Below are 57,671 nucleotides of genomic sequence, written 5' to 3' on the forward strand. Positions count from 1 at the left end.
GAACTCGGAATTTTTGAAATTTTCTTTTTTGTTGACATATTATTTAATATTTAGTCAACTTTTTTCAGGACAAGACATTTATAACAAAAAACCTTTCCATTTGGAAAGGTTTTTTTATGTTTTAAAATGATTTTTAGTGATGTAATTCTTCTTCACCATCTTTCATTGGCACTGTTTGAGGTACATAATCTTCATCATGCCCTGGTTTACTGTAATCGTAAGGCCAACGGTGTACTTCAGGTAATTCTCCAGGCCAGTTCCCATGTACATGTTTAACTGGTGCAGTCCACTCTAAAGTGTTAGATTTCCATGGGTTCATAGGTGCTTTTTTACCTTTGAAAATGCTGTAGAAGAAATTCCAAAAGAAAACCAATTGGAAAGTTGCTCCAACAATTGCAAACATAGTAATTAAAACGTTTACATCTGCAAGCTCATCAAATAATGGGAATGCCGTATTACTGTAATAACGTCTTGGTAAACCTGCCATACCTATAAAGTGCATTGGGAAGAAAACTCCGTAAGCACAAACAGCAGTAATCCAAAAGTGAACGTAACCTAAGTTTTTATTCATCATTCTACCAAACATTCTTGGGAACCAATGATAAACTCCAGCAAAGAAACCATATAAAGCAGATATACCCATTACCAAGTGGAAGTGAGCTACAACAAAATATGTATCGTGAACATTAATGTCAAGAGTACTATCACCTAAAATAATACCTGTTAAACCACCAGTAATAAAAGTTGAGACTAGACCAATTGAAAATAACATAGCAGGATTTAGCTGAAGGTTACCTTTCCATAAAGTTGTTATATAGTTGAATGCTTTAACAGCTGAAGGAATGGCAATCAATAAAGTCGTAAAAGTAAATACTGAACCTAAAAAAGGATTCATTCCAGATACAAACATGTGATGCCCCCAAACTATTGTTGACAAAAATGCTATTGCAATAATAGACATGATCATTGCTCTATAACCGAAAATTGGTTTTCTAGAGTTTGTTGCGATAACTTCAGAAGTAATACCTAATGCAGGTAATAAAACGATGTATACTTCAGGGTGACCTAAAAACCAAAATAAATGTTCATATAAAACTGGAGAACCACCCTGATAATGTAAAACTTCACCACTTATGTATATGTCGGATAAGAAAAAAGATGTTCCAAAACTTCTATCGAACATTAACAACAAAGCGGCTGAAAATAAAACAGGGAAAGAAATTACACCGATAATAGCAGTAACAAAGAAAGCCCAAACAGTTAATGGTAATCTTGTCATTGTCATACCTTTAGTTCTTAAATTAATAACAGTAACTATATAATTTAAAGAACCCATTAAAGATGAAGCAATAAAAATTGCCATGGAAACTAACCATAAAGTCATTCCTAACCCTGAACCAGGAATTGCAAGTTCAACGGCACTTAAAGGAGGATATACAGTCCAACCTGCTGATGCTGGTCCTGATTCAACAAATAATGAGGAAAGCATAATGATGCAAGATACAAAAAATAGCCAAAAAGAAAGCATATTCATGAATCCAGAAGCCATATCTCTTGCACCAATTTGTAATGGAATAAGTAAATTACTAAAAGTTCCACTTAAACCAGCTGTTAGTACAAAGAATACCATGATGGTTCCATGAATTGTTACAAGTGCTAGGTAAATATCATTTCTCATAACTCCACCTGGAGCAAAGTTTTCTCCTAAAAATATTTTAAAAATTTCAAAAGATTCTTCTGGCCAAGCTATTTGCATACGGAAAAATAGTGATAAAACTACACCTACTATTCCCATTAAAAGACCTGAAATAAGATATTGCTTAGCAATCATCTTGTGATCTAAACTAAAGATATATTTAGTTATAAAAGTTTCTTTATGATGACCGTGTTCGTGTGACATAATTGTATTATTTGAAATCTCCTATATTATTTAATGATTTGTGCTATTTCTTTGATTGTATCCATCTTTACAGATTCAGTCTTTGGCTCTTCAGCCTTAACTTCAGGTGCATTAGCTTCCTTCCATGAAGAAACTAAAGTAGGTTTTTCTGCAAGCCATTTTTTGAAATCTTCTGGAGATTCAACAACGATTTTCATTTGCATGTTGTAATGTGATTTTCCACAAATTTTATTACACAATAACAAATAATCAAAGGTATATGGATCTAAAGCAGCTTCACCTTTAGCAACTAATTCAGCACTTTTTTTACTTCTGATGGCATTGATTTTATTAACTTTAGCTACAATTGCTTCATCTTGTCTCATTTCTTCTGTAGTTACAGTAGGAACAAAATTAAATTGAGTAACCATTCCAGGTACACAGTTCATTTGCGCTCTAAAGTGAGGCATGTAAGCTGAGTGCAAAACATCTTGAGAACGCAATTTGAAAACAATTTTCTTTCCTTTTGGTAAGTGTAATTCTTGAACTACTTTATCATCCTGCGCATTGGGATCTTCTAAATCTACCCCTAAAGTGTTGATTCCTTCAATATATCTAACATTAGCTTTTCCAAGAGCATTATCTTCACCAGAATAACGAGCTTCCCAACCGAATTGTTTAGCATATAATTCTACAAAAATAACTTCTTCTTCTTCTTCAAAATACATAATTTCATTCCAAGTATATAATCCATAAAGAATTAAACCTGCAAGAACAACTACTGGTATTCCTGTCCAAATAGCCTCAAGTTTAGTATTATCAGAATAATACAAAGCTTTTTGACCTTCTTTACCTTTATATTTAAAAGTGAAATAATGTAAAAGAAATTGTGTAACGGTTTGAACAAAGAAAATTACTAACATAGAAATGTTCATCAAATTATCTACATCTTTACCATGTTCTGAAGCAGGTGTACCTAGAACAAATTCACCCCAAGCAACTAAACTGTATATTGTGAAAATGTAGATAAAACCAAGAAAACCAAACATCAAATAACCGTTAATGTTGTTGTCGTTATCATTAGCTACTTCAGAATCATCTTTAGCATTACCAACTTGGGTTAAATCAAATATCTTTGTTAATTGCCATACAGCAATTCCAATTAAAATTAAAACAATGAATATCAATAAACTTGTCATTTGTTTATTTCTTTAAATATTAATAATGAAAATGTTTGCTTTCTTCCATAAGAGGATATCTTTTTGCATTTAAAGATACTTTAGATAAGGCATTAAATACAATAAAAATAAATAGCCCTGTGAAGAATAAAATTGAACCGATTTCAGAAGCACCAATGTACCATTGGTCACCTACTGTCGCTGGCATAATCATATTGAAAAAATCAATATAATGTCCAAATAAAATTACAGATCCTGCTCCGATAATAATCCAAGTTAAACGCTTAAAGTCAGCGCTCATAAGGATAAGTAAAGGAAAAATAAAGTTAAGAACTAACATGCCAAAGAAAGGTAAGTTGTAATCTCTAATTCTTGTAATAAAATATGTAACTTCTTCAGGAATATTTGAATACCAAATTAGCATGAACTGAGAAAACCATAAATATGTCCAAAAAATACTTATTCCAAACATAAATTTAGCTAAATCGTGTATATGACTTTTATTAACTTCAGGTAAATATCCTTTAGATTGTAAATAGATTGTAACTATTGTAATCATCGTTATACCACTCACAAAGAAACTTGCAAAAACATACCAACCAAACAAAGTACTGTACCAGTGTGGATCTACTGACATAATCCAATCCCATGACATAATAGATTCAGATACTATAAAGAAAACTAAGAAAGCGGCAGATGCCTTAAATAATTTTTTATAATTAGAATCATCATTTGACTCATCTTGAGCTAAAGAAAATTTTCTTGCAAAATGTCTGTATAAATTCCAACCTGTTAAAAATATAACAGCAAAAATTAAAAATCTGCCGACACTTAACCACCCTTTTTTAGCAAAGATTAATTTATCAAAATGTTCACTTTTAGGATTAACTACTTCTGGATCCATCCAATGGAACATATGATTCCAATGCAAACCAGCTGCAACTAACAAAATGAAAAATATGATTGAGCCTGGTAATAAATAAGCAGTTATTCCTTCCATTACTCTAAAAACAACTGGAGACCAACCTGCTTGTGAAGCAATTTGGATAGCATAAAAAGCCAAAACTCCTAAGGTTAGTAGTAGAAAAAATATCGCAGCCACATAGAATGCAGACCAAGGTCTGTTTTGCATTTGAGTCTTTACGTGTTCAACATGTTCCTTGTGTTCTTTTGCTGCTTCTTTGTCAGAAACATCATGTGTAGCATGAGAATCGTGACCAGAATGAGCATCATGAGCAACAGCACCGTGATGAGCATCTTCTTGATGCTTCAATATAGCTTCAACTTCTTCGATAGTTTTAGGAGTAGTAAAATATCCGTAACTAATACCCAAAACTCCTAATACAATTAGAATAAGTGAAAAAGTTTTTAATTTACTTGAAAAAGTGTACATATCTTTATATTCAAAAAATTGATTTACAATTATAATTCAGACTTCAGTTTTAATACATAATCAGCAACTTGCCATCTTTCTTCTTGTGAAAGTTGATTGGCATGAGAACCCATTGAATTTAAACCATAAGTAACAACATGAAAAATACTACCATCAGTGATTTCTCTATCTTTATAGCTTGGTACTCCTAAGAATTTTTCTCTTTCCACCAATTTACCTTTTCCATTACCTTTATCACCATGACAAATGGCACAATAAATACCATATAATTCTTTACCTTTTTCTGGGTTAGAAGTAATGGAATCCAAAGGAGATTTCATAGATTTAGAAAGAATATAACCTTCAGGGGTATTTGGAATTTCGTAAGGGACAAAACCTCTTTTGATAGCTCCATCAGGTAAAAGTTGACCTTCTTTTCCATCTTTAAAAACATCATGTTCTGAATAGGTTTCATAAGAAACTGACTCATACATGTTTGGGAAAAATTGATAATTAGGTTTTGAATTGTTGTGGCAAGAAACCATAACAAAGGTCAATCCTAATACAGCTACTATTTTATTTAAGCTTTTCATATCTAAATTAATGCTTTTCTATTACTTTAACTTCTACAGCTCCAGTAGATTTGAAAAATGAAACCAGTTCATCTTCATTTCCATGAACACCTACTTCCATTAAAAAATGATCATCTGTTGTTCTTACATCAGGATTCTCGGCTTTTTTAAATGGCCATAATTTACTTCTCATATAAAAAGTAATAACCATTAAGTGAGCAGCAAAAAATACTGTTAACTCGAACATAATAGGAACAAATGCAGGCATATTTTGTAGGTAACTAAAACTTGGTTTGCCACCAATGTCTTGAGGCCAATCTACAATCATAATATATCGCATCATTGCTGTAGCAAAAGACAAACCAATTATACCGTAAATGAAAGATGCAATTGCAATTCTTGTTGGTGCCAATCCCATTGCCTTATCTAGACCATGTACTGGGAAAGGTGTATATATTTCTTCAATATGGTGATGAGCCGATTTTGTTTTGTGAACAGCTTCTAAAAGCACATCATCATCATTGTATATAGCGTGTATAACTTTATTACTCATGATGGTTTAATGTTTATCTGAATTATGACCGTTTAGTTCTCTATTTCTTTTATAATTGTCACCTGAAGATTTTAAAATAGTTTTAACTTCAGCTTGAGCAATAACTGGGAAACTTCTAGAATATAATAAGAATAAAACAAAGAAGAAACCAATTGTACCTATATAAATACCAGCATCTACAAAAGTAGGTTGGAACATCGTCCATGATGAAGGTAAATAATCTCTATGTAAAGATGTAACAATAATTACGAATCGTTCAAACCACATTCCAACGTTAACAACAATGGATATTATGAAAGAGAAGGTAATACTTGTTCTTAATTTTTTTGACCACATGAATTGAGGTGAAAATACGTTACAAGTCATCATCAACCAATAAGACCACCAGTAAGGACCCGTTGCTCTGTTAAGGAAAGCATATTGTTCATATTCAACACCTGAATACCAAGCCACAAACAATTCAGTAATATACGCACAACCTACAATTGAACCTGTAATCATGATTACTATATTCATTAATTCAATATGTTGTACAGTGATATAATCTTCAAGGTTTGAGACTTTTCTCATGATGATTAACAATGTATTTACCATTGCAAAACCAGAGAAAATAGCTCCAGCAACGAAATAAGGTGGTAAGATTGTTGTATGCCATCCAGGAATTACAGAAGTCGCGAAATCAAAAGATACAATCGTATGAACAGAAAGTACAAGAGGAGTAGCTAAACCAGCTAAAACTAAAGATACCTCTTCGAAACGTTGCCAATCTTTTGCTCTACCGCTCCATCCAAAAGAAACTATAGAATATATCTTTTTTGTAAAAGGAGTCACTGCTCTATCTCTCAACATAGCAAAATCAGGTAACAAACCAGTCCACCAAAAAACTAATGAAACTGATAAATAAGTTGAAATTGCAAATACATCCCAAAGTAAAGGTGAGTTAAAATTTACCCACAAGGAACCAAATTGATTTGGTATAGGTAAAACCCAATATCCCAACCATGGACGACCCATGTGAATGATTGGAAACAAACCTGCTTGCATTACTGAGAAAATAGTCATTGCTTCTGCAGAACGGTTAATTGCCATTCTCCATTTTTGACGGAATAACAATAATACTGCGGAAATTAGTGTTCCAGCGTGACCGATACCTACCCACCAAACAAAGTTAGTGATATCCCAAGCCCAACCTACTGTTTTATTTAATCCCCAAGTTCCTATTCCTGTAGAAATAGTATAAATCATACAACCTAATCCCCAAAGGAAAGCAGCTAGTGCAATTGCAAAAACTGTCCACCATTGTTTGTTAGCTCTGCCTTCAACAGGTCTTGCTACATCTACTGTAACATCGTGGTAAGATTTATTTCCTACTACTAAAGGTTTTCTAATGGGTGCTTCGTAATGAGACGACATAATCCTTTATCTTGTTTCTGTTAATTAATAATTATTTTTTATCGTTTGTAACTTTTACATGATAAAACACATTTGGCTTAGTTCCAATATGCTCTAATAAATGATACATTCTTTTATCTTCTGCTAATTCAGCAACTTTTGATTCGTTGTCATTAACATCTCCAAAAACCATAGCTCCACTTGTACAAGCTGAAGAACATGCTGTTTGGAATTCACCGTCTTTGATTATTCTTCCGTCACGTTTTGCATCTAAAATAGTTTTTTGTGTCATTTGAATACACATAGAACATTTTTCCATTACACCACGAGAACGAACATTAACGTCAGGATTTAATACCATACGACCTAAGTCATTATTCATATGGTAATCAAATTCTTCATTTTTATTATATAAAAACCAGTTGAATCTTCTAACTTTATAAGGACAGTTGTTTGCACAGTAACGAGTACCTACACAACGGTTATATGCCATATGATTCTGACCTTGATGACTATGAGAAGTTGCAGCAACCGGACAAACTGTTTCACATGGAGCGTGGTTACAGTGTTGACACATTACAGGTTGGAAAGCAATTTGAGGGTTTTCTGAAGGATGCTCTAATCTATCTAAACCAGAAAGAGTACCGTCACCTTTTCTATCACCCACTAAATAATCACCTAAACCTAAACCTGAAAGACCTTCTTTTTCTTCCACATCACCAGCAAAAGTTTCTTGAGAAGAATAATATCTATCAATACGCAACCAATGCATATCTCGACTTCTTCTAACTTCAGATTTACCAACAACTGGTACATTATTTTCTGCATGACATGCAATTACACATGCTCCACAACCAGTACAAGCGTTTAGGTCAATTGACAAGTTAAAATGATGTCCAATTGATCTATCAAAAGATTCCCAAAGATCAACTTTAGTAGCAGCAGTTTCTTTATGGTCTAAAGAAACCATTGGAGTTGGATTCCAAACTTCTGAATTTTCACTTACAAAAGTACTTAATGTAGTTTCTTTGATGATATCACCTCTACCCATTAAAGTTTTTTGTAATTGAACACATGCAAATTCATGTTCACCTTCTTCTAAAGAAATTGTAGCAGATTGGTTTGCATTTAAATTGGCATATAATTGATAAGCATTAACCCCTACTTGCATTTCGGATTTCATGCTTTCTTTTTTACCGTATCCAAAAGCCAATCCAATAGTTCCTACAGCTTGACCTGGTTGAATGATTACTGGAACTTTGGATAAGGAAGTATTTCCTACTTTAATTGTTACATAGCTACCGTTAAGTCCACCATTAGCAACATTAAAGTTTTCTAATTTATATTTTTCTGCATCTTTTTGAGAAACTGTAACATAGTTGTCCCAAGACACTCTTGTAATTGGATCTGGAAACTCTTGCAACCATGGATTGTTTGCTTGTTGACCATCACCTAAACCAACTTTTGTATATAAAACTAAATCTAAGTTAGATGATTTTGCAGAAGATAATTTACTTGCAGAAGAATTGTAATCAACCGAAATGCCACTTAAAGCACTTACTTCAGAAGAAGCAAATCCGTCATGAACAGCTTGATTCCAAGTTTTACCATTTAAGTAAGAGGCTGCAAAAGATTTTAAATAATCGTAGTAAGCTGTAGGATTATCTGTTAAAGACAATAGTACATCTTGAAATTGTTTAGTATCAAACAACGGACGAATAGTTGGTTGCATGATGCTATAATTTCCTTTTTGGATGGTAACATCACCCCAAGATTCTAAATAGTGAGGAGCTGCCGCAGCAATATTTGAAATCTTCGCTGTTTCATCTTCTTTCATAGAAAATGCTACAGACAATTTAGTTTTTTTTAATCCTGAAACGAAATCTTTTGAATTTGGTAAAGTATAAACCGGATTTACACCATACATAATTAATGTATGTACTTTTCCAGCATTTAAATCGACAACTAATTGATTGACTTCTTTTGCATTACCTTTTCTAGTTAATAACACATTAGAAGTATTGAAAGCTTCAGAATTTAATTTTTGATTGATTGCTAAAGTCAATAATTGCGCATCAACATCATCTAAACCACAAACTAAAACACCTTTAGAGCCAGCCGAGTTTAATTGACTTGCAGCATTTACGACATCTTTATCATATTTCTCTATTGTTGATGCAGCTACAGCATTACCCGTAATAGCGTTATATATTTTTACTAAAGCCAGTTTTTGGTTTGCTATAGTTAAAGGAATTCTTTTATCACAATTAGCACCTGCTAATGACATGTTGGCTTCAATTTGAATATGTTTAGACATTTTTCCATTTTTAGGAATACGTCCTTGAGCATATCCAGCATCAAAACCTCCACCTTGCCAATCACCTAAAAAGTCAGCACCAATAGAAACAATTACATCAGCCTTTGAAAAATCATAATTAGCTAATGCTCTGGTTCCATAAACAGTTTCAAAAGCATCCAATGCAGATGATTCAGAAACAGCATCATAAATTACTTGTTTTACATTAGGATATTTTGCCTTCAAGTCTGAAAGTAAAGCATCTGTAGAAGGACTAGCCATTGTATTTGTTAAAACCACAACAGATTCTCCTTTTGATTTTGCATCTTCTAAACTTGATTTAATCTTAGCGTTTACATCTCCCCATTTAGCATCTTTGTTAGCTATCATAGGATTTTTTAAACGAAGACTATCGTATAATGAAAGAACGGAAGCATGTACTCTTGCGTTAGCACCTGTTTTTGAACCTTCTAATTTGTTATTTTCTACTTTGATTGGACGACCTTCACGCGTTTTGATTAAGATGTTTGCAAAATCAAAACCATCAGCCATAGTTGTAGCATAATAATCAGCTACACCCGGTATGATTTGTTCTGGTTGAAGTACATAAGGAATTGACTTTACAACTGGACCTTCACAAGCAACTAATGAAGCAGCTGCTGTACTAAATCCAACGTATTTTAAAAAGTCACGACGAGTAGTTGAAGAAGATGCTAAAGTGTCTTTGTCACTTAAAAAATCTTCTACAGGAATTTGCTCCACAAACTCGTTGCTTCTTAGCGTCTCAACAATAGAACTATTTTCGTTTAGTTCCTCAACACTTTTCCAGTATTTTTTGTTTGATGCCATTGTATATAAATATTAGCTTCTTAAATTATTTTATTAATAGTGACATTTACCACATTCTAAACCACCCATTTGAGCCGCTGTTAATTGCTTAACACCTAACTTTTTAGATAATTCTTCATGAATTTTTTTGTAGTACTCGTTGTCTTCTACTTTTACATTAGTTTCTCTGTGACAATTGATACACCAACCCATTGTTAATGGAGCAAATTGCTTTTGAATTTCATATTCCTGAACAGGACCATGACATTTTTGACATTCAACACCAGCAACAGTAACGTGTTGAGAGTGATTAAAATATACAAAATCAGGCAAATTATGAATACGAACCCATTTAACTGGACTTGTTTTACCTGTGTATGATTGAGTTGTTTGATCCCAACCTACAGCTTTGTATAATTTCTGAATTTCTTTATCATAAAAATCTTTTGAATATTCAGGAGTTGCAGTATTTTCAGCTACTTCAGCAATATTTTTGTGACAATTCATACAAACATTTAACGATGGTATGTTAGAATGCTTACTTACTCTTGAAGCTGAGTGACAATATTTACAATCAATTTCATTATCACCAGCATGAATTCTGTGTGAATAATGTATTGGTTGAATTGGCTCATATCCTTGATCCACTCCTATTTGCATCAACCATCCATAAGCAAAATAAGCACTTATCAGTAAGAATAAAATTGCTGAAACAACCATTAAAAATTGATTTCTAACAAATGAAACCCAAATTGGCGTTGATTTTTCTTTAACTGGAGCCTCAATACCGTTTGCTTTTGCTATTTTCGTAAGCACATTACTTACCAAAAACAACATTACAACCAACATTGCTAAAACCAAAGCTAAAGCACCAAGAATAATATTATTTGAAATTCCAGAGTCAGTATTACCTCCTGAAACTAGCTCACCTGGAACTGGAGTTGGAGGAGCAGGTTTTACTTCTGAAGTATATGCAAGAATATTGTCAATATCAGCAGTAGATAATTGAGGAAATGCCGTCATTGGCACTTTCCCATTTTCCTCATAAACTTTTACAGCTAATGCATCACCTGATTTAATTAATTCAGCACTGTTATTAATCCATTTGTAAAGCCATGCTGTTTCATATTTATTTGCTACGCCACGAAGAGCTGGTCCTGTTGCTTTGGCATCTAATTTATGACATGCCGCACAATTGGCATTAAATAATTCTTTCCCTTTAGCTGCATCACCACCACTTGCTGGAGCAGCATCTGCAACTGGTGCATCTGTTGGAGCAGCATCTTGAGCATAAGTTGCAAAAGAAATGGTTAGCGATAAAGCTAAACTGAAGAAAATCTTAGAAAACGATCTATGGTTACCCACCTTTTTCATATTTAAAATGATTATCAACTTAATTTTTGGTATGATTTTAGAAAGGTATAATTATAACTATACATTCTTAAAAACTTGAGCAAAAATACAACAATTGAATTATTATCAAAACCATAATTTTACCTTAATTAGTAATTTATATTTGTTCTAAATAATCGACGATTTTTGTATACTAATTTTAAAATGTAAATTTGTTTAAAATTTTAATCTTATGAAAAACATAATGAAACTAAAGTATCTGACTTTCTTATTGTTATTTAATATTTTGAGTTTTAATTGTTATTCTCAAACGTCAGAAATAACTATTGAACAGGACGATAACATTGAAACTTTGTTAAAGGAAAAAAGAAGGATGAATACGGGTATTACCATAAATGACTTGTTTAAAATTCAAATTTTTAATGGAAATAGTGATAATGCGAAAAAAACCATGATGGAATTCAAGAATCAGTTTAAAGAAATTGATGTTACTATGATTTACAATAATCCTACATTTAAGGTTTGGGCAGGGAATTTTAAAACACGTATTGAAGCTGAAAATGCTTTGTTAGAAATTAAGAAAAAATATCCTTTGGCTTTATTAATTAAACCCAACAAATAATCTAATTATTAACCAAAAAAAATCCTGAACTTAACATTCAGGATTTTTTTATTTTTGAATATTGAATTACTTTTTCAATTTCTTTTTAACTTCCACTTCTTGGAATGCTTCAATTAAATCTAACTCTTTAATGTCGTTATAATTTTTAATTTGCATACCACAATCGTACCCTTTAGAAACTTCTTTTACATCGTCTTTAAAACGTTTTAAAGTGGTTAATTCACCAGTATAAACTACAACACCATCTCTAATTAAACGGATTTTAGAATTTCTATAAATTTTTCCATCAGTTACCATACATCCAGCAATTGAACCGACTTTAGATACTTTAAAGATTTCTCTAATTTCAGCTGTTCCAGTAATTTCCTCTTTTAATTCAGGAGAAAGCATACCTTCCATTGCATCACGTAAATCATCAATTGCATCGTAAATGATTGAATAATTACGAATATCTATTTCTTCTTTTTCGGCCAATTGTTTTGCATTACCTTGAGGTCTTACATTAAATCCAATAATTATTGCATCTGAAGCCGATGCTAATAACACATCCGATTCGGTAATTGCACCAACTCCTTTATGAATAATATTAACTTGTATTTCTTCTGTAGATAATTTAGAGAATGAATCAGATAATGCTTCAACAGAACCGTCAACATCACCTTTAAGGATAATATTTAATTCTTTAAACTGACCTAAAGCAATACGACGACCAATTTCTGCAAGAGTTATGTGTTTTTGTGTACGAACAGATTGTTCTCTTTGTAGTTGAGTACGTTTTGCAGCAATTTGTTTAGCTTCTCTTTCATCTTCATAAACTGTAAATTTATCACCTGCTGTAGGTGCACCGTCCAAACCTAAGATAGATACTGGAGTTGATGGACCTGCTTCTTTAACAATGTTACCTCTTTCATCATGCATGGCTTTAATCTTTCCATGATTTTTACCGGCCAACATATAATCACCAATTTTCAAAGTACCTGCTTGAACTAAAATAGTTGAAACATAACCTCTACCCTTATCTAATTGAGCTTCGACAACAGTACCGATAGCTGCTTTATTAGGATTAGCTTTTAATTCTAAAATTTCAGCTTCCAATAAAACTTTTTCTAATAATTCTTTAACACCAGTTCCTTTTTTTGCTGAGATATCTTGAGATTGGTATTTTCCACCCCAATCTTCCACTAGTAAATTCATACCAGCTAATTTTTCCTTAATTTTTTCTGGATTTGCTGTTTCTTTATCCACCTTATTGATGGCAAAAATCATGGGTACACCTGCAGCTTGCGCATGGCTAATTGCTTCTTTAGTTTGTGGCATGATGTCATCATCCGCAGCGATAACAATAATTGCAATATCTGTAATTTGAGCACCACGAGCACGCATAGCGGTAAATGCTTCGTGACCAGGAGTATCTAAAAATGCTATTTTTTGACCTCCTTCTAAAGTTACACCATAAGCACCAATGTGTTGTGTAATACCACCTGACTCACCAGCAATTACATTAGCTTCACGAATATAATCAAGAAGTGACGTTTTACCATGATCTACGTGCCCCATTACAGTAACGATTGGCGATCTTTCTTTTAAATCTTCAACTTTATCTTCAACAACTTCTATATTTTCTTCAATATCAGTTGTAATAAATTCAACTTCATAACCAAATTCGTCTGCTAAAATAGTTAACGTTTCAGCATCTAGTCTTTGGTTTTGTGTCACCATTATACCTAAAGACATACAAGTACCAATTACTTTAGTAACAGGAACATCCATCATGGTAGCAACTTCGCCTACAGTAACAAATTCTGTTACTTTAATTGTTTTACTACCTTCTTCTAAAGCTTGAAGTTCATCTTCATTTCTTTGACGGTGTGTGTCTCTTTTATCTTTACGATATTTGGCAGCTTTTGATTTATTTCCTCTACCTTGAAGTCTTTCAAGAGTTTCTTTAATTTGATTTTTTACATCTTCTTCGGTTGGTTCAACTTTTTGAACAGGTGGTTTTTTACCTCCTTTATTAAACCCGTTATTAACTCCACCTTTTACAAACTCTTTCTTACTTCCTGGTGCAGCTGTAGTTCCTGGCACAGTAGGTTTAGAAATTCTTTTACGCTTGTTTTTATTAGCATTGTTATTATTAGCAGCGCCAGGAGTTCCTGGTTTAACATCACCTGCTTTTTTAACTTCTTTTTTAGGATCTTTCTTTTTAGGTTTATTAAATTGAGATAAATCAATTGTTTTACCTGTAAATGTAGCTCCTGCTAATTTAGTATATTGAGTTTCAACAACTTCTTCAACCGGTTCTGAAGTTTCTTGTGCTGTAGTTTCCTTTGGAGTGACTTTAACTTCAACTTCCTTTTTAATGATAGGTTTTTTCTCTACATTGATTTTTTTAGAAGTATCTTCAGCAATTGGTTCGACAGAAGTCACCTCAACAACTTTTTGAATTGGTTCTGGTTCTTCCTGCTTTACCTCTTTAATTTCAGGTTTAATTTCTGATTTTTTATCTGAAGGTTTACCACCTAAATCAATTTTACCAATAGTTTTTGGCCCTGACAAAGTAGCTTTTGCTTTAACAATTTCTTGTCTTTGCTTTTCTTCTTGAAGTCTTTTTTCTTCTTGTTCTTGCTCTAATTGTTTTTTAAGCGCTTCTTTTTCTTTTCTCTTTTCTTCACCAACTTCTAGAGAAGCGACTTTTTTACCTTTATCAGCAGAAAATTGACCGCATAAGACATCATATTCTCCTTGTGAAATTTTTGCATTTGGACTTGCGTCTATACTATGACCTTTTTCTTTTAAAAAATCAACGGCTCTTTCTAAGGAAATATTTAATTCTCTTAAAACTTTATTTATTCTTATTGCTCTTTCTTCAGACATAAATTAATTTAATGTTTCTTCTAATATATTTAATGTAAATATAATTTTTTTTATTTAATGACAATTCAAAAATTATCTATCAAATTCTTCTTTTAAAATTCTAATAACTTCTCTAATGGTTTCTTCTTCAAGATCAGTTCTCTTTGCAAGATCTTCAACATCTTGATCAATAATACTTTTAGCAGTATCTAAACCAATTTTTTCAAATTCTTCAATTACCCATTCTTCAATTTCATCGGTAAACTCTCTCAATTCAACATCATCTTCTTCCTCTAGAACACCTTCTCTTATAACATCTAGCTCATAACCTGTAAGTTGACCTGCTAATCTGATGTTGTAACCACCTCTACCAATGGCTTTAGAAACTTCTTCCACCTTTAAGAAAACTTCTGCAGTTTTTTTCTCTTCATCTACTTTTACAGAAGAAACTTTAGCGGGACTTAAAGCTCTAGTGATATATAATTGAATGTTAGTTGTGTAATTGATAACATCAATGTTTTCATTCCCTAATTCTCTAACAATTCCGTGAATACGTGAACCTTTCATACCTACACAAGCTCCAACAGGATCAATTCTATCATCGTAAGAGTCCACAGCAACTTTTGCCTTTTCCCCTGGAATTCTGACTACATTTTTAACATTAATTAAACCGTCAAAAACTTCTGGAATTTCTTGTTCAAATAATTTTTCCAAAAACAACGGTGCGGTTCTAGACATGATGATTTGAGGTTTATTCCCTTTTAATTCAACACTTTCAATAACACCTCTAACATTATCTCCTTTTTTGAAATAATCACTAGGAATTTGCTTTTCTTTTGGGAGTACAATTTCATTTCCTTCATCATCCATTAAAATTACAACTTTTGGTCTAACATGGTGTACCTCGGCCGTATAAATATCTCCGATTAAATCTTTAAATTGTTTGTAAAGATTCGTGTTATCGTGTTCGTGTATTTTTGATATTAAATTTTGTCTTAATGCTAAAATCGCTCTTCTTCCTAATTGAAATAATTTAACTTCTTCAGAAACATCCTCTCCAACTTCAAAATCTGGTTCAATTCTTCTAGCTTCAGATAATGAAATTTCAGAATTTTCATCTTCCACTTCTCCATCTGCAACAACAATTCTATTTCTCCAAATTTCCATATCTCCTTTGTCAGGATTAATGATGATATCGAAATTATCATCTGACCCATATTTTTTCTTTAATGCATTTCTAAACACATCTTCTAAAATTGCCATTAGCGTTACTCTATCAATGAGCTTATCATCTTTAAACTCTGAAAACGACTCAATTAATGCAATATTCTCCATGCTGACTCTATATAATTAAAATGATATTAATACAATTGCTTCCTTTATCTCCGAATAAACAATTTCTCTAATATTGTCTACTGTTTCTTTTCCTTTACCAATTTTTTTAGGCTCTCTTGATTGCCATTTAATAGTGATTTTTTCACTATCAGCTGCCGTTAAATTAGCTTCAAAAATTTCGTTATTTATCGTTTTGATTTTTAAAGTTCTTCCTACATTTTTGATGTATTGTCTTTCAAAAACTAAAGGTGACGATACACCTGCAGAAGCAACATCTAAACTGTAGTCAAACTCGTCATCACCCAAACTATTATCAATATATTTACTGATATCAATACAGTCTTGAATAGTTACACCCATATCTCCATCAATAATAACACTTACTTTATTTGTTTCAGAAATCGTAAAATCAATCAAGAACAAACTGGGATTACTTTCAAAAGCATTGTCTAAACAATCTTTAATAGCTTCTTTAAAATTCATTTTTTTTATAAAAAGAGGCACGCTTTGCGTGCCTCATTATTTCCACATCATTATAAATAACCGTGCAAATATACAAATAATTTTAAATAAATAAAACATTGTCTTATTATATTAATTTTCATATCTTTATAGTAGAATAATTTTAAACCTTAGATCATGAAAAAAATATTAGTTCCAACCGATTTTTCTAAACATGCAGAATATGCTTTAAAAGTGGCTGCTCAAATTGCTAAAAAAAATGGCGGTGAAATTGCAATAGTACACATGTTAGAATTACCATCATCTGGAAATGACGCCATTTCTACATCACATGAAATTCCTGAATTAATGTTATTTAAAAATATAGCCTTACAAAAACTTGAAGAAACAGCAAATTCTGACTTTTTAGAAGGAATTAAAGTAGAAAAATACATTCAATTTGAGATGGCTTTTGACGGAATTATCAAAATGGGTAATGCTCAAAATGCTGATTTAATAGTGATGGGGTCTCATGGAGCAAAAGGATTCCAAGAAATGTTTATTGGGTCTAATACAGAAAAAGTAGTTAGAAATTCAGATATTCCAGTTCTAGTTATTAAAAAAGAGGATGACGACTTTAGTGCTGATAAGTTTGTTTTCGCTTCTGATTTTTCAGACGAAATCAAAAAACCTTTTGCAAAAGTTGTAGATTTTGCTAATAAATTCAATTCCCACATCTACATGGTAAATATCAATACGCCTAATAATTTTAAATCTACTGAAGTAGCTCAAAATACAATGGATGAATTTGCCTCTAATTTCGAAATGAAAAATTATTCAACTCACATTTACAACGACGTGAATGTAGAAAAAGGCATATTACATTTTGCAAAGAGCATTAAAGCAGATTTAATTGGTATGAGTACTCATGGCAGAAAAGGAATTTCTCACTTTTTCAATGGAAGTATTAGTGAGGACTTAGTAAATCATGCTAAGAGAGCCGTTATTACTTTTAAAATATAAGAAACTGAAATTTATAAAATAAAAAAATCCTCTAAATTAGAGGATTTTTTTGTTGTCCCACAAGGACTCGAACCTTGAATGACGGTACCAAAAACCGGAGTGTTACCATTACACCATGGGACATAGTTGCTAAATGCGAGTGCAAATGTAATATATATTTTAATTATTACAAATTTTTCTAAAAAAAATATTAAAAAATTAATTTCGTCGTTGGTTATAATAAAAAAATAGTTTCTTTGTAATTAATATTACTTTTTTGATTTGAACATTTATGAATTCATTTAATTTTAACAAGTGGAACACCATTACGGGTTGGGCGGCTTTTTTAATTGCACTGGTAACTTATAGTTTAACTGTTGAACCAACACTGAGTTTTTGGGATTGTGGAGAATACATTTCAACCGCTGCAAAATTAGAAATTGGTCATCCACCTGGAGCACCATTGTTTCAAATGTTGGGTGCTTTTTTCTCTATGTTTGCTTTAAGTGCAGATAAAATTGCATTAATGGTGAACATGCTATCTGTTTTTTCAAGTGCATTTACCATTCTTTTCATGTGTTGGTCTGTATCCATATTGCTAAAGAAAATTATTGCAGAAAATGGCGAATTAAACAAAAGCAACTCCATAATGATTTTAGGAAGTGCTTTCATAAGTGCTATTGCCTTTACTTTTACAGATAGTTTTTGGTATAGCGCAACAGAAGCTGAAGTTTATGCTATGGCTTCTTTATTTATCTCAATATTAGTTTGGGCTGCATTACGTTGGGAACAGGAAATGGACACACCAAGAGGTAACAGATGGTTGTTACTAATTTCTTTATTGATAGGCCTTTCATTTGGAGTTCACTTTATGGCTTTATTAACCATACCATCAATAGGATTAATTTATTTTTTCAAAAAATACAAAACCATTACCTTACAAAATTTCATTATTGCTAACTTGGTTGTAGTAGCGATTTTATTTTTTGTTTTTAAGTTCTTATTACCATATACCTTGTCTTTTTTCGGTAAAACTGAAATCTTCATGGTGAATAACTTTGGTTTACCTTTTAATTCAGGAACTATATTTGCTTTTTTATTGATTATTACAGCCTTTTATTTTGGACTGAAATATACCAAAACCAAAGGAAAAGTAATGCTAAACACCATCATATTAAGTATTTTGTTTATTCTAATTGGGTTTTCAACATGGATTATGCTTCCTATTAGAGCTAATACTGACATTCCCATTAACGAAAACAAACCGTCGGATGCTGCCGAAGTTTTAGCTTACTATAACAGAGAACAATACGGTGAACAAAAAACTTTTTATGGTCCATTTTTCTCTGAAGCTTATGCAGGATTAGATGAAAATAATCCTTATTTAGATGAAAAACCTAATTACGAAAGAGATTATAAAACAGGTGAATATGTAATTACAAATGATTACAAATTAGCCAATCAAAACCTAGACGACAATCACAAAGGGTTTTTGCCAAGAATGTGGAGTACAGAACATGCAGAAAACTACATGAGCTATACAAAACCACTAGATTTTACTGTAAACCCAGATTATTCTCACGAAGATCGTTTGGTAGAAATAGTTGCGGATTTTAGAAACAACTTTTTACAAGGAAAATTGTCATTAGAGGAATACCATTCGTTCATGAAAGGTTACGGTGAATACCTTATAATTGAAAAACCATCATTTGCTGACAATATGAAGTTTATGTTTGAATACCAATTTGGCTATATGTATTTACGTTATTTGGGTTGGAATTTTATTGGAAGACAAAACGATATTCAAGGTAAAGCAGACAATCAAGACGGAAATTGGCTAAGCGGTGTTCCTTTTATAGACAATGCTAGATTAGGAAATCAAGCGGAAATTACTTCTGACATGAAAAACAATAAAGGAAGAAATACTTATTATTTTTTACCTTTTATACTAGCTGTAATTGGAATTTTATATCATGCCAAAAAAGACATTAAAAGTTTTTATGTATTACTGGCCTTGTTTTTATTTACCAGTTTTGCGCTAAAAATATTCTTAAACGAAAGACCTTTTGAACCTAGAGAAAGAGATTATGCTGTTGTAGGTTCTTTCTATGTTTTTGCTATGTGGATAGGTTTTGGAGTTTATGCAATTTATGACGGAATTAAAAAATATTTAAGCCCAAAAGCAGCAATACCTTTTGTTTTAGTTATAGCATTATTGTCGGGTCCAATTTTATTAGCCAAAGAAAACTGGGATGATCATGACAGGTCAGGAAAATATACGGCTTTAGCTATGGCAAAAGCGTATTTAGATTCTTGTGAACCTAATGCCATTTTATTTACTATTGGTGATAACGATACTTTCCCTTTATGGTATGCACAAGAAATTGAAGGTTATAGAACTGATGTAAGAATTGTAAATACAAGTTTATTAGCCACAGATTGGTACATAGACCAAATGAAAAATAAAGCATATAAATCAGAAGCTTTGCCTATTTCATTTGTAAGAGATCAATATAAAGGAAGTACTAGAGATGCTGTTTTGTACAACGAGAAAACAAACGATTCTATTTTGTTAAGTGATTTAATGAAATTTGTCAAAATTGAAGATGAATTAGCAAAAGTAGAATATGGAAATGGTCATAAATTCAACTACTACCCTTCTAAAAAAGTGTATATTCCGATTGATAAAGAGAACATCATTAAAAACAAAGTGGTGTCAGAGAAATTTCAAGATTCTATTGTTTCGCAAATTGACATTACTATTAAAGGAAATGCCATCTATAAAAATCGTTTAATGATGCTAGACATAATAAACGAAAACAATTGGAAAAGACCTATGTATTTTACAGGTGGAAGCTTCCAAGATGAAGATTTCTTATGGATGAAAGATTACACGCAATTGGACGGAATGTGCTACAAAATTGTTCCAATTAAAACACCAAAAAACAAAAATACCAGCATGTTAGACATGGGAATCATTGACAGTGATAAAATGTATGACATTGTAATGAAATGGGATTGGGGCAACAGTGGAAATTCTAAAATGTACCATGATGTTGAAACTCGAAGAAACAGCGTTACTTATCGTTCTAACTTAGCAAGATTAATGGAAACATTAATTAATGAAGATAAATATGAAAAAGCAGAAAAGGTTGTTGATTTAGCAATGACAAAAATGCCAATCGAACAATTTGGATATTATACTTTAGTTGAGCCATTTATTCAAGGGTATTACAGCATTGGTAAAAAAGAAAAAGCTCAAAAATTGGTAAAAGATTTGATTGTAAAATATACCGAAACACTTAACTACTATAACAGCTTATCATTCAATCAACAAAATGATGAATATGTAACAATTTCTACAGAAATTGAACATTACAGAAGTCTTTTAGAATATGCTTTAGAAGGTGACGATATTAATTTTTACAATACTGAGAAAGTAAAATTCAACAAGTTTGTCAAGATGTATGAACGTTTTGGAAGAGATTTATTAGAATAAAAAATCAAAAGCCATGAATTCATTTTTATGGCTTTTTTTAATACATGAAAACACCTAAAATCATAAAGCGTATTTTTTATAATCAAGTTTGGGATATTCCAAACAATGACAATAAAATCTTTTTAACCTTTGACGACGGTCCAACTCCTGAAATTACTGATTGGGTTTTAAATGTACTCAAAAAAGAAAATGTAAAAGCTACTTTTTTTTGCATAGGAAATAATATTGAAAAACATCCAGCTATTTTCAACAGAATCATCAGTGAAAAACATGCCATTGGCAATCACACATACAATCATTTAAAAGGTTGGAAAACCTCATCAAATCTATACCTTAAAAATATTGAAATTTGCAATACCGCAATACAACAATCAACAATCAACAATCAACAATCGTTAATCTTTCGTCCACCCTATGGAAAAATTAAACTTAGTCAATCCATAATTCTGAGAAAAAAAGGGTATAAAATAATAATGTGGGATGTTTTAACAAAAGACTATGACACTTCCGTTTCAAAAGAAAAATGTTTAGAAAATGCCACAAAAAACACAACATCAGGAAGTATTATCGTATTTCATGACAGCATAAAAGCTTATCCCAATTTAGAATATACTTTACCTAAAACAATACAATTACTAAAAGAGAGAGGATTTGTTTTTGATGTGATTCAATAAAACTAAACCTGAGCTTGTACTAAAGAAATCAAAGAATTGGCATCCATTTCTCCGCTTTGTCTCCAAACCATTTGTCCTGATTTATAAATCATTAATGTAGGTAAGCCTTTGATTCGAAGAGCTTCTGCTAATTCTTTGTTTTTATCAATATCAATTTTAATAACTTTTGCTTTATCACCTAAAGCTGCAGCTACATGACGAATAACTTCATCCATAGCTACTGACGGTTCGTTCCATTCTGTAAAAAAGTCTAACAAAACTGGAACTTGTGCATCTATAAGTTCTCCAAATTTTGACATAAAATTGATTTAATTAAGTTATAAAACAATACAATATTTATCAAATACACAACAAATGTAATATTTTTATTGAAATATGCTGCTTTTTCAGCCTTTTTTCAACTCAATAACAGTGATTTCTGGCATGATTCCTACTCTACCAGGATATGCATGAAAACCAAATCCACGATTTACATAAATAAATCTACCTGCATTTTCATACAAACCAGCCCATTGTTTATAAACATATTGCACTGGACTCCATTTTATCCAACCCGGAATTTCTATACCAAATTGAAATCCATGCGTGTGACCAGAAAGTGTTAAATGATAATGGTTATCATGATGTTGAACTTCATTATCCCAATGACTTGGATCATGTGACATTAAAATTTTAAAATCATCTTTATTTACACCTTTACTTGCTAAGGACAAATCACCATATTGTTCTTTGTTCATTCGTATTCTGGCAGCTATATTTTCAACTCCAATTAACTTTAATTCGTCTGCACCTTTTTTGATACTTACATTTTCGTTTAGTAATAGTTTAAAATCAATTTGTTGGTGTAAGTTTTTAATTGCTTCAAAATTGGCTTTTCTTGAAATATCGTCCTCTTTCCAATCAAAATAATCCCCATAATCATGATTTCCTAAAATTGAAAATTTCCCTAACGAAGGATTGTGAATTTTTTTGAAAGTTTCAATCCATGGCAACATTTCATGAGCATGTGTATTAACAATATCTCCAGTAAATAAAACTAAATCACTATTTTGTTCATTGATCAAATCAATGGCATATTCAATCTTTTCTGGGTTATCAAAACTTCCACTGTGAATGTCTGAAATTTGTGTTATGGTTGTACCGTCAAAAGAATCAGGTAAATCAGGAAAGAAAAGAGTTTGTTTGATGACTTTAAAATTATACTTACCAACGGTCATTCCGTAAAGCAATGAAATAAATGGGATTGAAGCAATACCTAAAGCCATTTGACTGATAAATTTCCTTCTTTCTGGTAAAAATTTCCCTTTATTATTATCACCCATAAAATAAACAATAATTCCTTTTATTACTCTAAAAACATCTTCACCAAAAAGTATAAAAGTTAAAAGTAACTTTGGAACAAGAGTTATTAAAATCAAACCAATGGTGTATAAAGATTGTTTGTTTTGCCCATCACCTCTATTGTGAGTTAATGTAAAATAGGAAACATATAAAATAACAATTAATGAAACCATCAAATAGATTCCTAAAAATAATTTAGATTTTGTTACCGTTTTGAAGGCCTGAAAGGAGTAAAATTCTATTAAAACAATTATAAATAAAGGAATTAACCAACGCAGCATGATACTTTTTTTTACAAAGTAAACAACTCCAAATGATTTAGCCTATTATATTTAATCAAATTTAACAAAGTGAATTTAATAAAGAATTGTATTTTTACATTTTAATCTAAATTTGATTTAGATTCCAATTTAATATTCATTTCAATGTCACAAAAAAGATTATTTCTTCTAGATGCTTATGCATTAATATTTCGCGGTTATTATGCCTTTATTAAAAACCCAAGAATCAACTCTAAAGGAATGGACACATCTGCTATAATGGGATTTATGAATTCCTTATTAGATGTAATTAGAAGAGAACAACCCGATCATTTAGCAGTGGCTTTTGACAAAGGCGGAAGCGACTTAAGAAATGAAATGTTTCCCGAATACAAAGCTAATCGTGATGCCACTCCAGAAGCTATAAAAATTGCCGTACCTTATATCCAAGAATTGCTAAAAGCCATGCACATTCCAATTATGGAAAAAGCAGGATTTGAAGCCGATGACTTAATTGGAACATTAGCCAAACAAGCAGAAAAAGAAGGTTATCAGGTTTTTATGGTAACTCCAGATAAAGATTTTGCTCAACTGGTTTCCGAAAACATTTTCATGTATAAACCCGCACGAATGGGTAACGATATTGAAATATGGGGAATTCCTGAAGTGCAAGCCAAATTTGAAGTGGAACATCCTTTACAAGTAATTGACTTTTTAGGAATGATGGGTGATTCTGCCGATAATATTCCAGGATTACCTGGTGTTGGTGAAAAAACGGCTAAGAAATTTTTGGCAGAATACGGTTCCATGGAAAAACTATTAGAAAGCACCCACGAACTTAAAGGTAAAATGAAAGAAAACATTGAAGCCAATAAAGAGTTAGGATTACTTTCTAAAAAGTTAGCAACAATACTACTCGATTGCCCAGTGACATTTGATGCCAAAGATTTTGAATTATCGCAACCTGATGTTCAAAAAACGGATGAACTTTTTAATGAATTAGAATTCCGTCAAATGAAAACACAATTTGACAAATTATTCAACTCTGAAACTGAAACTTTTGAAGGAGAAACAGAAACAAACGGAACTCCAAAACCTGCAAAAAAAGCGGTTGCCAAAAAATCAAATGAAGATCAAATGGATTTATTTGGGTTTTCGGATGAAGATAGTACAGAAAATGCAAGCAATTCCTTTTATGCAACTCTAGAAAACACCAATCATTTTTACCAAATTGTTCAAGGTAATTTGCCTGTGAAACTGTTGCTTCAAAATTTAATGAATCAATCCAGCGTTTGTTTTGATACCGAAACAACAGGTTTAGATGCTTTAAATGCTGATATTGTTGGGATTTCATTTGCTTATGAAAAAGGGAAAGCTTTTTACATCCCTTTTTCTGAAAATCGCGATGAAGCACAAGAATTAATGAACCAATTAAAACCGTTTTTTGAAAATGAAAACATTGAAAAAATAGGTCAAAACTTAAAATATGATTTAAAAATACTTTCTAACTACGGAATTTCTGTAAATGGAAAATTATTTGACACCATGTTAGCTCATTATTTGATTAATCCAGACATGCGTCACAACATGGATGTTTTATCCGAAACCTATTTAAAATACACCCCAAAATCCATTACAGATTTAATTGGAAAAAAAGGGAAAAACCAACTTTCCATGAAGGATGTTCCTTTAGAGGAAATTAAAGAATATGCTGCTGAAGATGCAGACATTACTTATCAGTTAAAAGAACATTTTCAACCCATTTTAGAAAAAGTAGGAACTAAAAAATTATTTGATACAATCGAAATTCCGTTAGTGCCAGTTTTAGCAGCTATGGAAAAAGAAGGAATAAATTTAGATGTGCCTTACCTAAAAAATATGTCGGTTGAAATGCAAAAAGAAATTGATGCTTTTGAACAAAATATTTATGAAACTGCTGGTGAAAAGTTCAATTTAGCTTCTCCAAAACAATTGGGAGATATTTTGTTTGATAAACTTAAAATTGGTGGTGCCAAACAAAAGAAAACCAAAACAGGACAATATGCCACTGGTGAAGAAGTTTTGAGTTATTTAGCCAACGAGCATCAAATAGTAAAAGATATTTTAGAATGGCGACAAATGGTTAAATTACAAAGTACTTATATTGATGCTTTGCCCAATCAAGTAGATGCCAAAACCGGAAGAGTTCACACAGATTATATGCAAACTGTTGCAGCAACAGGTCGTTTGAGTTCTACCAATCCTAATTTGCAAAACATTCCAATTAGAACCGAAAAAGGAAGACAAATTAGAAAAGCATTTATAGCACGTGATGAAGATTACACCTTGTTAGCAGCCGATTATTCTCAAATTGAACTTCGAATTATTGCTGCTTTATCCGGAGAAGAAAACATGATTGCAGCTTTTCAAAACAATGAAGACATTCATAAAAGTACTGCAGCAAAAGTATTCAATGTTCCTTTGGAGGAAGTAACCAAAGAACAAAGAAGCAATGCCAAAACAGTAAATTTCGGAATCATCTATGGTGTTTCAGCTTTTGGATTGAGTAATCAAACCGATTTGTCTAGAAAGGAAAGTGCCGAATTAATTGAAGCTTACTATCAAACCTATCCAAAATTAAAAGCCTACATGTCTAATCAAGTAGATTTTGCAAGAGAAAATGGCTATGTAGAAACAGTTTTAGGAAGAAGACGTTATCTAAAAGACATCAATTCAGCCAACGGAATGGTGAGAAGTGGTGCCGAACGAAATGCCGTAAATGCACCAATACAGGGAAGTGCTGCCGATATTATTAAAATTGCTATGATTAATATTCATAAAAAACTAGTGTCAGAAGATTGGAAATCCAAAATGTTATTACAAGTACATGATGAATTGGTTTTTGATGTACATAACAGCGAATTAGAAAAAATTCAGCCCATCATAAAACACGAAATGGAAAATGCATTTAAATTAAATGTTCCGTTAGAAGTTGAAATTGGAATGGGAAAAAACTGGTTGGAAGCACATTAGTAATTAGTTTACAATATAATTCGTATAATATACTTTTATTTATACACTGTTATAATACATAAAAATCATGAAAAAATCATTCTACCTTTTCTTATTCCTTACCACACTGTCTTTTTCACAAGAAAAATTTATGCGAATGGATAGTTTACTTTCCTATTTGAATGAAAACGATAAATTCATCGGTTCCATTTCAATTAGAGAAGGTGAAAAAGTGGTTTTTTCAAAAGCTTACGGTTTTATAGATGAAAATCAGAACATAAAAGCCACAACCAATACAAAATACAAAATTGGTTCGATTACCAAAATTTTCACAGCAACTATAATTATGCAATTAATTGAAGAAAAAAAATTGCGTTTGGAAAGTAAGTTGACTAAGTTTTTTCCTAAAGTAGCTAATGCTGATAAAATTTCTATTTCAGATTTATTGCATCACAGAACCGGAATTATCGATTATATCAATCAAGATTCTATAACGGAATCCGACTTAAAAGCACCTGACACCAAAGAAATGCTTTATAAAAAAATTGCAGATTATGAATCCCTTTTTGAGCCTAATTCTAAGTTTTTATACAGTAATTCTAATTACTATTTATTAGGAGGTATTATTGAAAAACTAACCCATGAATCCTTTGAAGAAAATGTTAGAAAAAGAATTGTAGAAAAAATTGGCTTGAAAGACACTTATTATCCAAATGAAAAAATAAATACCCTTCAAAACGAAAGTTTTTCTTTCCTTAATAATGGAACGGATTGGCAAATTATTGACGAATGGCCAAGAAATACTGCTTATGCCGCTGGTGAATTAATGGCAACTCCAAACGATTTAACGCAATTTATTCATGCCTTATTTAATGGAAAATTGGTCAACAAAACATCGTTAGAAGAAATGAAAAAACTAAAAGATGGTTATGGCAAAGGTTTAATGCAATTTCCTTTTGGAGATCGTAAATTTTTTGGACATACTGGAGGAATTGAAGGTTTTAGGTCCAACATTGGTTATTATCCAAATGAAGACTTGAGTATTTCTTTAGTTGTTAGTGGCGATAATTACAATACCAATTCAATCATGATAGGGATTTTGAGTATTTATTATAAAATGCCTTTTCCTTTTCCTGTTTTTGTAAAACTGAATGAAGAAAGTATTAAAAATTATATAGGAACTTACAGCTCAACAGAAATTCCTTTAAAAATAGAAATCATGTTCAAAGAAGGTACTTTGATGGGACAAGCCACTGGGCAACCTTCTTTTCCATTAACACCAAAAAGTGAAACTGAATTTGTATTTTTGCAAGCTGGAGTAGAAATTGTTTTTGGACAAAACACTTTTATTCTAAAGCAAGGAGGTCAAAAAATAAATTTCACAAAAGAATAAATGGAAATAGTCTCAAGGATTCCTGAAAACATTCTTCATAAAATCAAAACTATAACAAATAGTACTTATTTAGATTTCATTGGATTGATTATTGTTATTACGGCTTCGATTGTTTTAGGATACCACAACACCGAATACAAATTTACTTTTCAAGATAAAAACTATGTTTTCTTTTTGGGTTACATTTCAATTATCAACACTAGTTTATCAATGATTGGCAATCGATTAGTTACTAAAAAGAATAATATTGGAAACTTTCTTGCGACTTGCAATACATTTTTGAGTGGTTCAATTGATTATTTACTTGGAAATATTGGTGCAATTTTAACATATCCAGTAACTTTTATTGGAAATTATTTGGTTTTCAAAGCTTGGAAAAAAAGCACCGTTTTGCGTTCTATTGACTTTATATTTTATCGCAATTTAGTTCTTGGTTTTGTATTCTCATTGGTTCTTAATTATATTGCTTTCAAATATCTTTCTGAAAAACCAATTGACTGGAGATTGTTTTTTGCCATAGCAATTCCTGCTGGAATAACCTTTGGTGCCACTTTCAACACAGCAAGAATGTATCCTGACAACTGGTTTATGTGGCAGTTTTACAACATTACTAAATTAGTTCAAAACTTATTGCAAATGAATATAGCAAATACAGCCAAATATGTTTTTTATCTTTTCAATGCACTTTTAGGTTACGTAACGTGGAATGATGACAAACGTTTACAAAATTAAATCTTAATTGTAGATTCTCTTTTACGTAATTCTGTTTTTATCACTACTGTTTTGTATTCAGGAATTTCAACTTCTTCTTTATTTTCTAATCTGTCAATTAATAATTCAGCAGCTTTTGCACCAATTTCTGGAGCATGTTGACTCACCGTAGAAAGACTTGGCGTTAATCTTCTTGACCAAATTCCGTCAGCAAAACCAATGATATTAACATCTTCAGGAATTTTGTAACCACTTTTGATTGCCATTTTCATAGCTATTGTAGCCGTGTCTTCATCAATTGCAAAAATGCCATCGATTTTTTTATCAACAAATAATTTCTTTAATTTCTCTTCAAAAACTTCCAAATCATTTTCAATCAAAATTATTGATTCATCAACGGCTATTTTACTTTCAGACATTGCTTTGAGATAGCCCTTATATCTTAACTTTCCAACACTTAAATTATCTATGGATGACAATAACGCAATTTTTTTACATCTAATAGAAATCAAATAATTAGTAGCATCATAGGCAGAATCTAAATCATCAACCACTACTTTATCACATTTAATTTCTTCCATAACTCTATCAAACATAACTATAGGAGTACCGCTATTCAATATATTCTTCAGATGAGCATAATTCTTCGTAGATTGAGTTTCTTCTGAAGGAGAAATGATAAAACCATCTATTGTTCCACTGTTCAGCATATCCATTACTTGTTCTTCCTTAGCTCTAGACTCGTTGGAAGAACCTGTTATTATATTGTAACCACGAGCTACAGCAACTTGTTCAATTCCGTTAAAAACTTTAGCGAAAAAAGGATTTAATATGTTGGGAATTATCAACCCGATAGTATTAGTTCTTTGGTTTTTTAAATTCTTTGCAATACTATTGGGTTTGTAATTTTTAAGTGCTGCAAATTCTTTAATTTTTATCTTTGTTGTTTCACTTATTTCAGGACTATCACTCAAGGCTTTAGAAACAGTTGAAACTGAAACTCCTAATTCGGTTGCAATTTGTTTTAATGTTGCTTTTGATTTCATTGGATATTTTTAGTGATGTAAAAATAGTAAAAATAAAATTGAAAGGTAAAAACAGAACCAAAAAACGGAAAAATGTTAATAAATAATGAATAAAAAACACAAAAAAAGATAACTACTTCATTCACAATGAAAATAATATTATACAACGTACTTGCATTTATAATAAATAATTGTACTTTTGCACTCCCTAAACCGATTTGTCGGATGGGAATGGAATGTTTAATTAAAATAAATTATTGTGAACAATTTAAGCTACAAGACAGTATCAGCTAACAAAAACACTGTAGAAAAACAGTGGATTGTTGTAGACGCTGAAGGTCATAACTTAGGTCGTTTTGCTTCAAAAGTAGCCATGCTATTAAGAGGTAAATACAAACCAAGTTATACACCGCACGTTGATTGTGGAGATAACGTGATTGTTATCAACGCAGAAAAAATCAACCTTACTGGTAACAAGTTAGATGAGAAAACCTACATCAGACACACAGGTTACCCAGGAGGACAAAGAAGCTTGACTGCAAAAGTAATGCAACAAAAAAACCCTGCATTATTAGTTGAAAAAGCTATTAAAGGAATGTTACCTAAAAATAAATTAGGTGCGCAATTATTCCGCAATTTAAATGTAAATGTTGGTTCTGAGCACACTCATGCTGCACAACAACCAAAAAACGTTAACCTAAACGATCTTAAGTAATGGGAGTTATTCACAAAATCGGTAGAAGAAAATGTGCTGTAGCACGAGTTTATGTTACAGAAGGAACAGGTAAAATTACCGTAAACAAAAGAGAATTTGCAACTTACTTCCCTACTGCTACTTTACAGTACAAAGTATTACAACCAATGTCATTGACAGAAAATGTAACTAACTTTGATGTAAAAGTAAATGTTTATGGTGGTGGTGCAACAGGTCAAGCAGAAGCTGTAAGAATGGCAATTGCTAGAGCTATGTGTGAGGTAGAAGCTGAAAACAGAGCTATCTTAAAACCAGAAGGATTACTAACAAGAGATCCAAGAATGGTAGAACGTAAAAAATTCGGTCAGAAAAAAGCAAGAAAAAAATTCCAATTCTCGAAACGTTAATATTTCGAAGGAGTTTGGATCATTTTTCAGACAAATTTTTACAATTAAAATTGAATTTAAAACACAGTTGTCGATATTCCTTCAATTAAAAAAGGGAATTAGTTTAGCATCTAAATGAAGCCTAAAGCCAAAAGCCAAAAGGAACATTGCTAATCACGGAACGTAAACTATTACACAATGGCAAACAAAATTGACGTTAAAGAATTATTAGAAGCAGGTGTTCACTTTGGACACATGACTCGTAAGTGGGATCCAAACATGGCTCCTTACATTTATATGGAACGTAATGGTATTCACATCATTAATCTATATAAAACTGTAGCAAAAATTGAAGAAGCTAATGAAGCTCTTAAAAAAATTGCTGCATCTGGTAGAAAAGTACTTTTCGTTGCTACCAAAAAACAAGCTAAAGATATTGTTGCTGAAAAAGCTGCTGCATGTAACATGCCTTACATCACTGAAAGATGGCCAGGTGGTATGTTAACTAACTTTGTTACTATCAGAAAAGCTGTTAAAAAAATGGCTACTATTGATAGAATGAAGAAAGACGGTACTTTTATGACTTTATCTAAAAAAGAAAGATTACAAGTTGATCGTCTTCGTGCAAAATTAGAAAAAAACTTAGGTTCTATTGCTGACATGTCTAGATTACCTGCAGCACTATTTGTAGTTGACGTAAAAGCTGAACATATCGCAATAAAAGAAGCTCAAAAATTAAACATTCCAGTTTTTGCAATGGTTGATACAAATTCAGATCCACGTGAAGTTGATTTTGTTATTCCATCAAATGATGATGCTTCTAAATCAATCGATAAAATTTTATCTTTAGTAACTAGCGCTATCACTGAAGGTCTTTCTGAAAGAAGTTCTGATAACGAAGGTGATTCTGAAGGTAAAGAAGTAAAAAAAGCGCCTAAAGCATCTAAAGAAGAAGCTACACAAGAAGTAGTTGCTTCAACAGAAGTAGAAGTTAGCAATGAAGAAACTTCAACAGAAGAGTAATAAAAAATAAATTCCAATAGTAAAGTTCCAAATCTCAAAATATTTTAAAATAAATTGGGATTTGGAACTTGAAATTTAAAAATTTAAAAAAATACATTATGGCAACTATAACTGCTGCAGAAGTAAATAAATTAAGAACCATCACTGGTGCTGGTATGATGGATTGTAAAAAAGCATTAGTTGAAGCTGATGGAAATTTCGATTTAGCTATAGAAAACCTTAGAAAAAAAGGTCAAAAAGTAGCGGCTAATCGTTCTGACAGAGAATCTACTGAAGGTGCTGCAATTGCTGTTGTAAATGCAGACAAAACAGCTGGTGTTGTTATCTCATTAAACTGTGAAACTGATTTCGTAGGAAAAAATGAAAGCTTTATCAAATTAGCTACAGATTTAGCTAATCACGCTTTACAATTTTCTTCTCAAGAAGAATTATTAGCTTCTGATTTCAACGGAATTACTGTTGCAGATAAATTAATTGAACAAACTGGTGTAATTGGAGAAAAAATTGAAGTTGGTGCTTTTGAAAAATTAGAAGGTGCTTTCATCGGTTCTTATATTCATGCTGGAAACAAAATTGCGACTTTAACATCTTTATCAGCTAATGTTGAAGGTGCAGAAGAAGTTTCAAGAAACGTTGCAATGCAAGCTGCTGCAATGAACCCAATTGCTTTAAACGAAGCTGGTGTTGATGCTGCAATCATTGAAAAAGAAATTGAAATCGCTAAAGAACAATTAAGAGCTGAAGGAAAACCAGAAGCAATGTTGGATAATATTTCTAAAGGAAAAATTCAACGTTTTTACAAAGACAACACATTAGTAAATCAAGATTATATCAAAGATGGTTCTATGAGTGTAAGTGCTTATGTAAAATCTGTAGATGCTAACTTAACTGTTACAGGATTTAAGAGAGTAGCTTTAGGATAATTTATTCTAAAATTTCAAATTTATATAATTTTAAAAACCTTAATTCGTTATTGAATTAAGGTTTTTTTATTTTACAGAATTTATAATAAATTTCTTTATATTTGAAACTTATACATTAACGTTTACACAAAACTATTTATGACAAAAAAAATCGTCTGCTTGTTACTGCTTTTTATTAGTATGACTCAAGCTCAAGAAAAAAAGTATCAAAGCTTATTATGGGAAGTAAGCGGTAATGGTTTACAAAAAAAATCTTACATCTATGGATCCATGCATGTAAGTGAAAAAATATCTTACCATTTATCTGATGCTTTTTTTAAACATCTTATGGAAGCAGATATGATTGCCAACGAAAGTGATCCAACAACTTGGTCAGAACTTTCAGATGTTTTTGGTGGTGGTGGCTATAACTACGGTTACGGTGCATTTTACACCAATTTCTATATCAAAGAACTTAAAAAGGACGATTTGTATACCATGTTTAGAGGCACCAACTATAATTTGATAGGATTGCTTTCTAGAACCAACGAAATGAATAAAGACTATCAAGAAGATACTTATCTAGATATGTTTATTTACAGAACGGGTCGTAAATACGGTAAAAAAACCTTAGGTTTAGAAGATGTTAAAACTTCAACAATAAACATCATGAAAGGAGAAGCTAAAATTGACAGAAAAGATATTGAAGAAAACCGTCAAAAATTAAAAAAGCTTCTTAAAAATAAAAATTACAATGAAGCGATGATGGATTATTATCGTGAAAAAGATTTAGACATGTTAGATTCTCTTTCGATACTTTCATCATCTAAATCATACTTAAAAGCCATGCTTTTTGATCGTAATATTGTTATGGTTAACAGTATGGACTCGATAATGAAAACGGGAAGTTTATTTTCAGCTATTGGAGCAGCACATTTACCAGGAGAAAGAGGTGTGATTGAAGAACTAAGACGTAGAGGCTACACTGTGACTCCTGTTTTTGGCGATTATACCGAAGTTGGGAAAAATAAAAAGAAAGAAATTGAAGAATATTTCATTAAACCTGAATTTGAAACTAAAACAACCAATGATGGAATGATTTCAATTCCTATGTATAAAATAGTTTTAGACAATGGTGAAAACTTTGAATCTCCAGATTTAGCTAATGGTGGTTACATCAACGTTAAAAGAAGCCCTTTAAAAGATTTCATCAAAAAAGACAATCAAATTTTTAATCATAAAACACTAGATAGTTTATTTTATGAAAATATTCCCGGAGACATTTTAGATAAAAAATTCTACAAAGAAGATAATTATTTGGTTTATGACATCAAAAGTAAGACCAAAACTAACAATGCACAGCGTTACAGATATTACATAACTCCTTTAGAAATAATTGCTGTTATTATGGGTGGTGAAGGCGAATATGTAAGAAAATACGAAGATAATGTGTTTAATAACATCAAATTAAAACCATACACTGATGGAAAAGAAACATTTATCCCAAAAGTAGGTGGATTTACTGTAGATGTTCCAAAATATTATGTAAATGTTGGAAATAAAGACATTTCAAAACAACATACAGATATTGAAATTTATGCTTACGATAACACTGAAAAATCAAATTATTTCTTGATAGAAAACACATTAGGTGATAATGAAAATTTAGAAGATTCAGAATTTGAAATCAAAAGAATTCATTATGAATTTTACAACCAAATCGATGCTGATTCAACCAAAACTTCATTTGATAAAGAAAATTTACGTTTTACTTCTCAATCAAAAGTAGGTGAAAAAGAAATTCGCTTATTAACTTCAATGAAAGGAAGTCGCTACTACATTCTAGGAACCATAGGTGCTTCTGAAGAAAAAACTAAAGACTATTTCAATTCTTTTAAAATAACACCTGCTTTTGCAGAAGTAGAAACAAGAATTTATAAAGATAGTGCAGCCATGTTTTCTATTGAAATACCCAAAAAACACAATGAATATTTAGATTTTAGATTCGAAAGAGACTATTACGGGTACGAAAAAAAGAAAAATCATTTCACTTCTAAATCAAAAGCCTTTTCATTCATTTCTCCTACAGGAAAAGATGTTGAATTATCCTTTTACCAATATCACAAATATGAAAGTGAGAAAAATATGGATTCTATTTGGAGTGATTTTAGAAAACATATTAAATCTGATTTTGAAACAAATAGATATGATGATTTTGGTTATGACATGAATTACGATGCTATGGAGGAAGTTGTTGAAGTAGTTGAAGAAGTATCTGTAACAACAAATGAAAATGGAGAAGCTGTTGAAAATAAAAAGAAAAAAAGCTATAACGTTAGTCGTTGGGACGAAGAATTAGGTTTTGAAGAAAAAGAAAAAAACAAAATCGAAATCATTAATGAAAAAATTACAACCAACGAAGATAATTCCATTCACGAATATAATGCTATAGCTATAAAGCCAAACTCTTCGCAAGCTGTTAAATACAAAGCTGTTTTTAAAGATGGAACTTCATATTTACTAAAAACATTAGTTGATAAAGACTATAAAGGCGATAATACTTTTATCGAAAAAACGTTTAATTCTTTTAAACCGTATGATACAGTATTTAGCACTTCAATTTTTGAGAATAAGTTTAAGTATTTTGAAGAAGATGCTAGAAGCGAACACGATTCAATTCGTTATTCTGCATTAAAATCAATTTATTTTTTAAACATTGAAAAAGAAGATTTACCAGCGGCTAAAAAATTCTTGGAAGAGTTTGAGTTCAAACAAGATGAAATGGAATCTCAAGTTACGTTGTACGAAAAAATTGGTAGAATTAAAGATCCAGCAATTATTCCATATTTGGAAAGCGTTTACAAGAAAGAAGATGTTACAACATCAATCCAATTTGCTATTTTAAACGCCTTAACTAGCCAAAAAACAAAAGAGGCTTACAAAGTTATTCTAAAATTATTAGAGTATGATTTACCGCTTTCTGACAACGAATATGAAATATCTAGTTTATTCAATTCTTTTGAGTTTGATATTGAAAATAGCGAAGTGCTTTTTCCAGATATTTTCCAATTTTATAGTGTAAACGAATATCATACACCAATCATCGAATACACAAATAAGTTAATTGAAAGCAATTCGGGTAATCCGAAAAAATTAAAATCTTTCAAAAAAATGCTTTTGACTAATGCTAAATTAGAATACAAAAGATTGTCGAGTTGGAAACAAAAACAAGACATGAAAGACAATGATTCTTACGGATATTATGGAAACAATAATAAATATGCTCCAACTAGCGATTTGATTAGCTATTTAAACATTTTATACCCATTTAAGAAAGAAAAAGATGTAGCGGAATTATTTACTAAAGTAGATAAATTAGATGTAGATAATTTGACTTTGTACAAAGCAAGAGTTCAATTAGAAAAAAATAACGAAGTTGATTCTAAAATGGTTGAAAAACTGTTAGAAAAAAATGAAACTAAGTATGTGGCTTATCAAATGTTACATCATACCAAACAAACATCAGAATTGGCTAAATTTAGCGAAGATTCAATAGCATTACATGGCATGTATTATTTTGATGATTTAGAAAAAGAGAAAGATTCTATCACTTTTATAAAGAAAAAATCAGTAGATTTCAATAAGAAAGAAATTCAATTTTATTTTTATAAAATCATTGATATTGATGAAGATTCTTACAACAAAAATGCTGAAAAAATTGGAGGCATTGCTTTTGTTGTAGAAAACGGCAGAATCAATCCACAAGCATTTAAATCATTACGTTCCATTAGTTTTATTGAAGAAAAAGAAATAGAGGAATTTATAAAAGCTTCTATTGATGAATGTATCAATACAAATCACCCAAGAGTAACACATCGTAAAATAAAAGACAATGGTTACGGCTATTATGGCGATGACATGTACTACGAAGATTAAATAATTAACAAACCTCAATTTTACAAAACAAATTGAGGTTTTTTATTCAAAATATGACAGAAAAAATAAGATGTGCTTGGTGCGAAAAAGATGATTTATATAGAAATTATCACGACAACGAATGGGGAAAACCGGTTTATGATGATGCTAAATTGTTTGAATTTCTAATTTTGGAAACCTTTCAGGCAGGTGTAAGTTGGCATATGGTATTAAAAAAGAGAGAAAACTTTAGAAAAGCATTTTTAAATTTTGATTATAAAACTATTGCTTTATTTGGCGATTATGAAGTGCAAGAATTGATGAAAGATTCAGGAATAATTAGAAATAAACTAAAAATTAAAGCTACAATTTCTAATGCAAAAGCTTTTATAGAAGTGCAAAAAGAATTTGGCAGTTTTTCCAAATACATCTGGAATTTCGTTGACGGAAAACCCATTGACAATAAACCAAAAACCTTACAAGATATTCCAGCAAGTACGCCACTTTCTCAAAAAATTAGTAACGATTTAAAAAAACGTGGTTTTAAATTTATTGGTCCAACTGTTGCTTACGCTCACATGCAAGCCACAGGAATGGTTAATGATCATGTAGAAGATTGTTGGATTAGGAAAAAAAATATTTAAAATAGAAGCTTCACTTCTTAACAAAAGCATCTTTTTTTAAATCAAAACCATAATATCCCTCCAAAAAATCAAAAGGAATAGATTCATATTGCATTTCGTCATTAATTTTTAGGACATGAAAATGCAAATGTGGTTCGGTAGAATAACCTGTATTTCCAGATAATGCAATTGGTTGATTTGCTTTAACAAAATCTCCTACTTTAACTAAAACGCCATTTTGTTTAAGATGAGCATAAGATGAAATAACATTCCATTGTGGATGATAAATCCAAATAAAGTTATCAAAACCTTTATATTTTAAATCAAAACCTCCTGTTGCATAATCTTTTACATATTTAACAACTACTCCTTCGGCTGCAGCACATATTTTTGTTCCAACTGGCATTTGAATATCTATCGCAAATTTGTTATTTAATAAATTATGAGAAAAAGGACTATTATATCCCTGAAGTATTTGATACTTTGAATTTTTGAGGAATGGCAAATTTAGAATAGGTTTTTCTATTGATTTTTCAAATATATTAATTGATGTTGCTTCAAAACTTTGAAATTCTGTTTTGTTAAATTTCATTAAAATAGAATCTAATGGAAGTAGTTTTTTATAGTTTCTGAATTTTAAAACACTATCAAAACTTGAATTTCCTGAATAAAAAAATACAGCTAAATTTATCTTATTTTTTATGTTAACAACAATGGAATCATTAGTTTCTAATACATTGAAATCAAATCCATTTTCTGATGGTAATTTGATATTTGAAAAATTTGAATGTTTTAAATTTCTGTCTATTTTGCATGAAACAAATGGTATAATTAATAAAAATAAAAATATTCCTCTCATGGTTTATATTATTGTTATTTTTTTAATGAATTATTATTTTTAACGTTTAAGGCATATTGAATTAAGTACTTAACCTTGTAAAATTTTCATAAAAGCTTCTCTTGAAATCTCAAAAGCACCTAATTTTTCTAAATGGTCATTGTGAACTTGACAATCTAATAAACGGTAATTTTTATTTTTTAAATGTTCAATCAATCTTACAAAAGCAACTTTTGAAGCATTAGGAACCTTGGAAAACATACTTTCTCCACAAAAAACAGTTCCTAAATCAACGCCATATAAACCACCAACAAGTTCTTCGTTTTGCCAAACCTCAACAGATAAAGCAAAACCTTCTTTGTGAAGTTTACAATAAGCTTTCATCATTTCTTTTGTAATCCAAGTGCCGTTTTGCCCTACTCTTTGTATTTGTTGACAATTGGTAATTACAGCTTCGAAATCTTGATTGAAGGTAATTTTAAAAATATCACGATTTATAATATTTCTCAGACTTTTTTTGATTTTATAATCTTGAGGATTTACAACCATTCGTTCTGATGGTGACCACCAAAGTATAGGTTCATCTAATTCAAACCAAGGAAAAATGCCACTTTTATAAGCCAGCACTAATCGTTCCGTTGATAAATCACCACCAACAGCTAAAATTCCTTCATAAGAGGCTTCTTCAACGGGTGGAAAATAAAGTTCTTTGGTTACGTAATACATTTTTTAAATTCCAATTAAAAAATTCCAAATTCCAAAAGAAAACCTTCAAAAGTAGTTGATTGTTTATTTATTGGAATTTGGAATTTAATTTTTGATTATTTCTCTTTAATTTTAATTAAAAAGGAAGATCATCATGTTCTTCTTCGTTAAAATTTGAAGCTGGTTCAAATGCATCAGCTGCAGGCATTGGTGGCGTAGCGGTTTGAGGTGCTTCTGCTTGTACTTTTTCAATTCTCCAACCTTGTAGGGTATTAAAATATTTTGTTTCGCCTTGCGGACTTACCCATTCTCTACCTCTAATATTGATGGCAACTTTTACTTGTTCACCCACATTAAATTGATCTAAAATATCCGTTTTATCTTGAACAAAATCCATAATAATATGTTGTGGATATTGTTCATCTGTGGTTACTACAAGTTCTCTTTTTTTGAAAGTTGAACTTACTTGTTGTGTAGGGTTTATAACCTTTACTCTTCCTAAAATTTCCATACTAATTACATTTTATTGTTTAGCTAAAAGCACTTTCCAAGCACTTAAAGCATCGTTATTGTCTAAATATTCTTTGGCTTTTTGATGTTTTTTTCCTTCATCATCAGCACTTAAAACTGCTTTTACAGCAAAATTTTGTTTTACAAAGATAGTAATTTCTTCTTCATTTGGAATAGCTTCAATGTTTCCTAATTTTCCTAAATCATTCCCGTCAAAATAAGTACTTTCTTTTATAAAATCTGGAACAGCATCAACACCAATACCTAAAGTAGCTAAGGGCTTTTCCACTTCAAATAACCCATTAATCGCTCGGCTGTACCAATTGCCACCAAGTCTGGACACTAAATCAATTTTGAGTTGATCTATCATTCCGTTTTCATCTAAAATTGTTTCACTTACATGAATTTTGACTACTTCACAAATTACCAAATTCCCAGCACCACCTTCTGTACCTAATGCAATAATATCATTTACTTTACATTCAAACTGTACAGGACTTTCGGCAACTCTGTAAGGTTGAACTACATCAGAAGCTAACATAGTTAATCCTGATTTATCGAATTCGTTAACGCCATCAGCATATTCCGTACTTGACAACGACATTTGTTGTACCAAACTATAATCGACTATATTTATAACAACTTCTCTGGTAGCATCGCAATTAATCAATGTATGTTTTATGGTATTGTTTCTAACTCTTCTAGCTGGTGAAAAAACTAAAATTGGTGGATTGCTACTAAAAACATTAAAAAAACTAAATGGTGACAAATTTGGATTTCCGTCCACATCAATTGTACTTGCAAAAGCTATTGGTCTTGGCGCAATGGCACTTTGTAAATAGCTTTGTAATTGAGCTGGAGAAACCTCTTTTGGATTAATACTTTTCATGGAGAAACATTTATACAAATATAATTTTTTAAGATTAAATTCGTTTGATTTATGTCTTAAAACTTTGTTTAAAATTTACTATTTTTACTAAAAATACAGTTAATGCAATTTACCGAAAGAAGCAACTCAACACGTTGGTTTATTATTATATGTTCCTTTTTAATTGTTCTATTAATTTTATGGAACACTTATAATTTTTTTCAAATTTTTAAAAATGAAGAAAGAAACAAAATGGAACTTTGGGTAAAGGCTTTAAAAACAGTGAATATTGCTGATTTCGATGATAATATTGAACTTCCTTCAGAAATAATAAGCAACAATACAACCATTCCTATCATTATAACGGATGATAAAGGTACGATTATAAAAAGCACTAATATTGACGAAAATACAGTAAATGATTCTATAAAAATTAAAGCTTATTTAAAGGATTTAAAATCTCAAAACGAACCTTTAAAACTTTCATTATTTGATAACGACTATCAATTAATATATTTTGGAAATTCCTCTTTAATCAACCAACTGAAATATTATCCAATTGCACTTTTATTGATTATTATTCTTTTTGGAGCTGTAGTTTATAATTTTTATAGAGCTACTAAAATGTCTACTCAAAATAAACTTTGGGCTGGTATGGCAAAAGAAACGGCTCATCAAATTGGCACACCTTTATCATCATTAATAGGTTGGTTGGAAATATTAAAATTAGACAATGTAGAATCTTCAACCATAGAAGAAATTGAAAAAGACATCAATCGCCTTCAAACCATTACGGATCGATTTTCCAAAGTGGGTTCAGAGCCTGTTTTAGAAAACAAGGATATTATTGAAGAAACCAAAACATCATTTGATTATTTAAAAGACAGAAGTTCGAAACAAATTAATTTTAAATTTATAGCCCCAAATGAACCCATAAAGGTTGCTATAAATCCAGCTTTACACAGTTGGACCATTGAAAACTTGGTTAAAAACGCAATTGATGCCATGAAAGGAAAAGGAAATCTGACGCTTTTGATTGAAGAAAAGGAAGATTATGTTAGAATTAAAGTTATGGATAGTGGCAAAGGAATACCTAAATCCGATTTTACAAAAGTTTTTGAACCCGGATTTACTACCAAACGACGTGGTTGGGGATTGGGTTTATCACTAACTAAACGAATAGTTCAAGAATACCATAAAGGAAAAATAAAAGTGGCTCAATCGGAAATTGGAAAAGGAACAACCATGCAAATTAGTTTGAAAAAAGTAGTTGCTTAAAACATTCTTTTTCGTTCTCTTTTATCTGCTTTTAAATAATCATCTACAAAAATTTTATGTGTTTTTGCTTCTTCTATAACTGCAATTAATGCTCTTTTAAATTGATTTAGTTCGTATAAGTTATCTTGACCCACAAAACCAATTTTATAAATTTTTGTTTGACAATTTTCTAAAATTCGCAAAGGCATTGCAATCATCGTATTTATTTCGTTATCACTTTTTAAGGGTTTAAATTGATTGTTTCGGTAAGTAATAAAGTCATTAAACATCTTAATAGCTGCATTATATTCGTCAGTAATGGCCTGAAATTGAAACAAATTTGAATTCATATTAAAAACTTCTAATTGCTTAATCATTAAATCATAACGTTCTTTGGCTAGTTTTGAAGTTATACCTGTAGCTTCCATTCTTAACTTTAAATCTTTGGTGTTTTGAAATTGAGATTGGTTGGAATAAGTTGCAATTAATCTTTCAAAAAGGATATAGGTATTTACTGAATTTGTACTTTGTTTACCTGAAATAAAATCTTCTTCTGTATACGGATTTTTCAGAAATTGCCAAATATAATCAAAAGGCATATGATCTTTAATGCTTTGTTCAGGTGAAATTTGAAAATAATTAGATGTAATTTTTCTAACAAATTTTCCATTAATAATGACTCCTGAATCCCAAGTTGGATCAAAAATATACCATTTATTATCTTCCAATTGCATGCCACACCAAGCGTGAGAAAGTGAAGCTAATTTTTGATTTTGTTTGGTGTAACCCGAAATTAAATAACAATTGTAACCTAAATTTTGAACTATGTCTTTAAAAAAATAAGCATAATGAATACAAACTCCCTTTTTGGTATTGATTGTTTTACTGTTCATGTCTTCTTCTGAAATGACCAGATTTAGGGTAAACTCGAAAGTAACATCATAACTAATAGTTGCAATAACATAATAGTAAGCCGCTTTGATTTGATCTTGTTGCGTACTAAAATTTTTCTGAATATAGGCTGCAATATTTTCAGAACTGTACGTTTCAGATTCAGGAATTTCATTCATTACTTTTTCAACAGAAGCGTAACTACTTTTGGATTGTGAAAAAAGTAAGGTTTGAAAAAACAGTAGACAAATTATATATTTCATAGACAACTAAAACAAAAAAACACCAAAATAGGTGCTTTTATTATAAATTTTGAGCAATATTTTTTGCTAGAGATTCAAATTCCTCTTTTTCTAGAGACACTTTTCTTTGAAATCGCATATCGTCCATATCTTGTAGTGGAATTAAATGTACATGCACATGTGGAACTTCTAATCCAACCACTGCAACACCAATTCGTTTGCAGGATACTGTTTTTTCTAAAGCTTTGGCAATTTTTCTTGAAAAAGACATTAATTGTAAATATAAATCTTCTTCCATATCAAAAATTTTATTGATTTCTAATTTAGGAACACAAAGTGTATGTCCTTTTGCGTTTGGATTCACATCTAAAAAAGCAATAAAATTTTCGTCTTCAGCAATTTTATAACAAGGAATTTCGCCATTTATAATTTTAGTAAATATAGAAGCCATAGCTGATTTTTTTTAAAATTAATCTCTTGAAATCTCTAAAATTTCAAATTTAAGCACTCCATTAGGTACATTAATTTCAGCAATTTCACCAACAGATTTTCCTAACAAGCCTTTTCCAATGGGAGAAGTTACAGATATTTTACCCGTTTTTAAATCGGCTTCACTTTCTGCAACTAAAGTATATTTCATTTCCATACCGTTAGTTTGATTTTTAATCTTAACATTAGATAAAACTAACACTTTAGAAGTATCTAATTGAGATTCATCAATCAACCTAGCGTTGGCTAATAATTCGTCCATTTTAGAAATTTTCATTTCCAGTAATCCTTGAGCTTCTTTAGCAGCATCGTATTCGGCATTTTCAGATAAATCTCCTTTATCTCTAGCTTCTGCAATAGCTTGTGAAGCTTTAGGACGTTCTATGCTTTTTAAATGATCTACTTCGTCTCTAAGTTTTTTTAAACCTTCTGCTGTATAATAGGATATGTTACTCATAACTTCATTAATTATATAAATAGAAAAAATCCCACACCTATGGGATTCCTTATTGCAAATATAGAAATTTATTTGATTAAAGTATTTTTTAGCATATTATTTTATGATTTTATTCGTTTATAATGTAGTTTTGATTTTGAATTAAATTACCTTGAAATCGCCATCAACTAATTGTTTTTTTTGGACACAAACATCAATAATAAAAAGCGCTATCTTATATGACCTCTAACAAATAAATTTTACATTTATGAAAAAGATTATTTTAATTGGATTAGTTTTCGTTTTATTTGGATGTGATAGTGAAATCATACAAAACAATCCTTATTTACCCAATTACAACGTAAATTTTACTGTAAATAAAGATTTGCCTCTATACAATAGTTTAAATTTTACAGGAAATGGTGTTTTAATCAATACTACTGGAATCGGAATTAGAGGTGTTTTTGTATTTAATACTGGAACAGGTTATACGGCTTTTGATGCTGCTTGTCCCAACCAACCTTTAAGTGCTTGTTCTACCATGACATTAAATGGCATAATGGGTGTTTGTCCATGTGATGATGCAGAATACAGTTTATTTACCGGATTATCTCAAGGAAAAGAATATCCTTTAAAAGCCTACCGTGTTGAAGTTAATGGAAATAATTTAAGAATATACAATTGATAAAGCAGGGAAGTTATTAAAACTTCCCTCTTTTTTTACTAGAATTTCAAGTTCATTCCTATGAAGAAATTTCTTCCTGCTTGCGGATAAAATCCAGCTCCTTCAATTGTAGAAATTGTTCCTGGATTTGAAAAATCATCATCATAGGTGTAAAAATAACCATTGGATTCGTATTCTAAATCAAATAAATTATTGACCAACAAAGAAAAAGTAATATTTTCAAAAACTTTATTTGTTTTTAATACATAGTTTAAATTTAAATCATTTACAAAATAACTGTCTAATTTTGAGTTAGTAGCATCTATATTTCCCATATATTGTTCCGATACAAATTTAGATAAAAAAGCGGCTTGAAAATTACCAAAAGGCTGATAAACCAATTGATTTGAAGCTATAAAATTGGGTGAAAAAGCAATGTTTGTATGACCTAAATTTTGAAGTATTCCGTCTCTTTCAAAAAAGAAATCTTGGTTTTTATTCTGACTTAATGCAAAATTAGGCACCAACATAAATTGATCATTTAATTGTATAGTAGCATCAACTTCTAATCCTAATCTATAACTTTTTCCGCTGTTAGTAAATATGGGAGCACCAACATCATTTAAACTACCCGTTAATACGAGTTGATCTTTATATTTCATGTAATATATATTGGTGTTTAATTTTATTTTAGGAGTACTGAATCTCCAACCTAATTCATAATCTTGCAAATGCTCGGCTTTGAAACTGTTGTTTTCATAATCATCTCTTCTGGGTTCTCTGTTGGCAATAGCATAAGAAAAATAAAGACTACTATTATCGCTCGCATAAAACGTTAAGCCTGCTTTAGGATTGAAAAAATTGAAAACATCATCTACAAAAGTTGGTTGTACACCATTGGCCTGGTACCCTACTCTTCTGTATTGTAAATCGGCAAATAAACTTAAACTAGAAGTAGCTTTATAATTTACTTTTGAAAAAACATTGAAATCGGTTTTATTAGCATAATCATCATAATATCTGTCTCTTATTTCACTATTGGAAGTGAATTGAGCCCAAATAACTTCACCAAAATGATCGCCTTGATATTTGTTCCAAGCACCACCCAAAATTATATCTAAATTATTTTTTTTATAGTTGGCAGAAAAAGTGGTTCCAAAGAAATCATTCTTCAACCAACGTCTTCTAATTACATCTGTAGTGGCTATTGTTTCGCCTCCAATTACAATCGGATCAAAATTATAGGTAGCAAAATCTTCGTCTTCTTTATACTGCTCAAAATAACCTCTTCCATAAGTGTAATGTAATGCAAAATTCGTAGTCCAAAACGCATTCATTTTTTCACTCCAATGCAATTGATAATGATCTTGATTGTAATTATCTACTTCATTATCATAAAATTTCATGTTTCCAGCAGCATCAAAATACATTCCTGCCACATTAAAAGTTCTGTCGTTTTTAAGTTTTTCTGGATCTTCTAAACCATACCATGCTTGATAGGTTTTTTCTTGACCACCAAAAACCAAAGCTTTAATTAAAGTCGATTTTCCTTTATAAACACCTTGTAAAAAATACCCTTTTAAATCTGAGGAAGCTCTATCAATAAATCCATCCGAATTGATTTGAGATAATCGACCTGACAATTCAAAACCACTTTTCAACATTCCTGTGTTGAATTTCACTGTATGCTTTCTGGTATTAAAACTTCCAAACGAATTGGCTATTTCTCCTCCAGATTTTGATTGAAAATTCTCGGTAAGTACATTTAAACTTGCCCCAAAAGCACCTGATCCGTTTGTAGAGGTTCCGACACCACGTTGCAATTGAAGACTTTCTACAGAAGATGCAAAATCGGGCATATTGACCCAAAATGTGCCTTGACTTTCTGATTCGTTATATGGAATTCCATTGATGGTTACATTAACACGAGAAGCATCGCTACCTCTAACTCGAATTCCAGTATAACCTACACCAGCACCAGCATCTGTAGTAGTTACCACAGAAGGCAAATAATTCATTAGAATAGGAATATCTTGACCTAAGTTTCTTTTAGCAATTTCTTTTTTATCTAAATTACTAAATGTTACGGGTGATTGTGAAGTAACTCTCACCGCAGACACAATAATTTCGTCTAAGTTATTGACTTTAGTAGTGTCTTTGTTTTGCTCTTGAGAAATGGCAAAAGTTGTGTAAAATAACGCCAACAGACTTAAATAAGTCTTAGTACTTGGTATTTGGTACTTGGTACTTTTTGTAAATAATTGTTTCATTCGTAAATAAATTATACGAATAAAAGGGGTAATTATTCTTTGGTTAAAATTAAATTGAAAACTCCAGACGCAAGCAAACGTGCACTTTTACTTTTGTCAATTCCCTAAACAGCATTACCTGTTCTAGGTTCTATGGGTATAATCTCAGCTCGATATTTAGAGCACCCCTTTGAGACGTTGCAAATATAATAGAAAGTATTAAGATTTTGGTATTAAGTATTAAGATTTTTTAATATCATTTTTCATTACAGTCTAAATATTATAATTCAGGTTTTTTTCGATTTTGCTTAATTGTTGAAATGGTTTTTTTAGTTTTCAGTCTTTTTTCTTTAACTGCTCTTGGTACTTTTGTTTCTTTTCTGATTTTAGGTTTTTCTAACCCTTTTTTTAAAATTTCGAAAAATCTTTTAGTAACAATTGTTTTGTTTTTCAATTGACTTCGGTCTTCGTCACAATTTAATATAAGAATATCTTCTTGGGTTAATTTTGAAGCAATTTTTTCTTTTAAATATACTTTTTCTTCCTCACTTAATCCTTGTGAATTTTGTAAATCAAAAGTCAATACTACTTTAGAGGAAACTTTATTTACATTTTGTCCACCAGCACCACTACTTCTTACTGCTTTAAAGTTTAATTCGGAAAGTAAAATTTGTTTATCCATTAAAACATTTCTTTATCTAAAGGTTGGTGAGAAGGCTTTAATAAATCGTTAACTGTTTTTACTGGATTAAAGGTAGACAATGGTACTTCTACAAAAATTGTAATCCAATGAGCCATTGCACCATTCCACAAACCAGGCAATTCATAAGATTTTACTGGTTTTCCATTTCTATTTTTTTCTACAATAAAACCTGTATTTTTATCAACAAACTGTGTTAAATCAAATTTTTTATTTTTAAAATCTTTGATACCACAAACCAAATCTACAGGATTAAAATGCGTTGCCTGATCTACTATTTTCTTTTGATCTTTATCTTTCAAATTAATTTGAGAAGTTTCAACAATTTGTAGCGAAGACAAACCATTTTCTTTTTTTACCCAAAAAGGTCCTCCTCCAGGTTCTCCTTCATTTTTTACCATTCCACAAATTCGAATAGGACGATTTAATTCTTTAAAAAGCAATTCAATTTTATATTCAGATTGAAATTTATCGAAATTAATGGGCAAAGAAATATTGAGCTGTTCTTTTGCAAATAATTCAATTTCTTTAATCAGATTTTCATTAACAGAATGACTTCCTAACTTATCTAAATAAGTAAAAATTTGAGCTTGTTTTTTCAACAACAATCCTCCTAAAACTTTTTTATAAGTCAATATAGACTCCATGTGAATTTGAGAAACATTATCAATATTTTTAACAAAAAGAATATCCGATTCCAATTGATTAAGATTTTCAATTAACGCTCCATGACCACCAGGTCTAAAAAACAAGCTTCCATCATCCTTTCTAAAAGGAGTGTTATCTAAATTTACAGCAATTGTGTCAGTAGATTCATTTTGATAAGAAAAAGAAATGGCTACATCAGGATAGTGCTTTATTATATTTTCAAAAAGATGTTGATGCTCCTTTGAGATTGTAAAATGAACTTGGGGTTTATCTTCTATTCCTTTATAAAAAATAGTTTCATTAATATGCTCTTCAACTGGTGTGAGTTCAGCATTGTTTTTAATATGAAAAGGTAAAACTCCTTTTGGCATATTTGAATAATCAAAATAATCGGAAGACAACAATGTTTTGATTAATAAATAATCCTTTTTGTCTTTCTCAAAATCTTGATAAGAAGGGAATATTTCTAAAAGCTTATTTTTTAAATCTCTGTAAAAAGGAAAATTTTTAATTCCAATCAAAAAAACGTTTAAATCGTGTTGTTTTTTATGATTGATGTACGAATTAATAGTGTCTTTTTCAACATCAAATTCAGATAAAAATTCAGATAAAAATTTAAACATTCTACTCGCTGCTCCTGAAGCAGGAACAAACTTAGTTATTACTTTTTGACTTTTATTTTCATCAAAATAGCGACACAATTCTTCCATTTCATCCGTTGAAAAATGAAAAATTCCGTCACCAATAGTAGCTGATTTTTGAAGATTTATTTTTGCTATACCATTATTAAAATAATGCAATTGTTGTTCTATATTTTCAAGTAAAATTCCTTTTTCTTGAATTTGATTTAAATCACTTTCGTTAAATATTTTTTCCATTCTAAGTATGCATAAATTGCAATTATTGTAAATAGCACATATTGTAGGCTTGTAAAAGTATATCCTTTATAAAAATATAAAGGTATTGAAACTAGGTCACCAATTATCCAAAAAATCCAATTTTCTATCTTTCTCTTGGCCATTAACCACATACCAACAAAGAAAATTCCTGTGGTAAATGTATCTACATAAGCTGCCCAATTGGTAAATTTATCAAAATATTTATATACAAAAGCCACAAACAACAATGTTAAAACAAAAATAACAATTCCTTGATAATACTCTTTTATTGTCATTTTAGAAATTGGAAATTCGGGTTGATCTTCTTTTTTCCTTGTCCAAATATACCAACCATATATACTCATTGTCGTGTAATATCCATTAATTAACATATCACCAACCAAACCCCATTTATTCAGTAAATAAACAAACAAAATAGTACTAATAATTCCTGTAGGATAAACTAAAATATTGTTTTTTTTGGCAAAAAGCACACTAACTAGTCCAAACAGAATAGCAACAATTTCTAAAACAATATCGACTGTTTCATATTCTTTATACTGAGAAAATAAAAAATCTATCATTCTTCAAAGAAATTTGGATTATTTTCAAATGCTGTTCCAATTACAACTAAATCAGCTCCAGCAGTAAATGCATTATCAATTTCAGTTTTACTTCTGATGCCACCACCAACGATTAAAGGAATATTAATTATATTAGAAACTTGCTTAATCATTGCACAAGGAACAGTATTTTCAGCACCACTTCCTGCTTCAAGATAAATTAATTTATTTCCCATATATTCACCTGCTTTTGCAGTTTGAGCAACATAATCAATGTTTTTTCTTGACAAAGGTTTTGTTTGACTTACTCTTTCAACTGCGGTTTCCTTGCCATTTTCAATTAAAATATATCCTGTTGATAGTACTTCTAGATTTGTTTTTTCTAAAAAAGGAACTGCGTTAACTTGTTGTTCAATTAAATATTCAGGATTTCGACCTGAAATTAAATTTAAAAATAAAATTCCGTCAGCATTATCAGAAATTTGAGCGAAATTTCCGGGAAAAATTAGAATGGGTAATTTAATTTTAGATTTTAAAACCAAAAGCAATTCATCTAAATAATTCCCTTCAAAAGAACTTCCACCAACAAAAATATGAGTAGCTGGTGATTCATTTATTTTTTGAATTAAGTTCGAAGTTGAGTCTAACGAAACTTTATCTGGATCGACAAGGATTGCTAAAAGTTTTTCTCCTTTAATTTTAGAATTTAGTATTTCTTGATATATTTTTATCATTGTTAATTTTGGAAAGCACAAACAAACATATAATCTTCAAAAGAATCAAATTGAACCTTAAAATCTTCTAATTTATTGTTGAATTTAAGTTTTGCAAACGCTTTCTTATCCTCAAAATTAAAATCTTCCTCAAAAATGTGATTCGGAAAGCTAATACCTGTTTCGTTTTTAATTTTAAAAATACTCTCTTTAATACCCCAAATAACAGTTGCTTTTTTAATTTTTTCTTCTTCTGTTAGATTATCCAAATGTGAAAGATTCATGAATTTTGGTGCGATTTTTAAGATTTTCTCTTTTAAAATTTCTATGTCAATTCCAATATTTTTATCACTTAGAGCAATAGCCGAAAATCCATGGGAATGCGAAATAGAAATATGCATTTCCTTTATACCACAAGCTTGCGGTTTTAGATTAGGTTTCCCATGAACGTCGTAATACAAATCAAAATCATTATAATCAATATGTTGCAACAACTTTCTAACAGCCAAAAAACCTTTTTTATGACTTTCAGATTTCATACCATCTAGTCTGGATATTGAAGAATCTTTCAATTTTACTTCATTGTAAAGTTCCTCCAAGTCTTCTGTAATCTTCCACAAATATAATTTGGTATTATTGGCTAAATAAACAACTTTATGTAATGGCATAGAATATTTTACTGAATTTCAAACAATTAAACTACTAAACAATTCACAAAATAAGTGAAATATTTAGTAAATAAAAAGGAATTACTTACCTTTGCACCTTCAAATTAATAATACAAATATACGATAGATGAGTACAAAAATTGCAACTTATGTACCTTATAAAGTTAAAGACATATCTTTAGCAGATTGGGGAAGAAAAGAAATTGAATTAGCGGAAGCTGAAATGCCAGGATTAATGGCTTTAAGAGAAGAATATGGTGCAAGCCAACCTTTAAAAGGAGCTAGAATTGCTGGTTGTTTACACATGACCATCCAAACTGCTGTTTTAATTGAAACGTTGGTTGCTCTTGGTGCTGATGTTACTTGGTCTTCTTGTAATATTTTCTCTACTCAAGATCACGCTGCTGCTGCCATTGCTGCTGCTGGAATTCCAGTTTACGCATGGAAAGGATTAAATGAAGAAGATTTTGATTGGTGTATAGAACAAACTTTATGGTTTGGAGAAGATAGAAAACCATTAAACATGATTTTAGATGATGGTGGAGATTTAACAAACATGGTTTTTGATAGATTCCCTGAATTAATTGCAGACATTAAAGGTTTATCTGAAGAAACCACAACAGGAGTTCACCGTTTGTACGAAAGAATGCAAAATGGAACTTTACACGTACCAGCAATTAACGTAAACGATTCAGTTACTAAATCTAAATTTGACAACAAATATGGTTGTAAAGAATCTGCAGTAGATGCAGTTCGTAGAGCAACAGATATTATGTTAGCTGGAAAAAGAGTTGTAGTTTGTGGATATGGTGATGTTGGAAAAGGAACAGCGGCTTCGTTTAGAGGAGCTGGTTCAATTGTTACTGTTACAGAAATTGACCCAATTTGTGCTTTACAAGCTGCAATGGACGGTTTTGAAGTTAAAAAATTAGATACGGTTGTTTCAAATGCTGATATTGTTATTACTACAACCGGGAATAAAGACATTGTTTTAGGTTCTCATTTCGAAAAAATGAAAGATAAAACTATCGTTTGTAACATTGGTCATTTTGATAATGAAATTGACATGGCTTGGTTGAATAAAAACCATGGTTCATCTAAAGTTGAAATCAAACCTCAAGTAGATAAGTATACTGTTAACGGAAACGATATCATTATTTTAGCTGAAGGGCGTTTAGTAAACTTAGGTTGTGCAACTGGTCACCCAAGTTTTGTAATGAGTAATTCATTCACCAACCAAACTTTAGCTCAAATTGAATTATGGACAAACGCTTCAGCATATAAAAATGAAGTATATATGTTACCAAAACATTTAGATGAAAAAGTAGCGGCTTTACATTTAGCTAAATTAGGTGTTGAATTAGAAGAATTAAGACCCGATCAAGCAAAATATATTGGTGTAGAAGTTCAAGGACCATTTAAGCCAGAATACTACAGATATTAATATAAGTAAATAGTGATTAGTTACTAGTAATTAGTCTAAAATAGTATGAAAACCCTTGCAGCATTGTGAGGGTTTTTATTTGGGCAATTGCCAAGGCACCGTGCTATTCGTTATATCTTTTCTTTTTTTAAAGAAAAAAAGAAAAGGATGCCACTACTATCACTATTGCAAAAACGCATTTACCATCAAAAATATTTTTCTTTCCAAAATTCTAGTCATGCTAAATTCATTTCAGAATTTCAAATTAAACATACAAAAACCTAAAACATCATTACAAAACATATCATATTAAAAAAATAAAAAATCCCAAACTCTTTTGGAATTTGGGATTTTTATAATTTTGAAGTTTCTAATCAATTATGCTTCAAAAGGAACAATAGATACAAATGATTTGTTATCCCCTTTTTTCTGAAACTTAACCAGTCCGTCAACTCTTGCATGTAAAGTATGATCTTTACCCATGTAAACGTTTTCACCCGGATTGTGTTTAGAACCTCTTTGTCTTACGATAATGTTTCCAGCAATTGCAGCTTGTCCACCATAAATCTTAACGCCTAAACGCTTCGATTCTGATTCTCTACCATTCTTCGAACTACCGACACCTTTCTTGTGAGCCATGATGTTTTGGTTTTATAAGTTAATATTAAAATTAAACAGCTTTACCACCGTTTAATTCATCTTGTAATTTTTTCAATTCGTCCATTTTACCATCAGCAGCCAATTGAGCTTGTTGTGCCCATGTACCTGGATCTAAATGTTGTACTTTAGCTTCAGCAGCGTCTAAAATTTCTTTTACACTTTCAGCAGAAGCATTAGCCAATTTAGCAAAAGTATCAATACCAGCAGCAACTAATACTTCAGCAGCTTTTGGTCCAATTCCTTCGATTAATTTCAAATCATCTTCTTTTTTAGAAGCTTTTGCTTTTGGAGTTTTTGCCTCTTCAGCTGGAGCATCTACAACTTTTTGAGCTTTAGCAGGAGCTTCTTTCTTTGCATCTTCTTTTTTAGGAGCTGCTTTTTTAGAACCTGTAGCTAAAATACCTTCAATTAAAATTTGAGATAATGATTGTCTGTGACCATTTTTCTTTTTGTAACCTTTTCTTCTTTTCTTTTTGAAAACGATTACTTTATCTCCTTTTAAGTGGCTTAACACTTTGGCTTCAACAGAAGCACCTTCTATAGCTGGGGCGCCTAGAGTTATTGTACCATTATCATCTAACAATAGGACTTTGTCAAAAGAAACTTTCGCTCCTTCTTCATCCTGTAGACGGTGTACATAAACTTTTTGGTCTTTGCTAACTTTAAATTGTTGCCCTGCTATCTCTACGATTGCGTACATAACAATGTGTTTAAATTATTTTTTTAAGGTTGCAAATATACAACTAATTACAATACCCACAACACTTTAGTTAATTATTTTTTTAACGTATTTTTGTTTTAAAACTGTAACTTTTTTACGAAATTAGCAACTAATTAGAAAATCAACAAATTCATTTTATGAAAAAATCATTAATGGCTTTAAGCTCAATACTTATGTTAGGAAGTATTTCAACTGCACAAAATGTAGCATTTGAGGAGTTTGATTTAGATAACGGCTTACATGTTATTCTTCATCAAGACAACTCTGCTCCTGTTATTATCACATCTGTTATGTACCATGTAGGTGCTAAAGATGAACAACCAGACCGTACCGGTTTTGCACACTTTTTTGAACACCTTTTATTTGAAGGAACAAAAAACATTGAAAGAGGCGAATGGTTTAAAATTGTAACTGCTAATGGTGGTCAAAACAATGCAAACACTTCTGACGACAGAACCTATTATTACGAAGTTTTTCCATCAAATAATTTAGAATTGGCTTTATGGATGGAATCGGAAAGATTAATGCATCCTGTAATTAATCAAATTGGTGTTGATACTCAAAATGAAGTAGTTAAAGAAGAAAAAAGACTACGTGTAGACAATCAGCCTTACGGAAATATTTTTAAAGCCGTAAAACAAAACTTATTCAAAGTTCACCCTTACAAATGGACAACTATTGGAGAAATGGAACATTTAGATGCTGCTACTCTTGAAGAATTTCAAGCATTCAATAAAAAATTCTATATTCCAAATAACGCTGTGTTAGTGGTTGCTGGTCAATTTGACAATGCTCAAGCTAAAGAATGGATTCAGAAATATTTTAGTGCCATACCTAAAGGAACTCCTGTTACAAAAAACAAAGTAGAAGAAGAGCCAATCACTAGCGTAATTAATGCTACTTGGGAAGATCCAAACATTCAAAAACCAATGTATCTTCAAGCTTACAGAACTCCTTCAATGAAAACTAGAGAAGCTAGAGCATTAGACATGTTATCTACTTACTTATCTGACGGAAAAAGCTCTGTACTTTATAAAAAAATGGTAGATGATAAAAAAATGACTTTGCAAGTTGGTGCGTTTAACAATGGTCAAGAAGATTACGGTATGTATCTAATATATGCTTTACCAATGGATGGATTTACTAAAGAAGACATCCAAAATAACATTGACGAAGAAATTAAAAAAGTACAAACAGAGTTAATTTCAGATAAAGATTACAACAAACTTCAAAATATTTTTGAAAACCAATATGTTAACAGCAACACAAGTGTGGAAGGAATTGCTAGTAATTTAGCAACTTATTACATGCTTTATGGGGACGTAAATTTAATTAATTCAGAATTAGGAATTTACAAATCAATAACCAAAGAAGAAATTAGAGATGTAGCTAAAAAATATTTGAATCCAAATCAAAGATTATTATTAGACTATGTTCCAGCAACAGATAAATCTCCAAAATAAGAACAGTAAAATGAAAAAAATTATAACAATAGTAACTAGTTTGTTCTTTATGACAACAATTACAGCTCAAGACAGACCAATGCCAAAATCTGGTCCGGCACCGAGCATAAATATAAAATCACCTGAAACTTTTACTCTAAAAAATGGATTAAAAGTAATGGTTGTCGAAAATTCTAAATTACCTAGAGTTTCTTTTAACTTATCTATCGACAATACCCCTTACACAGAAGGAAACATCAAAGGAGTTGCTGACATTTTGAGCGACATGATTGGAAATGAAACTAATAAAACTTCTAAAGAAGCTTTTAATGAAGAAATTGACTTCTTGGGTGCTAATATTGGTTTTTACTCTTCTGGTGCATTTGCTAGTGGTTTATCAAAATACTCTGGCAGAATTTTAGAATTAATGGCAGAAGGAGCTCTTGATTCAAAATTTACTCAAGAAGAATTTGATAAAACAAAAACAAGATTAATTGAAGGAATTAAAACCGACGAAAAAAGTGTAACTGCAAACGCAAGAAGAGTTGAAAACATTTTAGTTTACGGTTTAAATCATCCAAGTGGTGAAAATACTAGCGAAGAAACTCTAAATAATGTAACTTTAAACGACGTAATTTTAAACTATAACACTTATTTTGTTCCAGAAAACGCATATCTTGTTGTTATTGGTGATGTAAAGTTCAAAGAAATTAAAAAACAAATTGAAAAAGCATTCAAAGGTTGGAAAAAAGCTACAGCTCCAAGTTTAACTTTCACTGAACCAACTGATGTTCAATATTCTCAAATTAATTTTGTGGATATGTCAAATGCCGTTCAATCTGAAATTTCTGTAATCAATGTTTCGAATCTTAAAATGACAAACAAAGATTATTTTGCAACTCTTTTAGCTAACCAAATTCTTGGTGGTGGTGGTGAAGGTAGATTATTCCTAAACTTACGTGAAAAACACGGTTGGACATACGGTTCGTATTCTTCAATAGGTTCTGGAAAATATACTTCAAAATTTAAAGCTACTGCTTCTGTAAGAAACACGGTTACTGATAGTGCAATAGTTGAAATCTTCAATGAAATTAAACGCATGAGAACTGATTTAGTTTCTGACGAAGATTTAAGAAATGCAAAAGCTAAATACGTTGGAAACTTTGTAATGCAAATTGAAAAACCAGAAACTGTTGCTAGATATGCATTAAACAAAGAAACTCAAAGTTTACCTGATGATTTTTATGAAAATTATATTAAAAACATCAACGCTGTAACTGCAGAAGACATTTTAGCTGCAGCTAACAAATATTTCTTAGCTGATAATTTAAGAGTTGTTGTTGTTGGTAAAGCAGCTGACGTTTTACCAGGTTTAGAAAAAACTGGAATTCCAATCATGTATTTTGATCGTTTTGGTAATAAAGTAGATAAGCCTGTTATCAAAAAAGAAATTCCTAAGGGAGTTACTGCAAAAACTGTTTTAGAAAGCTATATCAATGCGATAGGTGGAGAAAAAGCTTTAAAAGATGTAAAATCTACTATTTTAGTTGGAAAAGCTTCAGTTCAAGGTCAAGAGTTATTATTAACTACAAAAACAACTTCTAAAAATCAATTATCTTACATCATTTCTGGAATGGGAATGGAATTAGGTGGAATTAAATTCAACGGTACAAAAGCGATTGAAGTGCAACAAGGTGGTGCAAGAAAAGAAATTACTGACGCTGAAAAAGTTGCCAATGCAAAAAGAATGTCACATCCTTTTGTTGAGTTAGAATTAGTTAACGATTCAAGTTTGACCATCAGAGGAATTGAAAATGTTAATGGTAAAGATGCTTATGCTATAAAAGTTGGAAAAAGAACATTAATGTATGATGTTGCTTCTGGATTGAAAGTAGCTGAATCAAATGAAACTGAGCAAGGTACACAAATGATGATGTTTGATAATTATAAAGAAGTAAAAGGTATTAAATTCCCATACAATACCATCCTTCAAATGGGAATGGATTTAGACTTTGTTACTCAAGAAGTTAAAATCAACGAAGGGGTAACCGAAGCTGATTTTGAATAATTTTCAATCACAATAAACTACTAAAAGTCATTCCGTAAAAAGAATGACTTTTTTTATACTATTTTTTACTTGAAAAATAAACTCCAAACAAAACTACTATTGCACCAATTCCTTGTACTAAAGATAATGTTTCATTCATTACAAAATAACCTAAAATGATAGCTACAACAGGAATCAAATAAGTAACAGAAGAGGCAAAAACAGGCGAAGACAATTGAATTAACTTAAAAAACAAAATGTTAGATAAACCCGTTCCTACAATTCCTAATACAGCAATATATCCCAAAGAAGTAATCACTTTCGGCTCAGAAGCAATTTCAAAAAAATCAGAAAAATACAATACCAACAAAGCTGGAATGGACATTACTATAAAATTTCCAGTACTTATGGTTAAAGGTTTTAAATCAGATAAATACTTTTTAATTAAATTGACATTAATACCATAAAAAACAGAAGCCAATACAACTAATAAAGCATAGTAATAATTTTCAGTGGTGTTCTCTCCTTTTCCAAATAAAACTAATAAAATACAACCCAAAAAACCTATAAGAACACCAAAAATTTGTCGTCTTTGAACATCCATTTTAAAAAATAAAATTCCTGCAACTAATGTGTTTAAGGGTGTTAATGAATTTAAAATAGAACTTATGGAACCGTCAATTTTAGACAAGGCAACAGCAAACAAATAAACGGGTAAAAAGGTACCAAACATTGAAGTTATAGCAATGTATTTCCATTTGTGTCTTGGTATTTTTGTAATTTGTTTAAATCCAACTAAAATTAAAAAAGCAGCAGCAAATAAAATTCGCAAACTTCCCATTTGAACTGGATTGACACCTTTTAGACCCAATTTCATTAATAAGAAAGAGCTTCCCCAAACACAACCTAAAAAGATTAACAAATACCATTTTTTATTGTTTTCCAT

At 30.8% G+C, this 57,671-nt stretch carries 48 protein-coding genes and 1 tRNA gene (1 of these 49 running past the window's edge); 18 read left to right on the forward strand and 31 right to left on the reverse strand.

Annotated features, from left to right (window positions below):
- Nucleotides 1-133 precede the first annotated feature (133 nt).
- The 8 genes from ACTF56_RS06245 to ACTF56_RS06280 are packed head-to-tail and all read right to left on the reverse strand — an operon-like array spanning nt 134 to nt 11,444.
- On the reverse strand, nt 134-1,900 hold the full coding sequence (locus ACTF56_RS06245) for a cytochrome c oxidase subunit I (RefSeq protein ID WP_438966051.1): 1,767 nt from the start codon (nt 1,898-1,900) through the stop codon (nt 134-136).
- A 26-nt stretch (nt 1,901-1,926) separates the two neighbouring features.
- Nucleotides 1,927-3,078, reverse strand: coding sequence for a cytochrome c oxidase subunit II (locus tag ACTF56_RS06250; protein WP_438966052.1), 1,152 nt, complete (start codon nt 3,076-3,078; stop codon nt 1,927-1,929).
- A 19-nt stretch (nt 3,079-3,097) separates the two neighbouring features.
- Nucleotides 3,098-4,450 carry a quinol:cytochrome C oxidoreductase gene (locus tag ACTF56_RS06255; RefSeq protein ID WP_438966053.1) on the reverse strand — a complete coding sequence of 451 codons (1,353 nt, stop codon included), beginning with the start codon at nt 4,448-4,450 and terminating at the stop codon, nt 3,098-3,100.
- 29 nt (nt 4,451-4,479) lie between these two features.
- Complete coding sequence (locus tag ACTF56_RS06260; RefSeq protein ID WP_438966054.1) at nt 4,480-5,022, reverse strand: c-type cytochrome; 543 nt, start codon at nt 5,020-5,022, stop codon at nt 4,480-4,482.
- A gap of 7 nt (nt 5,023-5,029) precedes the next feature.
- Nucleotides 5,030-5,554: a DUF3341 domain-containing protein gene (locus tag ACTF56_RS06265; RefSeq protein ID WP_438966055.1), complete on the reverse strand. Its 525-nt coding sequence runs from the start codon at nt 5,552-5,554 to the stop codon at nt 5,030-5,032.
- A gap of 6 nt (nt 5,555-5,560) precedes the next feature.
- Nucleotides 5,561-6,967 carry an NrfD/PsrC family molybdoenzyme membrane anchor subunit gene (nrfD, locus tag ACTF56_RS06270; protein WP_438966056.1) on the reverse strand — a complete coding sequence of 469 codons (1,407 nt, stop codon included), beginning with the start codon at nt 6,965-6,967 and terminating at the stop codon, nt 5,561-5,563.
- Between the two features lie 31 nt (nt 6,968-6,998).
- On the reverse strand, nt 6,999-10,091 hold the full coding sequence (locus ACTF56_RS06275) for a TAT-variant-translocated molybdopterin oxidoreductase (protein ID WP_438966057.1): 3,093 nt from the start codon (nt 10,089-10,091) through the stop codon (nt 6,999-7,001).
- Nucleotides 10,092-10,124: 33 nt separating this feature from the next.
- On the reverse strand, nt 10,125-11,444 hold the full coding sequence (locus ACTF56_RS06280; RefSeq protein ID WP_438966058.1) for a c-type cytochrome: 1,320 nt from the start codon (nt 11,442-11,444) through the stop codon (nt 10,125-10,127).
- Between the two features lie 211 nt (nt 11,445-11,655).
- On the opposite strand from ACTF56_RS06280, the gene ACTF56_RS06285 reads away from it, so the two are divergent.
- The gene (locus tag ACTF56_RS06285; RefSeq protein WP_438966059.1) at nt 11,656-12,045 is read left to right on the forward strand and encodes an SPOR domain-containing protein; all 390 of its coding nucleotides are present in this window, start codon (nt 11,656-11,658) and stop codon (nt 12,043-12,045) included.
- Between the two features lie 66 nt (nt 12,046-12,111).
- Here the strand turns inward: ACTF56_RS06285 and infB are convergent, their stop codons facing one another.
- The 3 genes from infB to rimP all read right to left on the reverse strand — a co-directional run bounded on the left by infB (nt 12,112) and on the right by rimP (nt 16,716).
- Nucleotides 12,112-14,919 carry a translation initiation factor IF-2 gene (infB, locus tag ACTF56_RS06290; protein WP_438966060.1) on the reverse strand — a complete coding sequence of 936 codons (2,808 nt, stop codon included), beginning with the start codon at nt 14,917-14,919 and terminating at the stop codon, nt 12,112-12,114.
- 72 nt (nt 14,920-14,991) lie between these two features.
- Nucleotides 14,992-16,233: a transcription termination factor NusA gene (gene nusA / locus ACTF56_RS06295; RefSeq protein WP_438966061.1), complete on the reverse strand. Its 1,242-nt coding sequence runs from the start codon at nt 16,231-16,233 to the stop codon at nt 14,992-14,994.
- Nucleotides 16,234-16,248: 15 nt separating this feature from the next.
- The gene (gene rimP / locus ACTF56_RS06300; RefSeq protein ID WP_438966062.1) at nt 16,249-16,716 is read right to left on the reverse strand and encodes a ribosome assembly cofactor RimP; all 468 of its coding nucleotides are present in this window, start codon (nt 16,714-16,716) and stop codon (nt 16,249-16,251) included.
- 156 nt (nt 16,717-16,872) lie between these two features.
- Between rimP and ACTF56_RS06305 the strand changes: the two genes are divergently transcribed.
- On the forward strand, nt 16,873-17,697 hold the full coding sequence (locus tag ACTF56_RS06305) for a universal stress protein (RefSeq protein WP_438966063.1): 825 nt from the start codon (nt 16,873-16,875) through the stop codon (nt 17,695-17,697).
- A gap of 52 nt (nt 17,698-17,749) precedes the next feature.
- On the opposite strand, the gene ACTF56_RS06310 is transcribed toward ACTF56_RS06305, so the two are convergent.
- Nucleotides 17,750-17,820, reverse strand: a tRNA-Gln gene (locus ACTF56_RS06310).
- A gap of 148 nt (nt 17,821-17,968) precedes the next feature.
- Between ACTF56_RS06310 and ACTF56_RS06315 the strand changes: the two genes are divergently transcribed.
- Nucleotides 17,969-21,175 (forward strand): glycosyltransferase family 117 protein, encoded by a 3,207-nt coding sequence (locus tag ACTF56_RS06315; RefSeq protein WP_438966064.1) that lies wholly within the window; start codon nt 17,969-17,971, stop codon nt 21,173-21,175.
- A gap of 44 nt (nt 21,176-21,219) precedes the next feature.
- Nucleotides 21,220-21,849: a polysaccharide deacetylase family protein gene (locus ACTF56_RS06320; RefSeq protein WP_438966065.1), complete on the forward strand. Its 630-nt coding sequence runs from the start codon at nt 21,220-21,222 to the stop codon at nt 21,847-21,849.
- A 2-nt stretch (nt 21,850-21,851) separates the two neighbouring features.
- Here the strand turns inward: ACTF56_RS06320 and ACTF56_RS06325 are convergent, their stop codons facing one another.
- Nucleotides 21,852-22,148, reverse strand: a complete 297-nt coding sequence (locus ACTF56_RS06325; RefSeq protein WP_438966066.1) for a thioredoxin family protein — start codon at nt 22,146-22,148, stop codon at nt 21,852-21,854.
- Nucleotides 22,149-22,235: 87 nt separating this feature from the next.
- Complete coding sequence (locus ACTF56_RS06330) at nt 22,236-23,474, reverse strand: metallophosphoesterase (protein ID WP_438966136.1); 1,239 nt, start codon at nt 23,472-23,474, stop codon at nt 22,236-22,238.
- Between the two features lie 141 nt (nt 23,475-23,615).
- Between ACTF56_RS06330 and polA the strand changes: the two genes are divergently transcribed.
- The 3 genes from polA (at nt 23,616) to ACTF56_RS06345 (ending at nt 28,566) form a co-directional block, all read left to right on the forward strand.
- Entirely contained in the window at nt 23,616-26,462 is a 2,847-nt protein-coding gene (polA, locus tag ACTF56_RS06335) for a DNA polymerase I (protein WP_438966067.1), read from the forward strand.
- Nucleotides 26,463-26,529: 67 nt separating this feature from the next.
- On the forward strand, nt 26,530-27,834 hold the full coding sequence (locus tag ACTF56_RS06340; RefSeq protein WP_438966068.1) for a serine hydrolase domain-containing protein: 1,305 nt from the start codon (nt 26,530-26,532) through the stop codon (nt 27,832-27,834).
- Nucleotides 27,835-28,566 (forward strand): nicotinamide mononucleotide transporter family protein, encoded by a 732-nt coding sequence (locus ACTF56_RS06345; RefSeq protein WP_438966069.1) that lies wholly within the window; start codon nt 27,835-27,837, stop codon nt 28,564-28,566.
- Here the strand turns inward: ACTF56_RS06345 and ACTF56_RS06350 are convergent.
- Nucleotides 28,563-29,591: a LacI family DNA-binding transcriptional regulator gene (locus ACTF56_RS06350; RefSeq protein ID WP_438966070.1), complete on the reverse strand. Its 1,029-nt coding sequence runs from the start codon at nt 29,589-29,591 to the stop codon at nt 28,563-28,565. The two genes, ACTF56_RS06345 and ACTF56_RS06350, sit on opposite strands and share 4 nt — an antisense overlap.
- Before the next feature lie 238 nt (nt 29,592-29,829).
- Between ACTF56_RS06350 and rplM the strand changes: the two genes are divergently transcribed.
- From rplM to ACTF56_RS06380, 6 genes are all read left to right on the forward strand, one after another.
- A complete protein-coding gene (gene rplM, locus ACTF56_RS06355) occupies nt 29,830-30,285 on the forward strand; it encodes a 50S ribosomal protein L13 (RefSeq protein ID WP_438966071.1) in 456 nt (151 codons plus the stop codon).
- Entirely contained in the window at nt 30,285-30,671 is a 387-nt protein-coding gene (rpsI, locus tag ACTF56_RS06360) for a 30S ribosomal protein S9 (RefSeq protein ID WP_438966072.1), read from the forward strand. The genes rplM and rpsI overlap by 1 nt, the downstream gene beginning before the upstream one ends.
- A gap of 177 nt (nt 30,672-30,848) precedes the next feature.
- Nucleotides 30,849-31,673 carry a 30S ribosomal protein S2 gene (gene rpsB, locus ACTF56_RS06365; RefSeq protein ID WP_438966073.1) on the forward strand — a complete coding sequence of 275 codons (825 nt, stop codon included), beginning with the start codon at nt 30,849-30,851 and terminating at the stop codon, nt 31,671-31,673.
- 98 nt (nt 31,674-31,771) lie between these two features.
- A complete protein-coding gene (gene tsf / locus ACTF56_RS06370) occupies nt 31,772-32,596 on the forward strand; it encodes a translation elongation factor Ts (RefSeq protein WP_438966074.1) in 825 nt (274 codons plus the stop codon).
- A gap of 138 nt (nt 32,597-32,734) precedes the next feature.
- Nucleotides 32,735-36,511 carry a TraB/GumN family protein gene (locus ACTF56_RS06375; RefSeq protein WP_438966075.1) on the forward strand — a complete coding sequence of 1,259 codons (3,777 nt, stop codon included), beginning with the start codon at nt 32,735-32,737 and terminating at the stop codon, nt 36,509-36,511.
- A gap of 53 nt (nt 36,512-36,564) precedes the next feature.
- Nucleotides 36,565-37,134 (forward strand): DNA-3-methyladenine glycosylase I, encoded by a 570-nt coding sequence (locus tag ACTF56_RS06380; RefSeq protein WP_438966076.1) that lies wholly within the window; start codon nt 36,565-36,567, stop codon nt 37,132-37,134.
- Nucleotides 37,135-37,144: 10 nt separating this feature from the next.
- On the opposite strand, the gene ACTF56_RS06385 is transcribed toward ACTF56_RS06380, so the two are convergent.
- The 4 genes from ACTF56_RS06385 to ACTF56_RS06400 form a co-directional block, all read right to left on the reverse strand.
- Nucleotides 37,145-37,972 (reverse strand): M23 family metallopeptidase, encoded by an 828-nt coding sequence (locus tag ACTF56_RS06385; protein WP_438966077.1) that lies wholly within the window; start codon nt 37,970-37,972, stop codon nt 37,145-37,147.
- Nucleotides 37,973-38,041: 69 nt separating this feature from the next.
- Entirely contained in the window at nt 38,042-38,677 is a 636-nt protein-coding gene (gene aat, locus ACTF56_RS06390) for a leucyl/phenylalanyl-tRNA--protein transferase (RefSeq protein ID WP_438966078.1), read from the reverse strand.
- Nucleotides 38,678-38,792: 115 nt separating this feature from the next.
- Nucleotides 38,793-39,167 (reverse strand): DUF3127 domain-containing protein, encoded by a 375-nt coding sequence (locus tag ACTF56_RS06395; protein WP_438966079.1) that lies wholly within the window; start codon nt 39,165-39,167, stop codon nt 38,793-38,795.
- A gap of 12 nt (nt 39,168-39,179) precedes the next feature.
- Nucleotides 39,180-40,055, reverse strand: a complete 876-nt coding sequence (locus tag ACTF56_RS06400) for a flavin reductase family protein (RefSeq protein WP_438966080.1) — start codon at nt 40,053-40,055, stop codon at nt 39,180-39,182.
- Nucleotides 40,056-40,157: 102 nt separating this feature from the next.
- Between ACTF56_RS06400 and ACTF56_RS06405 the strand changes: the two genes are divergently transcribed.
- Nucleotides 40,158-41,312: a sensor histidine kinase gene (locus ACTF56_RS06405; RefSeq protein ID WP_438966081.1), complete on the forward strand. Its 1,155-nt coding sequence runs from the start codon at nt 40,158-40,160 to the stop codon at nt 41,310-41,312.
- On the opposite strand, the gene ACTF56_RS06410 is transcribed toward ACTF56_RS06405, so the two are convergent.
- The 3 genes from ACTF56_RS06410 to greA are packed head-to-tail and all read right to left on the reverse strand — an operon-like array spanning nt 41,309 to nt 43,370.
- Nucleotides 41,309-42,445: a transglutaminase domain-containing protein gene (locus ACTF56_RS06410; RefSeq protein WP_438966082.1), complete on the reverse strand. Its 1,137-nt coding sequence runs from the start codon at nt 42,443-42,445 to the stop codon at nt 41,309-41,311. The two genes, ACTF56_RS06405 and ACTF56_RS06410, sit on opposite strands and share 4 nt — an antisense overlap.
- 40 nt (nt 42,446-42,485) lie before the next feature.
- Nucleotides 42,486-42,875, reverse strand: a complete 390-nt coding sequence (locus ACTF56_RS06415; RefSeq protein WP_438966083.1) for an HIT family protein — start codon at nt 42,873-42,875, stop codon at nt 42,486-42,488.
- A gap of 18 nt (nt 42,876-42,893) precedes the next feature.
- Nucleotides 42,894-43,370 (reverse strand): transcription elongation factor GreA, encoded by a 477-nt coding sequence (gene greA / locus ACTF56_RS06420; RefSeq protein WP_438966084.1) that lies wholly within the window; start codon nt 43,368-43,370, stop codon nt 42,894-42,896.
- Between the two features lie 247 nt (nt 43,371-43,617).
- On the opposite strand from greA, the gene ACTF56_RS06425 reads away from it, so the two are divergent.
- A complete protein-coding gene (locus tag ACTF56_RS06425; RefSeq protein ID WP_438966085.1) occupies nt 43,618-44,034 on the forward strand; it encodes a Rieske (2Fe-2S) protein in 417 nt (138 codons plus the stop codon).
- Nucleotides 44,035-44,072: 38 nt separating this feature from the next.
- On the opposite strand, the gene ACTF56_RS06430 is transcribed toward ACTF56_RS06425, so the two are convergent.
- From ACTF56_RS06430 to ACTF56_RS06455, 6 genes are all read right to left on the reverse strand, one after another.
- Complete coding sequence (locus tag ACTF56_RS06430; protein ID WP_438966086.1) at nt 44,073-46,283, reverse strand: TonB-dependent receptor; 2,211 nt, start codon at nt 46,281-46,283, stop codon at nt 44,073-44,075.
- Nucleotides 46,284-46,542: 259 nt separating this feature from the next.
- Nucleotides 46,543-46,944 carry an alternative ribosome rescue aminoacyl-tRNA hydrolase ArfB gene (arfB, locus tag ACTF56_RS06435; RefSeq protein ID WP_438966087.1) on the reverse strand — a complete coding sequence of 134 codons (402 nt, stop codon included), beginning with the start codon at nt 46,942-46,944 and terminating at the stop codon, nt 46,543-46,545.
- Complete coding sequence (locus tag ACTF56_RS06440; protein WP_438966088.1) at nt 46,944-48,488, reverse strand: DUF4301 family protein; 1,545 nt, start codon at nt 48,486-48,488, stop codon at nt 46,944-46,946. The genes arfB and ACTF56_RS06440 overlap by 1 nt, the downstream gene beginning before the upstream one ends.
- The gene (gene pnuC / locus ACTF56_RS06445) at nt 48,458-49,072 is read right to left on the reverse strand and encodes a nicotinamide riboside transporter PnuC (RefSeq protein ID WP_438966089.1); all 615 of its coding nucleotides are present in this window, start codon (nt 49,070-49,072) and stop codon (nt 48,458-48,460) included. Before pnuC ends, ACTF56_RS06440 begins: the two co-directional genes overlap by 31 nt.
- Nucleotides 49,069-49,785 carry a geranylgeranylglyceryl/heptaprenylglyceryl phosphate synthase gene (locus ACTF56_RS06450; RefSeq protein WP_438966090.1) on the reverse strand — a complete coding sequence of 239 codons (717 nt, stop codon included), beginning with the start codon at nt 49,783-49,785 and terminating at the stop codon, nt 49,069-49,071. Before ACTF56_RS06450 ends, pnuC begins: the two co-directional genes overlap by 4 nt.
- A gap of 2 nt (nt 49,786-49,787) precedes the next feature.
- Nucleotides 49,788-50,432 (reverse strand): 4'-phosphopantetheinyl transferase family protein, encoded by a 645-nt coding sequence (locus tag ACTF56_RS06455; protein ID WP_438966091.1) that lies wholly within the window; start codon nt 50,430-50,432, stop codon nt 49,788-49,790.
- Nucleotides 50,433-50,559: 127 nt separating this feature from the next.
- Here ACTF56_RS06455 and ahcY point away from each other — a divergent pair, with 127 nt between their 5' ends.
- Complete coding sequence (gene ahcY / locus ACTF56_RS06460) at nt 50,560-51,876, forward strand: adenosylhomocysteinase (protein ID WP_438966092.1); 1,317 nt, start codon at nt 50,560-50,562, stop codon at nt 51,874-51,876.
- 357 nt (nt 51,877-52,233) lie between these two features.
- Here ahcY and rpmA read toward each other — a convergent pair whose 3' ends face one another.
- Together rpmA and rplU are read right to left on the reverse strand one after the other, a co-directional pair.
- A complete protein-coding gene (gene rpmA / locus ACTF56_RS06465) occupies nt 52,234-52,494 on the reverse strand; it encodes a 50S ribosomal protein L27 (RefSeq protein WP_438966093.1) in 261 nt (86 codons plus the stop codon).
- 31 nt (nt 52,495-52,525) lie between these two features.
- Nucleotides 52,526-53,215: a 50S ribosomal protein L21 gene (gene rplU / locus ACTF56_RS06470; RefSeq protein ID WP_438966094.1), complete on the reverse strand. Its 690-nt coding sequence runs from the start codon at nt 53,213-53,215 to the stop codon at nt 52,526-52,528.
- Nucleotides 53,216-53,373: 158 nt separating this feature from the next.
- Here rplU and ACTF56_RS06475 point away from each other — a divergent pair, with 158 nt between their 5' ends.
- Together ACTF56_RS06475 and ACTF56_RS06480 are read left to right on the forward strand one after the other, a co-directional pair.
- Nucleotides 53,374-54,699, forward strand: a complete 1,326-nt coding sequence (locus ACTF56_RS06475; RefSeq protein ID WP_438966095.1) for a M16 family metallopeptidase — start codon at nt 53,374-53,376, stop codon at nt 54,697-54,699.
- A gap of 10 nt (nt 54,700-54,709) precedes the next feature.
- Nucleotides 54,710-56,746, forward strand: a complete 2,037-nt coding sequence (locus ACTF56_RS06480; RefSeq protein WP_438966096.1) for a M16 family metallopeptidase — start codon at nt 54,710-54,712, stop codon at nt 56,744-56,746.
- A 58-nt stretch (nt 56,747-56,804) separates the two neighbouring features.
- On the opposite strand, the gene ACTF56_RS06485 is transcribed toward ACTF56_RS06480, so the two are convergent.
- Nucleotides 56,805-57,671: the 3' portion of a DMT family transporter gene (locus tag ACTF56_RS06485; RefSeq protein ID WP_438966097.1), read on the reverse strand. 3 nt of this gene lie beyond the right edge of the window; only the last 867 of its 870 coding nucleotides appear in the window; its start codon lies off the right edge, out of view — the gene reads right to left on this strand; it ends in the stop codon at nt 56,805-56,807.

It is taken from the genome of Flavobacterium sp., from assembly GCF_965657075.1.
Lineage (GTDB): Bacteria > Bacteroidota > Bacteroidia > Flavobacteriales > Flavobacteriaceae > Flavobacterium.

Coding starts and splice junctions, on each gene's coding strand:
- ACTF56_RS06265 (WP_438966055.1), bottom strand. CDS start 5,554: ATGAGTAATAAAGTTATACACGCTATATACAATGATGATGATGTGCTT.
- ACTF56_RS06480 (WP_438966096.1), top strand. CDS start 54,710: ATGAAAAAAATTATAACAATAGTAACTAGTTTGTTCTTTATGACAACA.
- ACTF56_RS06425 (WP_438966085.1), top strand. CDS start 43,618: ATGAAAAAGATTATTTTAATTGGATTAGTTTTCGTTTTATTTGGATGT.
- ACTF56_RS06320 (WP_438966065.1), top strand. CDS start 21,220: ATGAAAACACCTAAAATCATAAAGCGTATTTTTTATAATCAAGTTTGG.
- rpmA (WP_438966093.1), bottom strand. CDS start 52,494: ATGGCTCACAAGAAAGGTGTCGGTAGTTCGAAGAATGGTAGAGAATCA.
- ACTF56_RS06325 (WP_438966066.1), bottom strand. CDS start 22,148: ATGTCAAAATTTGGAGAACTTATAGATGCACAAGTTCCAGTTTTGTTA.
- ACTF56_RS06285 (WP_438966059.1), top strand. CDS start 11,656: ATGAAAAACATAATGAAACTAAAGTATCTGACTTTCTTATTGTTATTT.
- ACTF56_RS06305 (WP_438966063.1), top strand. CDS start 16,873: ATGAAAAAAATATTAGTTCCAACCGATTTTTCTAAACATGCAGAATAT.
- greA (WP_438966084.1), bottom strand. CDS start 43,370: ATGAGTAACATATCCTATTATACAGCAGAAGGTTTAAAAAAACTTAGA.
- ACTF56_RS06405 (WP_438966081.1), top strand. CDS start 40,158: ATGCAATTTACCGAAAGAAGCAACTCAACACGTTGGTTTATTATTATA.
- ACTF56_RS06275 (WP_438966057.1), bottom strand. CDS start 10,091: ATGGCATCAAACAAAAAATACTGGAAAAGTGTTGAGGAACTAAACGAA.
- ACTF56_RS06380 (WP_438966076.1), top strand. CDS start 36,565: ATGACAGAAAAAATAAGATGTGCTTGGTGCGAAAAAGATGATTTATAT.
- ahcY (WP_438966092.1), top strand. CDS start 50,560: ATGAGTACAAAAATTGCAACTTATGTACCTTATAAAGTTAAAGACATA.
- ACTF56_RS06385 (WP_438966077.1), bottom strand. CDS start 37,972: ATGAGAGGAATATTTTTATTTTTATTAATTATACCATTTGTTTCATGC.
- rpsI (WP_438966072.1), top strand. CDS start 30,285: ATGGGAGTTATTCACAAAATCGGTAGAAGAAAATGTGCTGTAGCACGA.
- tsf (WP_438966074.1), top strand. CDS start 31,772: ATGGCAACTATAACTGCTGCAGAAGTAAATAAATTAAGAACCATCACT.
- ACTF56_RS06400 (WP_438966080.1), bottom strand. CDS start 40,055: ATGAAAAGTATTAATCCAAAAGAGGTTTCTCCAGCTCAATTACAAAGC.
- aat (WP_438966078.1), bottom strand. CDS start 38,677: ATGTATTACGTAACCAAAGAACTTTATTTTCCACCCGTTGAAGAAGCC.
- ACTF56_RS06415 (WP_438966083.1), bottom strand. CDS start 42,875: ATGGCTTCTATATTTACTAAAATTATAAATGGCGAAATTCCTTGTTAT.
- ACTF56_RS06340 (WP_438966068.1), top strand. CDS start 26,530: ATGAAAAAATCATTCTACCTTTTCTTATTCCTTACCACACTGTCTTTT.
- ACTF56_RS06315 (WP_438966064.1), top strand. CDS start 17,969: ATGAATTCATTTAATTTTAACAAGTGGAACACCATTACGGGTTGGGCG.
- ACTF56_RS06440 (WP_438966088.1), bottom strand. CDS start 48,488: ATGGAAAAAATATTTAACGAAAGTGATTTAAATCAAATTCAAGAAAAA.
- rpsB (WP_438966073.1), top strand. CDS start 30,849: ATGGCAAACAAAATTGACGTTAAAGAATTATTAGAAGCAGGTGTTCAC.
- ACTF56_RS06255 (WP_438966053.1), bottom strand. CDS start 4,450: ATGTACACTTTTTCAAGTAAATTAAAAACTTTTTCACTTATTCTAATT.
- ACTF56_RS06245 (WP_438966051.1), bottom strand. CDS start 1,900: ATGTCACACGAACACGGTCATCATAAAGAAACTTTTATAACTAAATAT.
- ACTF56_RS06250 (WP_438966052.1), bottom strand. CDS start 3,078: ATGACAAGTTTATTGATATTCATTGTTTTAATTTTAATTGGAATTGCT.
- arfB (WP_438966087.1), bottom strand. CDS start 46,944: ATGGATAAACAAATTTTACTTTCCGAATTAAACTTTAAAGCAGTAAGA.
- infB (WP_438966060.1), bottom strand. CDS start 14,919: ATGTCTGAAGAAAGAGCAATAAGAATAAATAAAGTTTTAAGAGAATTA.
- ACTF56_RS06455 (WP_438966091.1), bottom strand. CDS start 50,432: ATGCCATTACATAAAGTTGTTTATTTAGCCAATAATACCAAATTATAT.
- ACTF56_RS06260 (WP_438966054.1), bottom strand. CDS start 5,022: ATGAAAAGCTTAAATAAAATAGTAGCTGTATTAGGATTGACCTTTGTT.
- rimP (WP_438966062.1), bottom strand. CDS start 16,716: ATGAATTTTAAAGAAGCTATTAAAGATTGTTTAGACAATGCTTTTGAA.
- ACTF56_RS06375 (WP_438966075.1), top strand. CDS start 32,735: ATGACAAAAAAAATCGTCTGCTTGTTACTGCTTTTTATTAGTATGACT.
- ACTF56_RS06350 (WP_438966070.1), bottom strand. CDS start 29,591: ATGAAATCAAAAGCAACATTAAAACAAATTGCAACCGAATTAGGAGTT.
- ACTF56_RS06395 (WP_438966079.1), bottom strand. CDS start 39,167: ATGGAAATTTTAGGAAGAGTAAAGGTTATAAACCCTACACAACAAGTA.
- rplU (WP_438966094.1), bottom strand. CDS start 53,215: ATGTACGCAATCGTAGAGATAGCAGGGCAACAATTTAAAGTTAGCAAA.
- ACTF56_RS06410 (WP_438966082.1), bottom strand. CDS start 42,445: ATGAAATATATAATTTGTCTACTGTTTTTTCAAACCTTACTTTTTTCA.
- ACTF56_RS06345 (WP_438966069.1), top strand. CDS start 27,835: ATGGAAATAGTCTCAAGGATTCCTGAAAACATTCTTCATAAAATCAAA.
- ACTF56_RS06475 (WP_438966095.1), top strand. CDS start 53,374: ATGAAAAAATCATTAATGGCTTTAAGCTCAATACTTATGTTAGGAAGT.
- nrfD (WP_438966056.1), bottom strand. CDS start 6,967: ATGTCGTCTCATTACGAAGCACCCATTAGAAAACCTTTAGTAGTAGGA.
- nusA (WP_438966061.1), bottom strand. CDS start 16,233: ATGGAGAATATTGCATTAATTGAGTCGTTTTCAGAGTTTAAAGATGAT.
- ACTF56_RS06430 (WP_438966086.1), bottom strand. CDS start 46,283: ATGAAACAATTATTTACAAAAAGTACCAAGTACCAAATACCAAGTACT.
- ACTF56_RS06450 (WP_438966090.1), bottom strand. CDS start 49,785: ATGATAAAAATATATCAAGAAATACTAAATTCTAAAATTAAAGGAGAA.
- polA (WP_438966067.1), top strand. CDS start 23,616: ATGTCACAAAAAAGATTATTTCTTCTAGATGCTTATGCATTAATATTT.
- pnuC (WP_438966089.1), bottom strand. CDS start 49,072: ATGATAGATTTTTTATTTTCTCAGTATAAAGAATATGAAACAGTCGAT.
- ACTF56_RS06280 (WP_438966058.1), bottom strand. CDS start 11,444: ATGAAAAAGGTGGGTAACCATAGATCGTTTTCTAAGATTTTCTTCAGT.